This window comes from Shinella sp. (assembly GCF_049651085.1).
Classification (GTDB): Bacteria; Pseudomonadota; Alphaproteobacteria; order Rhizobiales; family Rhizobiaceae; genus Shinella.
The window spans coordinates 1-55727 of sequence record NZ_JBASBL010000007.1; the positions used below are offsets into that span (position 1 = coordinate 1).

Below are 55727 nucleotides of genomic sequence, written 5' to 3' on the forward strand. Positions count from 1 at the left end.
GCCGCATCCCGCGCGCCCACCGCGCCGCCGCCCGGCCGCGCCGCGCCGGTTCACAATCATCCTGGCAGCCATGCCGGCCATGCCCATGCCGCACCCGGTCAGCCGCCGCAGCGCGCGAAAGCCGGCATTCCCGGTGTCGGTGCCATCATCGCGGTCGCTTCCGGCAAGGGCGGGGTCGGCAAGTCGACCACCTCGGTCAACCTGGCGCTGGCGCTGAAGGCCAACGGGCTGCGCGTCGGTATCCTGGATGCCGATATCTATGGCCCGTCCATGCCGCGCCTCCTCAAGATCACCGGCCGTCCGCAGCAGCTTGATGGCCGCATCATCAAGCCGATGGAGAACTACGGCATCAAGGTCATGTCCATGGGCTTCCTCGTCGACGAGGAAGTGGCGATGATCTGGCGCGGCCCGATGATCCAGTCGGCGTTGATGCAGATGCTGCGCGAGGTCGCCTGGGGCGAGCTCGACGTGCTCGTCGTCGACATGCCGCCGGGCACCGGCGACGCCCAGCTCACCATGGCCCAGCAGGTGCCGCTTGCCGGCGCCGTCATCGTCTCGACCCCGCAGGATCTTGCGCTCATCGACGCGCGCAAGGGGCTCAACATGTTCAGCAAGGTCGAGGTTCCGGTGCTCGGAATCGTCGAGAACATGAGCTATTTCATCGCGCCGGACACCGGCAATCGCTATGACATTTTCGGTCATGGCGGCGCGCGCAAGGAGGCCGAGCGCATCGGCGTGCCCTTCCTCGGCGAGGTGCCGCTGACGATGGACATCCGCGAGACCTCCGATGCCGGCACGCCGGTCGTCGTCTCCAATCCCGAAGGCGCTGCCGCCAAGACCTATCGCGCGATCGCGACGCGTGTCTGGCAGGAACTGGAAGCGGTGCAGGCCAAGGGCGCCCGCGGCGCGCCGGCCATCGTTTTCGAGTAGGCGAACCTCCAGCTTCCGCGGTGTTCACCGCCGCGGCCTTGATTTTTGTGTTGCGCCGCGCAATATGCGCGGCCGACAGCTAACGGGCGGCGTTCAATCACGCGCGGAAAAGCGCGAGGGAGTGTGAGCATGGTCCGTTCCGGAGCCACTCGCCGGTGATCACGGTTTTCCGTTCCAATGGCGAGGCACGCGCCCTGCCGACAGAGACCGATCTTGCCGCGACGGACGCACTTGCCGGTGCCGTGTGGGTCGATCTTGTCGAACCCAGCCATGACGAGGAAGCGCTGATAGAGCGCGTTCTCGGCATCGAGATTCCCACCCGCGACGAACTCAAGGACATCGAGCCGTCGAGCCGCCTCTATACCGACGGCAATGCGGCCTACATGACCGCCTCGCTGATGGTGAAGGCGGAAAGCGACGTGCCGCACCTGACGGACGTCGCCTTCATCCTGACGGCCGGCAAGCTCCTGACCGTGCGCTATGCCGAGCCGCGCTCCTTCGCCCTCTTCAAGAGCGGGATGCACCGTATTGCGGGCGGATGCTCGTCGCCTACCGTCATGATCACGCGCCTGCTCGAGACCGTTGCCGACCGGACGGCGGAAATCCTCGAAATCGCCGTGGCGCGGATCGACAAGCTTTCCCTGGAAGTGTTCGGCGACAAGCGTCACCTCTCCCGCCGCCCGCCGCGCTATCTGGAAGATCGCGTCGTGCAGGTCTCCGCTCTGCACCGCCTTGTCGCCAAGACGCGCGACAGCCTCATGTCTCTTTCACGCGTGCTGACGTTCCTGCACGGGCTTCCTGCCCTGCAATCCGACCGCGAGAGCCTCGAACTTTGCCGCACCGTGACGCGGGACGTACAGTCGCTGTCCGAGCACGCCAATTTCGTCGCCGGCAACATCACCTTCCTGCTCGACGCTTCGCTCGGCCTCATCAGTCTTGAGCAGAACGCTATTATCAAGATTTTCTCGATCGCCTCCGTGGTGCTGCTTCCGCCGACGCTGATCGCGTCGACCTACGGCATGAACTTCGAATTCATGCCGGAGCTGCAGATCCCATACGCCTATCCACTGACGCTTGTGGCGATGCTGCTGTCGGCGATCCTTCCCTTCTTCTTCTTCCGCTGGAAAGGCTGGCTCTAGAGCCTGATCGCCCCATGCAGTCACATACCGGAAGCGCACCGCATTCCCACAGCCGCGGGCGCACGCTGTTTCTTCTTTCTCTCGGCTCGATCGGCGTCGTCTATGGCGATATCGGCACGAGCCCGCTCTATGCTTTCCGCGAGGCGCTGCGTCCGGTCGCCCATGACGGACTGGTGCGCGAGGAGGTGGTGGGCCTTATCTCGCTGATGATCTGGACGCTGACGATCATCGTCACGATCAAATACGTGCTCTTCCTGCTGCGCGCCGACAACCATGGCGAGGGCGGCACGCTTTCCCTGCTCGCGCTTCTTTCCAAGACGGCGGGCAATCATGCCCCGGTTCTCTTCCTGATGGGGGCGATCGGTGCGGCGCTGTTCATCGGCGACGCCATGATCACGCCGGCGCTTTCGGTGCTTTCCGCCGTGGAGGGCCTGAAGCTGGTGACGCCGACGCTCGGCGACTATGTCGTGCCCATCTCGGTCGTCATCCTCGTCATGCTGTTTGCCGTGCAGTCGCTCGGAACGGCAGCCGTGTCGAAGTTCTTCGGGCCGATCACCGCCGTCTGGTTCATCGTCATGGGCCTCGGGGGCCTCAACCATATCAGCGACGATCTCGGTATCCTCGCGGCCTTCAATCCCTATTATGCCGTGCTCTTCATGGTGACCGAGGGCTATATCGGCCTCATCGTTCTCGGCGCGGTGTTCCTTACGGTCACCGGCGCCGAAGCGCTCTATGCGGACCTTGGCCATTTCGGCCGCCGGCCGATCCAGTGGGCCTGGTTCTGCCTCGTGTTTCCGGCGCTGACGCTCAACTATCTCGGCCAGGGCGCGCTGGTGCTCGCCCATCCCGAAACGATCGCAAATCCGTTCTTCCTGATGTTTCCGAAATGGGCGCTCCTGCCTGTCGTCATTCTCGCGACGGCGGCGACCATCATCGCCAGCCAGGCGGTGATCACCGGCGCCTTCTCCCTGACGCGTCAGGCGATCCATCTGGGCTTCCTGCCGCGCATGGAAATCTTCCACACCTCGGAAACCCAGACCGGCCAGATCTATCTGCCGGGGGTCAACACCGTGCTGCTCTTCGGCGTGATGGCCCTTGTCTTCATCTTCGGCTCGTCCGAGGGGCTGGCGACGGCCTATGGTATTTCCGTCACCGGCGCGATGGTGGTGACGACCGTGCTTGCCTTCGAATTCCTGCGCGCGCGCTGGCGTTGGAAGCCGCTTGCCGCCGCCGTCGTGCTCCTGCCGCTCTTCCTCCTCGAACTCACCTTCCTCGGCGCCAACCTCCTCAAGGTGCATGACGGCGGTTACGTGCCCGTCACGATCGCCGCTGCCGTCGTCGTGGTGATGTGGACCTGGACGCGCGGCACCCGCATCCTGCGCGACAAGACGCGCCGTATCGAGGTGCCGCTGCCGGCCTTCGTCAAATCGGTGGAAAAGCACAGCGCTCATGCGCCCGTGCAGGTCACCGGCACGGCGATCTTCCTGACCAGCGATCCGGATTTCGCCCCTGCCGCGCTGCTGCACAACATCAAGCACAATCACGTGCTGCACGAGCGCAACTTCATCCTGACGGTCAAGACCGCCAACACGCCGCGCGTCATTCCGGCGGAACGGTTCACGGTGGAGCGGATTTCCGACCGATTCTCGCGCATCGAGATGCGCTTCGGCTTCATGGAGACGCAGAACGTCTCCCAGGGCCTCGGGCTGATGCGCAAGGCAGGCCACAAGTTCGACATCATGTCGACCTCGTTCTATCTCGGTCGGCGCAAGCTGGTGCCCGATGCGCAATCCGGCATGCCCATCTGGCAGGACCGGCTGTTCATCGCGCTCGCCAACGTAGCCACAGACCCGTCGGACTATTTCCGCCTGCCGACGAACCGCGTGGTGGAGCTCGGCTCGCACGTCGTCATCTGATGCGGCTTCCGCCACGGGCGCGGGGGTTTGGCCGCGGGTTCTGACGAAAACGTGATGAGGCGGCGGCGGTCTGCCTCGATCCGTTCATGAGCATTAACCAAGCATCAAGGTTAATGCTTCATTTTACCCTCAGAACGAGCCGCTTTGGGCCTGTGCTTCGGCGCAGCCGGCTCCCATACGAACATTATCCGGGCAGGAGAAGACGCCGGTCATTGGCTGGCGGCGGGGCCTGTGCGCGCATCAGGGTGCGGAGTAGTTAGTTGCGTAAGCGTAGCATTCGTCATGCAGGTGCCAGCCGCTTCCTCGTCTATCTGAAGCGGGAATGGAAAATCCCTCTCGCCCTTGGTCTCGGCCTTGCCGCGAGCCTTCCGACGCAATCGGCCCATACGGACCTTGCCACCTACCTTGCCGGCCTCAACCGCAAGGGCGGCAACCAGACCATGGTGCTGACCCGTTCGCCGGCCGGCTCCGTGCACGAGGTGGAGATCGAGTTCGCCGATGCGATGATCACCGGGGGCGTGGAAAGCGGGGCAGGGGTGGAGCTGGCGGGCGGCATCACCGCCGCGTTGCGCAGCGAAAACAAGGGCAAGGGCGAAATTCCCGACGAGGATCGCGTCAATCGCCGCGACAAGAAGGGCCGCATCGTCGCCGTGACGCCGGTTCTGCCGCCGAAGGGCTTTGCCGCCGGTTCGATTCTCGAACGCACCTCCTCGCTGTTTTCCCCGACCCTGGATACCGGCGAGCGGATGGCCTTCGCCAAGGCGAAGATCCAGGGCAAGGAAATCGAGATTGCGACGGCCTTCTACAAGAAGAAGCCGGTCTACAAGGACAGCGGCGTCTCGCCGATGATCGCGAGCCTCGTCACCAATGACAGGGCCGATGTACTGGCGACCGCCTATGCGCGCGTCGAGCCGGACTATGCAAGAGAATCGCCCTTCGATTCGATCCTGAAGCCGAAGAAGGAACTCGGCCGCTTCATCCCCGATATCTCACCGGAGGATCACGCCTGGGCCGCCACTGCGCTGCCGGCCGACGTGTTCACCGCCAAGGAGCAGAAGTGCCTTGCCGAAGGCATCTATTTCGAGGCGCGCGGCGAGGAAGTGAAGGGGCAGGCCGCCGTCGCGCAGGTCATTCTCAACCGCGTGCGCAACCCCGCCTATCCGCAGACCATTTGCGGCGTCGTCTACCAGAATGAAAACTGGCGCAACCGCTGCCAGTTCTCCTTTGCCTGCGACCGCATTCCCGACCTGATTCTCTCGCCCTGGCACTGGAAGACCGCCAAGGAGATCGCCATGGCGGTCACTGCCGGCAAGATCTGGTTCGACGATGTCGGTTCCTCGACGCACTATCACGCGACCTATGTGAACCCGCCCTGGGGCCGGACGATGAAGCGCGTGGCCAAGATCGGCAAGCACATCTTCTACCGCACCTATGGCGGCGGCTGGAGCTGACGGCTCCGCCGCGCAGGGTGAGTCCCTGCCGCAGCCCTTGCGATTCCCGGGACAGAGAGTCGCGCTCTGCGGGCAATTATTCTCAATCTATTGATTCTATTCGATATATTTGCTGTTGCGCAAAGGTCCGCCATGCCTTGACTATGCAGGCACCTAAAACTATGTTGCGCCCGACTTCGAGAGGGGTCGGATATGGCTTGAACCCTAGCCTTTAATATGTCCGCAATGGGGCGAAGGCTCCGGCGGAAACAACGAGGAGGGTGCCATGGCCGACGATCAAAAGGGAAGTCTGGAAGACCGGCTGAAGCGCCTGGACGCGGAACTCGCGGATCGGCGCAAGGACGACGGGGCGGAAGCAGCCGCCGAGGCAAGGGCATCCGAAAGCCGGAAGGGCTATGCGGTTGCCATGAAGCTCTCGAGCGAGTTCGTTGCTGCCGTCATTGTCGGAGCGCTTCTGGGCTATCTTTTGGACTATTTTGCGGGTACAGGGCCTTGGGGAATGATCATTTTCCTGCTTCTTGGCTTCGGTGCCGGCGTTCTCAACGTCATGCGCGCGGCTGGCATGGTGGCATCGCCCCATCCGGTCGACAGGCTGGCGGGCCGCGAGCCCGGTCCGGCCGGTAGCGGACGCAGAGAGACCGACACGAAGGACGATGCCTGACGGTATCGTTCCGATCAATGGATGACTTCCGCCGAAAGGCGGGCAAGCGAGAGAGATAGACGGTGGCAAACGATCCGACCCATCAGTTCCTGGTCAACAAGATTGTTCCGATCGAAATCGGCGGCATCGACTTCTCGTTCACCAATGCCTCGCTCTTCATGGTCGCGACCGTCGTGGCCGCCACGAGCTTCCTCTATCTGACGACCGGTCAGCGCGGCCTCGTTCCGAGCCGCATGCAGTCCGTCTCGGAAATGTCCTACGAGTTCATCTCCTCCATGCTGAGGGAAGGGGCGGGCAGCCAGGGAATGAAGTTCTTCCCGCTGGTCTTCTCGCTCTTCATGTTCGTGCTGACGGCCAACATGCTCGGCATGATCCCCTACTTCTTCACCATCACCAGCCAGATCATCGTAACCTTCGCGCTGGCCATGCTCGTCATCGGCACGGTCGTCGTCTACGGTTTCTACAAGCACGGCTTCGGCTTCCTGAAGCTCTTCGTGCCCTCCGGTGTTCCCGGCGCGCTGCTGCCGCTGGTCGTCACGATCGAGGTCATCTCGTTCCTCTCGCGTCCGATCAGCCTCTCAATCCGTCTTTTCGCCAACATGCTGGCGGGTCACATCACGCTGAAGGTCTTCGCCGGCTTCGTCACCTCGCTCGGCGCGCTCGGCGCCGTCGGTGTGGCCGGTGCGATCCTGCCCCTTTTCATGACGGTCGCCCTGACCGGTCTCGAATTCCTCGTGTCGTTCCTGCAGGCCTATGTCTTCGCAGTTCTGACATGCATGTACCTGAACGATGCCGTGCATCCGGGTGGTCACTAGGAAATAGTCGCCGGCGCCTTCCCGGCGTCGCTATAAGCCGCAACAACCCATTCAAGGAGTTTCACTATGGAAGCGGAAGCAGCAAAGTTCATCGGCGCAGGTCTTGCCACGTTCGGTCTCGCCGGCACGGCTCTCGGCCTCGGCAACATCTTCGGCAGCTACCTCTCCGGCGCGCTGCGCAATCCGTCTGCTGCAGACAGCCAGTTCGGCCGTCTCGTATTCGGCTTCGCCGTTACGGAAGCTCTGGGCATCTTCTCGCTGCTCATCGCTCTCCTTCTCCTCTTCGCCGTCTAAGATCGGCCGAGGACTGGACCATGGCCCCATGGGCCGTGGTCCATCGTACGCTTAGTACATTCTTTGTGAGTGCCCCCTGGAGGTGAGCATGCCCGTGACCTTGGCATCGGCCGAGTCCACCCCTTTCGAAATCGCCCAGGCGGAAACCCCTGCGACGACGCATGAGGTCCCCGCGGATGCGCATGCGGCCCAGCCTGCAGGCGAAGTGCACACCGAAACAGGTGTCGCGCATGGCGAAGAAGCAGGATCCGGCGTTTTCCCGCCGTTCGACCAGACCACGTTCGCATCGCAGCTCCTGTGGCTGGCGATCACGTTCGGTCTTTTCTACCTTCTCATGTCGAAGGTCGTCATTCCGCGCATCGGCGGTATCCTGGAGACGCGGCACGACCGCATCGCGCAGGACCTCGATGAAGCTTCGCGCCTGAAGGCCGAAGCCGACGCTGCGATTGCTTCCTACGAGCAGGACCTGGCCAGCGCCCGCGCTAAGGGCAACGCGATCGCCGCGACTGCCCGCGAAGAAGCCAAGGCCAAGGCCGACGCCGAACGCGCCAAGATCGAAGCCTCGCTGCAGGACAAGATCGCCGGTGCCGAAGCACGTATCGCCGAAATCAAGGCCAAGGCGCTTGCCGATGTCGGCTCGATTGCCGAGGAAACCACGGCAGCCGTGGTCGAACAGCTGATCGGCGCCAAGGCCACCAAGGCCGAAATCGCTTCGGCCGTCAAAACGTCCGCAGGCAAGTAGGAGCGAACCATGGCATTCGACGCAACATTCTATGCCTTTGTCGGCCTCCTGCTGTTCCTCGCCCTCATCGCCTACCTGAAGGTTCCGGGCATGATGGCAAAGGGTCTCGACGCTCGCGCCGAGAAGATCCAGAACGAGCTGGCGGAAGCCAAGCGTCTTCGCGAGGAAGCCCAGCACCTGCTCGCCGAATACCAGCGCAAGCGCAAGGATGCCGAGGCGGAAGCCGCCAGCATCGTTGCCGCCGCTGAACGCGAAGCAAGCGCGCTGACTGCAGACGCCAAGCAGAAGACCGAGGAATACGTGACCCGCCGCACGGCGCTCTCCGAGCAGAAGATCAAGCAGGCCGAGGCCGACGCGATCAACGCCGTTCGTGCCGCTGCCGTCGACCTAGCCGTCGCCGCCGCCGAAAAGGTCATCAGCGCCAAGTCTGACGCCGCCACCGGCAAGACGCTGTTCGACAACGCGATCAGCGAAGTGAAGACCCGCCTCAACTGAGGGTCATCCAACAGACAGATTTGAAAAAGGCCGGAGCAATCCGGCCTTTTTCGTTTTGGCTCTCATTTCACATGCGCGTGTCGCGATGGACTACGGACCCGGATTGGGATGGGGCGAGCGTGCGCCCGGGATCAATCCTGCCGCAGCGGCCGGAAGCTCATGCGGTGCAGGCGGCAGGGGCCGATGGTCTGGATGGCCTTGCGGTGGATCTCGGTGGCATAGCCTGCATGGATGGCGAAACCATAGCCGGGGAAGGTCGCTTCGGCGCGCGCCATCATGCGGTCGCGCATGACCTTGGCGACGATGGAGGCGGCGGCGATGGAGAGGGAGAGCGCATCGCCCTTGACGACGGCGCGGCCCTCGCAGGCAAGCCCGGGTGGCACGTCGCGCCCATCCGTGAGCACCAGCTTCGGCGCAATTTCGAGGCCCGCCACGGCCCGGCGCATGGCATCGAGGCTGGCCTTGCGGATGTCGATGACGTCGATACGCCGCGACGAACTGGAGGCGACCGAGACGAAGGCGCTCTGCATGATCAGCGTGAACAGGGCTTCGCGCTTGGCCGCGCTCAGCTGCTTGGAATCGTGCAGGCCCGGCGGAATATTGTCTGGATCGAGGATCACGGCGCTGGCCACCACGGGACCGGCGAGCGGACCACGGCCCGCCTCGTCGGTGCCGGCGACGGGCCAGAGGCCGCGCTTGCGGGCGGCCAGCTCCATCGAGAAGTCGGGCCCTTCGGGCAGATCGAAAAGAAGGCGGGAATCGGAGGATGCGGTACGGGACATGCGGCGAACCTCGCACATCCATCCGATTCCCTGCAAGCCCTCCGGCTGGAGGCGGATGCCGGAGGGGCGACCGGCGTGCCCGGGGACTGGCAGACCGGAAGACGGGCCGGGCGAGCACGCCCGGGAAAACGATTTAGTAGCGGCTACGCAACACCCCGGCGCGCCCTCGGGAGCGCAGGGTCACAGCAGCGAAAGCTGCACGCCGCTGCCCGACGGAGGCACGAACTGGTCGCTGGCAAGGCTGCGGCGGGTGCGGGTCAGCTCCAGCCGCTTGGATGCCATCTCGAAGCGCCGGGCGATCTGCCAGGCATAGGGGCCGGCGCCCTTCATGCGCTTGCCGAACTCCGCGTCGTAATCCTTGCCGTCGCGCATCGAACGCACCAGCGACATGACGTGGCGGTAGCGGTCCGGGTAGTTGCGCAGGAGCCAGTCGCGGAAGAGGGGGCTTACCTCCAGCGGCAGGCGCAGCAGGACATAGCTTGCCTCCAGCGCGCCGGCCGCCTTGCCCGAATCGAGCACCTTCTCGATTTCGTGGTCGTTGAGGCCGGGAATGATCGGCGCCATCATGATGGCGGTCGGGATGCCGGCCTCGGACAGCGCGCGGATCGTCTCCAGCCGGCGCGGCGGGGTCGCGGCGCGCGGCTCCATGGTGCGGGCGAGCTTGCGGTCGAGCGTGGTGACGGACATGCCGACCCAGGCCAGCCCGCGCGCCGCCATGCGCGAGAGAATGTCGATGTCACGCATGACCAGCGCCGACTTCGTGACGATCGAGACCGGATGGTTCGCCTTGTCCAGCACTTCGAGGATCTGGCGCATGATCCGCCATTCCTTCTCGATCGGCTGGTAGGGGTCGGTGTTGGTGCCGATGGCGATGGCGCGCGGCTTGTAGCCGGGTCTGGACAGCTCGCGCTCCAGCAGTTTCGGCGCGTCGGGCTTGGCGAAGAGCCTTGCCTCGAAGTCGATACCGGCGGAAAGGCCCATGAAGGCATGGGTCGGCCGGGCGAAGCAATAGATGCAGCCATGCTCGCAGCCGCGATAGGGGTTGATCGAGCGGTCGAAGGGAATATCGGGCGATTCGTTGCGGGTGATGATGGTGCGCGGCTTCTCGATCTGCACCTCGGTGCGGAAGGGCGGCAGTTCTTCCAGCGTCTGCCAGCCATCGTCGAAGCCTTCCCGCGTCACCGGCTCGAACCGGCCGGTGAAGTTGAGGCCCGCCCCGCGCCCGCGCCGGCGATCCCCGTCGATGCGCAGGCCCGTCTCGGCCAGCAGTGCATCGGCAACGTCTTTCGTATGACCGGGCGCGAGGGCGCCCTGCCTGAGGCTGGCAAGATCGTTCATGGTGGTCTCCGACGACGCTGCGTCGCTCCGGTTCAATGACTATATTCCTATTACCGGAATGAGAACAATGCAAGAACAAAATTATGCTCCGCTTCGCTGATCATGCGAATGCCGGGCGGTGGCAATCGATGTTGCAATGCGGTATTGGAGGGAATGCTGACGATCATCATGGAATGCCGGGACAATGAGGCCGAGCTGGCGCAGACGCTGTCGGTGCTCGTCGCGGGCGCCGTCGAGGGCGTGGTGCGCGATGTGATCGTGCTCGATCACGGTTCGCGCGACGGCTCGTCAAAGGTGGCGGATGCGGCTGGCTGCCGTTTCCTGGCCGAGTGGGACATCGAGGATGTCGTGCGCGCGGCGCGCGGCGACTGGTTGCTGCTGCTGGAGCCCGGCGCGCGCCCGCTGTCCGGCTGGGTCGATGCCATTGTCGATCATGTCGCGGTCAATCCCGGTCCGGCGCGCTTTGCCGGGGCGCACGGCTATCGCCGTCCGTTCCTGCAGCGGATCGGGCGCAAGTCGCCGCCGCTGGAGCAGGGCTATCTCGTCAACAAGCGGCAGGTTCTGGCGACGGTGCGCACGGGCATGGCGCTTGCCGATGTGGCAAGAGGCGCGAAGCTGCGCACGCTGGCCGCCGAGATGGTGCCGGCCTGGGCCGTGAAGGCGATGCGCGCCGAGGCGATGCGCTAACCGGCCGAGCGCTTCAGGTGCTCGTCAAGCCGCGGCATGATTTCCACGAAATTGCAGGGCATGTGGCGATAGTCGAGCTGCCCCTTCAGAATGCCGTCCCAGGCGTCCTTGCAGGCGCCCGGCGAGCCCGGCAGCACGAAGATGAAGGTGGCGTTGGTGACGCCGCCGGTGGCGCGCGACTGGATCGTCGACGTGCCGATCTTGTCGTAGGAGATGCGGTGGAACACTTCCGAAAACCCGTCCATGCGCTTTTCGAAGATCGGCTCCAGGGCCTCGGGCGTCACGTCGCGGCCGGTAAAACCCGTGCCGCCGGTGGTGATGACCACGTCGATGGCGTCATCGCGCGTCCAGGCCTCGACCTGCGCGCGAATTGCGGCGACGTCATCCTTCGCAATGGCGCGTGCGGCAAGACGATGGCCGGCCTCCTGGATGCGCGCGACGAGCGTGTCGCCGGACGTGTCGGTCTGCGGCGTGCGCGTGTCCGAGACGGTGAGCACGGCGATGCCGACCGGGATGAAGGGTCTCGTTTCGTCAAGGCGCGCCATCGGTCTCTCCCAGGGTAGAGGTGGCGGCGAGGAACCAGTTCGGATGCCGTTCTGAAAGCAGTGCCGCTGCCGTTCCTGCCGCCTCATGCGAAGGGTATAGCGCGAAGCAGGTCGCGCCGGAACCGGACATGCGCACGACGCGCGCTTCGGTCGCGGCAAGGCTCTGCGCGACCATGGATATTTCCGGACAGAGCTGGCGGGCAGGAGGCTCCAGGTCGTTGCGCAGGTCGCCGATCGCGTCGATCCAGTCGGCGGGTTTTGCGCAAAGGGCGAGCGGCGGATTGTGCTTGGAGGAAAGCGCCTTGAAGACGGCAGGCGTCGAGACCCCGACCAGCGGATTGGCGAGCACCATGGCGAGCGCCGGCATGGCGACCGGGGTGATGTCCTCTCCGACGCCGCGGGCGATCAGCGGCCGCCCCGCAAGGCACATGGGCACGTCCGCGCCGAGGCCGATCGCGATGGCGTCGCGTTCTTCCGTCGGCAGGCTCGCCTGCCACAGCAGCAGCAGTCCACGCAGCGTTGCCGCCGCATCGGCCGAGCCGCCGCCGATGCCCGACGCGATGGGCAGGTTCTTTTCCAGATGGATATGGACGGGCGGGGCGGCCTGCCCGGTGCGGGCAAGAGCGGCGCGCAACCGGTCGCGGGCTCGGGTGACGAGATTGTCGCCATCGGAGGACAGCGCCTCGGCAAAACGGCCGGAAAGCGTGAAACGATCCTCCGCCGCCGGCGTCAGGCCGATGCGGTCGCCGAAGGCGGTGAAGGTTACGAGACTGTCGAGGAGGTGGTAGCCATCCTCGCGCTGGCCGGTAACGGCGAGCGCGAGGTTGATCTTGGCGGGCGCCTGCTCGCTGACGGCGAAGCCCGGAAGGCTATCGGGAGCAGGCATGCGATCAGGACTTGCGGTCGGTTGCCGACACTTCCGGCGAGGGGGCCTGCACCGGCTTTTCATCCTTCGCCTCGGCCGAGGCCGGCTCGGTCTTCTTCAGTTCGGGCAGGCCGTTTTCGACCTTCAGCTTGATCTTGGGGATTTCCGCCTCTTCCGGCTTGAGGCCGAGCGCGCGGTTCCACTGGAACGTGGCTTCCAGCTTGCGGCCGACGCGCCAGTAGGCATCGCCCAGATGGTCGTTGATCGTCGGGTCGCCGGCCTTGAGCTCCGCTGCGCGCTCAAGTTCGGCCACGGCCTCGTCGAAGCGATCGAGACGGAAATAGGCCCAGCCGAGCGAATCGACGATGTAGCCATCATCCGGCTTGAGGCTCACGGCCTTGCGGATCATGTCCAGGCCCTCGTCGAGGTTGATGTTCATGTCGACCCAGGAATAGCCGAGATAGTTCAGCACCTGCGGCTGGTCAGGGTTCAGTTCCAGCGCCTTGCGGAAGTTCGGCTCGGCCTTTTCCCATTCTTTCAGGCGTTCATAGGCGATGGCGCGCTGGAAGAAGATGCTCCAGTGGTTGCGCGCCGGCACGGCGCCGATCACGTCCACGGCCTTGTCGTAGAGCGTGGCCATCGCCTGGTAGTCCTTGGCGTCGGAAAGCACGCTGCCGAGCGCGAGATAGGAGCGCAGGTCCGCCGGGTCGGCATCGATCAGTTCCTGGAGATGCTTCCTGGCTTCATCGACCTTGCCCGTATCGGCGAGGTTGAGGCCGAGCTGCAGCTCGGAAATGCGCCGCATTGGCGATTTTTCCGGCACGGAGCGGTAGTATTCGATCGCGCGGTCGGCTTTCTTCTGGCCTTCGGCAAGACCGCCGAGCAGCACCAGAACGTCGTCGCTATCCGGGTCGAGCGCGCGCGCGGCCTGCAGATAGAGCGAGACGATGTCTTCCGCGCCTTCGCGGTTCAGCGCCCCGCCGATCGAGAAGAGTACGGCGGCGGCGCCCTGGGCGGCAGTGCGCACCTGCTGCTCCTGCTTCTCGCCCGCCTCGATGCTCTGGCGCAGTGCCTTCAGCGGCGCGTAGCTGTTGATGAAGTTGTCGCCGACCGAAACCGCATCGAGCGCCTTCTGCTTGTTGCCGTCGCGCGCTTCCAGGCGCGCGAGCGCCATCACGGCGCGCAGGAACGTATCGGGCGCAGCGCTTGCGCCATTGCGGTCGAGGATGGCCTCGTTGAGCCGTGCGCGTGCGGTCGCCTTGTCACCGGCGGCGGCGGCCAGCGCGCCGGCATGGTAGTTCTTGAAGATGCCGAGCCATTCCGGCCCTTCCATGCCCGTGATGAGCTTGAGCGCTTCCTTCGACTTGCCGTCGCCGAACTTGGCCCAGGCGAGCAGCAGGTCGTTCATCATGCGGTCGAGATCGTTCGGTCCCTTGTAGACGAGGATCCGCTCGGCGTTCTTGTATTCCCGCTTGCGGATCGCCTCCATGCCGCGCACGACCGAGGTGATGCGCTCGACGGCCGGGTCGGTCTTCAGCGAATCGGCAAGCTTGACGCCTTCCTCGAAGTCGCCGTTCATCAGCTGCGTTACCATCAGGCGCTGCTTGACGTCGGAATTCGTCGGATCGAACTGAAGCGCGATCTTGTAGAGCGCGACGGCGGTCTCGTAGTCCTTGTCGAAATCCGCCGTGCGGGCGGCAAGGAAGGCACCCGAGAAGGTGTTGACGCTGAGCGGATCGAACGGCGTTTCCTCGGCGGCTGCCGCTGCGGGCTTTTCCTCCGCATGAGCCGCCAGAGGGCCGGCCAGGGAACCGGCAAGTGCGATGCTTGCCGCAATCGCCACGCCGGAAAGAAGCCGAAGGAGAAGGGAATGCCGCATCAAAATGCCTTTCGCCACAGAATATCGAGTTCGCCCCCCACAACGCCGCCGGTCATACGAGGGGCGCTGCAGAACTCAAAGGAAGCCGGGCATGACAAATCATGCCACGATGGCGCCCAAATCAGTCATGGACTCATGACGGCAGAGAATGGCTTTTTTGGCGCGGTGCGGCAAGAAAATCCTGCCGCACCGATTTTGGCGCCTGTGTTCAGCTGACGCGGGCGATCGCGAAATCGATGACGTCGAGCAGTGCATCCTTCCATGGCGATGGCGGCAGCGGGGCCAGTGCATCGCGGGCGATCATGCCGTAGTGCTGCGCGCGAGCGATGGTGTCCGTCAGGCCGCCATAGCGCGAAATGAGACCGAATGCATGCTCGAGGCTTGCATCGTCGCTCTTGCCGCCCTCGATGGCTTCCCGCCAGAAGGCGCGGTCTTCCGCCGTGCCGCGGCGCCAGGCGAGGATGACCGGCAGCGTGATCTTGCCCTCGCGGAAATCGTCGCCGGTGTTCTTGCCGAGATCAGCCGCCTTGCCGCCATAGTCCAGCGCGTCGTCGACGAGCTGGAAGGCGAGGCCCAGATTCATGCCGTAGGATTTCAGCGCATTGCGCTGGGCCTTGCTGGTATTGGCGATGATCGGGCCGACTTCGGCTGCCGCGGCAAAGAGCGCTGCGGTCTTGGCGCGGATGACTTCGAGATAGTCGTCCTCGGTCGTTTCCATGTTCTTGGCGACGGAGAGCTGCAGCACCTCGCCTTCCGCGATCACGGTGGCGGCGGTGGACAGCACGTCGAGCGCTTCCAGCGAGCCGACCTCGACCATCATCTTGAAGGCCTGGCCGAGCAGGAAATCGCCGACGAGCACGCTCGCCTGGTTGCCCCAGATCATGCGCGCGGTGGATTTGCCGCGGCGCAGGTTGCTCTCGTCCACCACGTCGTCATGCAGCAGCGTTGCCGTGTGCATGAACTCGACGCTGGTCGCAAGCTTCACGTGGTGGTCGCCGTCATAGCCGAACATCGAGGCGGCCGCGAGCGTCAGCATGGGACGCAGGCGCTTGCCGCCGGACGAGATCAGGTGGTTGGCGACCTCCGGAATCATCTGCACGTCGGAACCGGCCTTGGACAGGATGAGCTGGTTCACCCGTTCCATATCGGCCTTCGTGAGGTCGACGAGCGGTTTCACCGACGCCTGTTTGTTTTTGCCTTCTTCAAGCGGTATCACGACGCCCAAATGCCGGACTCCTGTTCATTTTTGTTGAAAGACAATAGAAAGCGGGGCCTTCTGCGGCAAGAGGCGAAATGTCCCGCCTCCGGAATTATGGCTGGAAAACGACCGGAATGATCGAACTGATCCGCACCAATGACGCCGTCCTGCTCTCTTTTGCCGGGAGCCTCATGAAGGAGGCGGGAATCCATTGCCTGATCGCCGACGAGGGCATGAGCATCCTCGAAGGTTCGCTCGGCATGCTGCCACGCCGTTTTCTTGTGGAAAGCGACCGGGAGGACGAGGCGCGGCAGATATTGAAGGACGCGGGCCTTTCGGCGGAGCTGCGTCCGTGAGCGGCGACGGTCTGACGCACACGCAAGTGCAGAAGGCTGTCATCGAAACCGTCGATGCCTTCCACTATGGTCGCTTCCATGTCGTGCAGCCGAAGGGCATCGGCCATCGGTCCGGTATGGATGCCATGCTGCTGGCCGCGCTGGTGGCGGGGCAGGGGCCGATACGGGTCGCCGATCTGGGGGCCGGGGCGGGGGCCGCCGGCCTTGCCGTCGCCGCGCGCATCGAAAAGGCCGAAGTGCTGCTGGTCGAGCGCTCGCCGTTGATGGCCGACTTTGCCCGCAAGACGCTGGCGCTCCCGTCCAATGCCGCCTTTGCCGGCCGGGTCTCGGTCCTCGAAGCGGACGTCTCGCTGTCCGGCCGGGCGCGGGTGGCGGCCGGGCTGGTGGACGAGGCCTGCGACTATGTGATCATGAACCCGCCCTTCAACGACCGTATCTACAACCGCCCGCCGGATGCCCTGAAGGCCGAGGCGCATGCGATGGACGAAGACCTTTTCGAACGCTGGATCAGGACGGCGGCAGCCATCCTGAAACCGGGCGGCCAGCTCTCGCTGATCGCCCGCCCGCAATCGATCGGCGAGATCATCGCCGCCTGCGGCCGCCGCCTGGGCGGCATCGAGATCACGGCGCTGCATCCGCGTGCCGACGAAGCGGCCCTGCGTATCCTCGTCACCGCCATCAAGGGCAAGCGCACCAGCCTTTCGCTGCGCATGCCGCTCGTCATGCACGAGCCCGGCCAGCACGCCTTCACGCCTTTCGTCAAAGACCTCAACAACGGCAACACCGCCTATGCCAGGCTATCCAAAGCCTGAATATTCAGCGGTTGCCATTGCGTTTTCGCCCGTCGTGCATACATCAGCCGGGCAACCAAACAGGAGATTGAGCGCACGATGGCCGGGTTTTTGAAGAGGCTGGTACCGAAGAAGTTCCGCAAGGAAGGCATCGTGATCCCGGTCGTCCGGCTGCACGGGGCGATCATGGCGAGCGGCAGCCAGCTCCGCCCGGCATTGAACCTTGCCACCGCCGCGCCCGCGCTCGAAAAAGCCTTTGCCTACAAGGATGCGCCGGCCGTTGCGATTTCCATCAATTCTCCGGGCGGCTCGCCGGTGCAGTCGCGGCTGATCTTCCAGCGCATCCGTGATCTTGCGACAGAGAAGAACAAGCATGTGCTGGTCTTCGTCGAGGATGTCGCTGCCTCGGGCGGCTACATGATCGCGCTCGCCGGCGACGAGATCTTTGCCGATCCGACCTCGATCGTCGGCTCCATCGGCGTCGTCTCGGGCGGTTTCGGCTTCCCGGAAATGCTCAAGAAGATCGGCGTCGAGCGGCGCGTCTATACCGCCGGCAGCAACAAGGCGATCCTCGATCCGTTCCAGCCGGAGCGCGAAGAGGAGATCGAGTATCTGAAATCCCTGCAGCTCGAGATCCACCAGGTGTTTATCGACATGGTGAAGGCCCGTCGCGGAACCAGGCTGGTGGACGATCCGGACCTGTTCTCCGGCCTGTTCTGGACCGGTGGCCGCGGCCGCGCGCTTGGCCTTGTCGACGGATTGTCGGACATGCGCACGGAACTGAAGCGCCGCTACGGGCCGAAGACGCGGCTGGAGCTTGTTTCGACGCCGAAGGGGCTGTTCGGTCGCAGGTCCCCCGGCATAGGGGGGCTTTCCGCAGACGTGGCGGAGCGTATAGGCTCTGCCGGCGTGGCGGCCGTGGCCGGTCTTGCGGAGGAAAAGGCGCTGTGGGGGCGCTTCGGCCTTTCCGGATAAGACGGTCGGGGCACTCGCCGCATAAACAACGAAAACAAAAGGGGAGGGGCGATGGCCCAGATCATCTTTCTGCTTCTGGTCGTCGGGCTTGCCTGGTTCGGCTACCGCAAGTTCGTCGCCGATGCCGAGCGGCTGAGCAAGCTGCGCAAGCGCTCCGACGAGGAGCGCCGCACGGGCGCGACCGGCACGCTCGTCAAGGATCCGGAGACCGGCGAATATCGCCTGCGCCGCGACGAGGAGTAGCGTTGCGGCACGTTTCGGTGCCGCTGCGGGATTGCTGAAAGAAGCCGTTCTGTGCCGCCTTGGCGCATTAACCACATCTCGTAAGGTTAACGACGGCTTTATCTCTTTACGCGCGATGGTTGCCGTTGCACCCGCGCGCAGGAGAACCGATCTGTGAGGCAAGGGTCGCATCCGGCGACCCACGATGCGTCTGCACGGAACGGAGTAAACCCATGGCCTCGCTCACCCTCGATCGGATTCGCACCATCGTCGTGACGGGCGGTGCTGGCTTCGTCGGCTCGCACATCGTTGACGACCTTCTGGCACACTGCCCGAATGCCCGCATCCGCGTGCTCGACGCCTTCACCTATGCCGCCGACATGTCCCATCTCGACGCCGCCTTCCGCACCGGCCGCGTGACGATCCAGGAAGGAGATATCGGCAATCTCGACCTCGTGACGGAAATGCTGAAGGACGTCGATCTCGTCGTGCATGCGGCGGGCGAAAGCCATGTCGAGCGCGCCTTTTCAGTGCCGGAGCGTTTCACGGTCGCCAACGCGCTCGGCACGCAGGTGCTTGTCGAGGCGATGGGCCGCCGCCGCGTGCCCTTGATGATCCATGTCAGCACGGCGGATGTCTACGGCGCGGGCACCGGCGGGCCGCTCGGTGAGCACACGCCGCTGTTGCCGGACAATCCCTATGGCGCTTCCAAGGCCGCCGCGGAAATGCTGATCGCGGGCCTCACCCGCTCCTACGATCTCGATATCCGTGTGCTGCGCCCGGTCAACATCGTCGGCACGCGCCAGAACACGGAAAAGCTGCTGCCGCTCTTCCTGGAACTGGCAGCCGTCGGCCGGCCGTTGCCGGTGCATGGCGACGGCACGCAGACCCGCGCCTTCGTCACCATTGCGGATTTTTGCGCGGCGATGCGGACGGTCATCACGCGCGGGGCGGAAAACGCCACCTACAACGTGGCCGGCAACGACGTGCATGATGTCCTTGCCATCGCCCGCATGGTGCTCGATGCGGTGCAGGATCCGATTTCCGGCGTCAGCTTCACCGGCGGACGGCCGGGCAATGCCAGCCGCCCGCCGCTCGACACGACGGCGCTGCGGGCGCTCGGCTGGCAGGAGAAGGGATCGCTGGCGCGCGAGCTGCCGATGCTTGCAGCCTGGTATGGCGCCCGCGTTCCGGGCGGCGCGCGCCGCCGCCTTGCGCAGGTGCCCAACCTGGCGCCCCAGCGGGTGCAGGCCGTTGCGCAGACTGCCGGATCGGGGCTCTTCCGCTCCCTCGAACGGCACTAGCGCGTCCTTTGAATCCGGAGCATCTTGTCTGTGAACAGGCTAATGCGCCTGATCGCGGGACGCACTGAGCGGGTTTCGGCGAACCGCCGAAACCCTTGACCCTTCCGGCGCATCGTGGCACCAGTCCGCCAGCTTTTCAAAGAATGCCCGGACCCGAAACCGATGACCTCTGCCGCCCTGCCTGACCATATGAATCCGACCCGCTCCTTCCAGGGGCTGATCCTGACCCTGCACAATTACTGGGCGGACAAGGGCTGTGCGATCCTCCAGCCCTATGACATGGAAGTGGGCGCCGGCACGTTCCATCCGGCAACGACGCTGCGTGCGCTCGGGCCGCGCCCCTGGCGCGCTGCCTATGTGCAGCCCTCGCGCCGCCCCTCGGACGGGCGCTATGGCGAAAACCCCAACCGCCTCCAGCACTATTACCAGTATCAGGTCATCCTGAAGCCGAACCCGTCGAACCTGCAGGAGCTTTATCTCGGCTCGCTCGCCGCCATCGGCCTCGATCCGCTGCTGCATGACGTGCGTTTCGTGGAGGACGACTGGGAAAGCCCGACGCTCGGCGCCTGGGGCCTCGGCTGGGAATGCTGGTGCGACGGCATGGAAGTCTCGCAGTTCACCTATTTCCAGCAGGTCTGCGGCATCGAATGCTCGCCCGTCGCGGGCGAATTGACCTACGGTCTCGAGCGCCTCGCCATGTATGTGCAGGGCGTCGACAATGTCTACGACCTCAACTTCAACGGCCGCGAGGGCGACGAGAAGATTACCTATGGCGACGTCTTCCTGCAGGCCGAGCAGGAATATTCCCGCCACAATTTCGAATATGCCGACACGGCCATGCTGCACCGGCATTTCATCGATGCGGAGAAGGAGTGCCTGGCGCTGCTCGCCGCCGGTGCGCCGGGTGATGCGGACAACCAGCGCCTGCACAAATGCGTGCTGCCGGCCTACGACCAGTGCATCAAGGCCTCGCATGTCTTCAACCTGCTCGATGCGCGCGGCGTGATTTCGGTCACCGAACGCCAGAGCTATATCCTGCGCGTGCGCACGCTGGCGAAAGCCTGCGGCGAGGCCTTCCTGCTGACGGATGCCGGCGGCGTGAACTGGAACAAGGACGCGGCCTGAGCGGTCCGGCCGTCAAGGCGCAAGAACAAAGCCATCCGGTTCAGCCGGGTGGCTTTTTTGTTGGTGGGTCAGGCCAGCGTCGAAGCCTTCACGCCGAGTTCCCAGACGGGCTTCAGCGTCGGCATGGCGCCGGTCGGCAGCTGTCCGGCATAGGTCTGGAGAGCCCGGCGCACGCCGGACGGACGATCGACCGCAGCGCCCGTCGTGTAGGCGAGGAAGAGGGCGGTGAACCCGAGGACGTTGATGGTGAGGGCGAGGGCTTTCATGGTCGTTGCTTCTGCGGTTCGTGTTGTTGGTGAAGCGACTATCGGGCAAAGGCCGCCGCAGCGCGGTTCCCGCGGTGACAGGCCGGCACGCGTCTGATGTCCTTGATGAAATTGGCGCCGCTTCCCGCGCGCGGGGGCTTTCCAGCGGCGCGGCGAATGCTAAGTTCCCCTGAACGCCAAGGAGCAGGGGAGACATTCATGATCGGTCTGGCAATCGCGGCAGTGGTCGTCATCTACGCCATCGTCATCTACAACGGCCTCGTGCGGGCACGGCAGATGAAGGAGGAAGCCTGGTCGGGCATCGACGTGCAGCTGAAGCGCCGCGCCGACCTCATTCCCAACCTGCTGGAGACGGTGAAGGGCTACGCCACGCATGAGAAGGAAACGCTGGAAAAGGTCGTCGAACTGCGTAACCGCGCCCAGGCCGTTCCCGCCGGCGACGTTGCCGGCCGCGCCCAGGCGGAAGGCATGCTGAGCCAGGCGCTCGGCCGTATCTTCGCCCTTGCCGAAGCCTATCCGGACCTCAAGGCGAACCAGAACTTCGCCGAGTTGCAAGAGACGCTGGAAACGATCGAGGGCGAGATCCAGATGTCGCGGCGCTACTACAACGGCGCGGCGCGCGATCTCAACGTCAAGGTCGAGAGCTTTCCCTCGAACCTCCTCGCCAGCCTCTTCAAATTCATCAAGGCGCCCTATTTCGAGATCGAAAACCCGGACGACCGGGCCGTGCCGAGCGTCAAGTTCTAGTGCGGGAGCCTGCCATGACGCGGATCGTCGCGCTTCTGGCGCTGTGGCTCTGCCTTCTGGCCGGCGGCGCGGCGCGGGCGGAAGAATATTTCGACCGCTACCATTCCGATATCGCGGTGGCGAAGAACGGCACGCTGACGGTGACGGAGACGATGCGCGTCTATGCCGAGGGCATCAATATCCGCCGTGGCATCTACCGCGATTTCCCGCTCACCTTCACCGATGCGCAAGGGCGCGAGCGCGAGGTGGGCTTCAAAATCCTCGGCGTTGAGCGCGACGGACGGCCCGAGCCATACCGAACGGAGAGGATCGGCGGCGGCACCCGCATCTTCTTCGGCTCGGCCGACGTGCTGCTCGACAGGGGGTTCCACCAGTATCGCCTGACCTATGAGACGACGCGCCAGATCCGCTTCTTCGATACGCATGACGAACTATTCTGGAATGTCACCGGCACGGAATGGGCCTTTCCCATCTATCGGGCGAGCGCAGCGGTGACGCTGCCGCAGGGCGTGAGCGCACAGCAGCTGACCTATTTCACCGGCCCCTACGGCGCGACGGAAAAATACGCCCGTGCCGAAAGCCGCGGCAACCGGGCAACGTTCGAGACGACGCGTGAACTGGGCCCGCAGGAGGGGCTGACGATCGGCGTGAAGATGCCGGCCGGCAGCATAGACAAGCCGACGGCGCAGGAGGAGCGGATGTTCTTCTTCAAGGACAACCGCAATCTTTTCCTGGCCTTCGGCGGGCTTGTTCTCGTAGTCGGCTACTATCTCTGGGCCTGGATTTCGGTCGGCCGGGATCCGCCCCGCGGCGTGGTCGTGCCGCGCTGGGATGCGCCGGAGGGCATGTCGCCGGCACTCGTCAACTATATCGAGGAGAAGGGATTTGGCGGGCGGGGCTGGACGGCGATCTCCGCCTCCTTCCTCAATCTCGCCGTCAAGGGCCTCGTGGACCTTCAGGATCTCAAGACGTCGATCACCGTCGTGCGCACCGGAAAGTCCGTCGAGGGAGCTTTGCCGACCGGCGAGAAGGTGCTGCTCGGGGCGCTCGGCACGCCCGGCGCGAGCCTTGCCATCCAGAAGTCGAACGGCAAGCAGGTGCAGGCGCTGGGCAGCGATTTTCGCGATGCGATGGAAAAGGAGCACCGCCGCAAGTATTACCTCGCCAACTGGCCGCAGATAATCGGCGGGATCCTGCTTTCGCTCGTTTGCCTGGCGGGCCTCTTGATCTTCGGCTCGCTGCCGGAAGAGGGCATCGTGCTGGTCATCCTGCCCGTCTTCGCTTCGGTGTTCGTGTCGATCTTCGCGGTCGGGCTCGGCCAGAACCTCAGACAGGCAAAATCGCTTGGCGCGCGCATCCTGGCCGTGGCGATCATCGCCTTCGTGGGCTTCATCTTCGTCACGGTCTTCGGCAGCATTGCCGTGGCGCTCTTCGTGGAGAGCGCGGCCTCCGGCCACCTGCCGCTGTTTGCCGCCGTCGGCGGCATCGTCGTGACGAACCTTGTCTTCTTCTTCCTGATGGGCGCGCCGACGCCGCTCGGGCGCAAGATGATGGACGGCATCGAGGGGCTGCGGCAATATCTGACGCTTGCCGAGAAGGACCGCATGAACATGGCCGGTGCGCCGGAAATGTCGCCCCGCCATTTCGAGAAGCTGCTGCCCTATGCGGTGGCGCTCGGCGTGGAAAAGCCCTGGTCGGAAACCTTTGACCGCTGGCTGCTTGCCGCTGCGGCGGCCGGCGCCGCTGCCGCCTACCAGCCCGCCTGGTATCACGGCGGCAACTTCTCTTCCGGCAGTTTTTCCGATCGGGTGGGCGGCTTTGCCGGCTCCATGGCGGGCACGATGACGTCCTCGCTGCCCGATCCGCCGAAAAGCTCGTCCTCGGGCTTCTCATCCGGTGGCGGTTCGTCCGGCGGCGGTGGTGGCGGTGGAGGTGGTGGCGGCTGGTAGGCCGCTCAGTTGTCCTGATAGTTGAGCGGCGTGATCTCGACCATGCGGCGGCCCAGCGTGACCGTCGCCGAGCCGGCAGCCGCAAGACCCGTATCGACCGAGGCGGAAACGCTGACGGGGAAGGAGGCGACCGCGCCGGAAGCGAGCGTGATCGCGCCCGTCGTCTGCGCCACGATCCCGGTTGAGGCGGCAGCTTCCACCGTGGCGTTCAGCGCGCCGCTCGCGGGAATGGAGGCGGTAAGGATGTCATCCGGCGGCTCGAAGGGTTTTTCCGGCAGGAGGCTGCCGAATGCCCAGGCTGCTTTCAGCTCGGTCTTCGTCATCGGCGCAACATTGACGTCGATGTCGTTCTGCGCCCCCTTTACCCGGTAGGGGCAGCGCCGCTTCGAGCAGTTCACGCCGGCCGAGAATTGCCAGAGCGCGTAGTTGTCCCAGTTGCCCATCGGGAAGCTGCCGGTGATGCCGGGCTTGTAACGGGCATACCAGAGCGGCAGGCGCGAAAGGATGCGGTATTCGTCGCGGTTGGCGGCGATGTAACGGGCGGTGGTGTGATTGGTGTAGAGCACAGGATAGCGGCCCGTGCGCGTCTTGACGTGGCCGGCAAAGATCTGTGCATCGTCCAGCGACATGTAGTTTTCCGGATCGATGCCTTCGATGTCGAGCACCATCATCTCGTCATCCTGCGGATTGGCATAGTCGAGGAAATGGTTGGCCTGGTCGACCGGATTGCCGGGACGGGCGAGATGGTAGGCGCCCCAGAGCAGGCCCCTGGAGCGGGCAAGAAGCCGGCGCGTCTCGTAAAGCTCGCGGCTCACCGCATATTTGCGCCACATCGTCTTGCAATGCGCGAATGTATCGCCGCTGTGGTCGCCGTTGCAGCTGTAGCTTTCCGGCAGTCCGTCGGAGGCTTTCGAGATGAAGCCGGTGATGCGCTTGTCGGAAAGCATCTGCGACCAGTCGATCTCGTTGAGCTCGTAGGCGTCGATGACGATGGCGTTTTCCGGATTTTTCCAGGGCTCGCTGTCGGCGGCCTGGACCTGGCCTGGCAAGGCGGCTGGAAGAAGAAGGGCGGCAAGGCCGAAAAGCTGCTTCGGGTTCATGGACGCTCCTTCGCGAATCGCTGGTCCTCGCAAGCGGGGAGATTGCGGCAGGCATGGTTAACGAATGGCTAAAGCCTGTGGCCCTGTTCAGCGGAACAATATGCTACGATAGGCGTTCCGTTGGCAAATCGCCGCGCGGCGCGAGCCCGGGCGATCGATCCAGGAGAAGCGCCATGAGACTTACAAGCAAATGCCTGGTCGTTGCGCTTTCAGCGCTGTTTGCCGCCACGCCGGCGGTGCCCGCCGCAGCCATGCCGCTGCCGGTGGTCAAGGTCCAGCCGGTCGAGGCCGGTACGGGCGCGCAGCTCGTCGATCACCGCTGGGGCTATCGCCGCCACTGGCGCGGCGGGCACAGATGGGGTCGCTATGAGGGACGCCGCTGGTATCCGCGCGGACGCTACGACGATTGGCGGGGCGGCCGCTACGGCTACTACCACGGCTATCGCCATCGCCACCGTAGCGATGCGTGGGTGCCCCTCGCCATCCTCGGCATGGGCGCCATCGTCGGCAGTGCCATCGCCAATGAGCGGCGTGGCTATGTTGGCGGCGGCTCGCATGTGAACTGGTGCGCAAACCGCTATCGCTCCTACCGGGCCTACGACAACACGTTCCAGCCTTACAACGGCCCGCGCCGTCCGTGCTACTCGCCCTATCGCTGATTGGCGTTCCGTCAGGGGGCGATGGGGTCCGGCGCAGGACACATCCGAGGACAGGCCGCCCGGTTCGCAACCGGGCGGCCTTTTCCGTTGCGGAAGGTTTTTGTGAATATTGACGTTTACGTAAAAATCAATAATCTGGACACCAGCACGTAGTCGCGCCCCGGATCGGGGAGGGCGTCGGAGGAGGATAGAGATGTACAAGGCGCCGGTCGAGGAGATTGCGTTCACGCTGAAACACGTTGCGGGGCTGACGCCCGCGCTGGAGGGCGGCCATCTCGGGGACCTGACAGACGACCTCGTCGATGCCATCCTGTCCGAGGCCGGACGGTTCGCCTCCGAGGAAGTCGCTCCGCTTGCCGAGATCGGCGACCGGCAGGGCGCGCGCCTTGCCGATGGCAAGGTATCGATGCCGGATGGCTGGCCGGCGCTCTACAAGGCCTGGGCGCAAGGCGGCTGGAATTCGCTGACCGCCTCGCCCGACTTTGGCGGGCAGGGGCTTCCCCACATGCTGCATGTCGCTGCGCTCGAAATGTGGAACAGCGGCTCGATGGCTTTCGCCATCGGCCCGACGCTCACCATCGGCGCCATCGAGGCGCTGAGCGCACACGGCTCCGATCATCTGAAGAGCACCTATCTGCCGAAGATGGTTTCCGGCGAGTGGATGGGGTCGATGAACCTCACCGAGCCGCATGCCGGCTCCGACCTCGGCGTCATGAAGACCCGCGCCGAGCGCCGCGACGACGGCACCTACCGGCTGTTCGGCCAGAAGATCTTCATCACCTATGGCGAGCATGATTTCACCGACAATATCGTGCATCTGGTGCTCGCTCGCCTGCCGGATGCGCCGGCCGGCACGCGCGGTATTTCGCTCTTTCTGGTGCCGAAGTTCCTCGTTAACGCGGACGGCTCGCTCGGGCCTCGCAACGATGCCCATTGCCATTCCATCGAGCACAAGCTCGGCATCCACGGCTCGCCCACCTGCACCATGATCTACGGCGACGGCCGCTTCGGCGACGAGCCGGGCGCCATCGGCTGGCTGATCGGCGAGGAGAATCGCGGCCTCGCCTGCATGTTCACCATGATGAACAATGCCCGCCTCGCCGTCGGCATGCAGGGCGTGGCGATTGCCGAGGCGGCGACCCAGAAGGCCATCGCCTATGCGAAGGAGCGCACGCAGGGCAAGGCGCCCGGCTGGCAGGGCTCCGGCATGAGCCCGATCATCGAGCACCCGGACGTCGCCCGCATGCTCTTGACCATGAAGGTGCTGACCCAGGGCGCACGCGCCATCACCTATGCCTGCGCCCACGCGGTCGACCTGTCGCATGGCGAGGATGCAAGGCACTGGGCCGAGCGCGCCAGCCTGCTCACGCCCATCGCCAAGAGCTTCGCCACCGATGCCGGCGTCGATGTCGCCTCGCTCGGCGTGCAGGTGCATGGCGGCATGGGCTTCATCGAGGAGACGGGCGCGGCCCGCCTTCTGCGCGATGCCCGCATCGCGCCGATCTACGAGGGCACCAACGGCATTCAGGCGATCGATCTCGTGACGCGCAAGCTGCCGCTCTCGGACGGCAAGCATATTGGCGGCTTCATCGCCGAACTGCGCGACATCGCCGCAAGAGCCCGTGCCGCCAATGCCCCCGCGCTCGGCGAGACCGGCGACCGGCTGGAAGCCAGTATCGATGACCTCGAAGCCGCCACGCAGTGGCTGCTCGCAACGCTTGCCGAAGGCAAGCAGGCGGAGGCGCTGGCGGGCGCTACGGCCTACCAGCGGCTGTTCGGCCTCGTCCTGACCGGCGCCTATCTCGCCAAGGGCGCGCTTGCCGACGGCGGCGACGGCCGCAATGCGGCGCGTGCCGCGCTTTGCCGCTTCGCAGCGGAAAACGTCATCGGCGAAACGGTGGCGCTGCGCGATCGCGTCACCACCGGCGCGGCCAGCCTTGCCGCCGCCCGCACGGTTCTGGATTGAGGGGAAGAGCATGACCGACCACATTCTGATCGAGCGCCCGCAAAGCGCGCCCGGCGTTCAGGTGATCCGCTTCAACCGCGCGGAAAAGAAGAACGCCATCACCCGGGCCATGTATCAGGCGATGACCGACGCGCTGAAGGCGGGCGATGCGGATGATACGGTGCGCGCCACCGTCTTTCTCGGCAGCCAGGGCTGCTTTTCCGCCGGCAACGACCTCAACGACTTCATGGCCTTCGCCATGGGCGGCTCGATGGGCCGAGAGGTGATCGATTTCCTGCATGCGCTTGCCTCCCATACGAGACCGCTGGTTTCGGGCGTCGATGGCCTCGCCATCGGCATCGGCACGACGATCCATCTCCACTGCGATCTGACTTATGCCTCGCCCCGCACGGAGTTCCGCACGCCCTTCGTCGATCTCGCGCTGGTGCCGGAAGCGGCCTCCAGCCTGCTTGCGCCGCGCCTCATGGGCCACCAGCGCGCCTTTGCGCTGCTCGCCGCCGGTGACGGCTTTTCCGCGAGCGCCGCGCGCGAGGCCGGGCTCGTCTATGCCGTGGTCGAGCCGGACGCGGTGGAGGAACAGGTGCTGGCCGCCGCAAGGCGTCTCGCCGCCAAGCCGCCGAGGGCGCTTGCGATTGCCCGCGATCTCATCCGCGGCGACCGTGCGGACGTTGCCGCGCGGATCGACGAGGAAGCCGGCCATTTCGCGGCGCAGTTGAAGAGCCCCGAAGCGCGCGCGGCCTTCGAGGCCTTCATGGCCCGCAGGTGACATTGCTGCGGCAATGCAACCGGACCGCGCTTTTCGGTTGCATTTAACTGTCCCTTAAATCCCTGACCTTACGTTCCTCCGCAGGCTGGCCCTCGGCCGGCGGCTGCATGATGTTGCCGATACTCGCCTCAGGCATGTTTCGTAGTCATGCGCCGCGCCGTGTCCGGGTGCGCGCACTGGAGGAACAACAACCCGTGTTCAAGCGCTCGCATCTGATGACGCACATTCTTGTCGTCGCATCCCTGGTTTCCATGGCCGCCTTCTTCGGCTTCTCCCTCTACATCGACATTCTGCAGAACCGCTCGACCATGAGATCGGTCGCCTCCGAAATCGAGGATTCCGGCGTGCAGGCGGCAAACAGTGTCGCCAACTGGCTGAATGCGCGTGTGATGTTGACGGAATCCGCCGCAATCACCGCCCTGAGGGCGCAAAGCAAGGAGGAAGTCTACGCCGGTTTCGACACGCCCCTCATGAGCCGTGAGTTCGCCATGGTGTATTTCGGCGGCGAGGACGGCAGCATGACGCGCTTCCCGCACGTGGAAAATCCAAAGGGCTACGATCCGCGCGCCCGCGGCTGGTACAAGGCCACCGTGAAGCACGACGGTCCGATGATCACCGATCCCTATGTCGACTCCACCAGCCAGAAGCTTGTTCTGAGCGCGACGGTCCCCGTCAAGCGCGACGGCAAGCTCGTCGGGATCGCCGGCACCGACTTTCCGCTGAACGGCCTGCTCGGCATGATCGGCGAGGCCAATTTCGGCGGCAAGGGCTTTGCTTTCCTCGTCAACCAGGAGGGCACGATCCTTGTCCACCCGGACCAGTCGCTCGTCGCCAAGCCTCTCTCCGACCTGTTCCCGACGCAGACGCCGGCTATCGGGGGTGGTCTCGTGTCGACCGAGTTCGGCGGGAAATCCGTGCTGGTGAACTTCATTCCCGTCGAAGGCCTGCCGGTGGACAACTGGTATCTCTCCGTCGTGGTCGACCGCGATGCCGCCTATGCCGGCATTTCCGAATTTCGCATGGCTGCAACCATCGGCACCATCATCGGTGTCGTCGCAATGATCGGTGTCCTGGCCTGGCTGCTGTCGCGGTTGGTCGTGAACCCCATCGTCCGCATCACGGATGTGATGACGAAGCTGGCCCGCGGGGAGGACACGCATGAAATCCCGGGCGCGGAGCGCACGGATGAGGTCGGGCAGATGGCCGCTGCCGTCGCCGTCTTCCGCGACAATGCCATCGAGCGCGCGCGCCTCGAAAACGCCGCCGAGGAAGGCCGCGTCCTTTCCGAGAGCGAACGACAGGCGCGCGAGGAAGCCAAGGCAAGCGAGGAGGCCGAAATCCGCCACGCCGTCGAGGCGCTGGCCGACGGCCTTGGCCACCTTGCCGAAGGTGACCTTGCGCACCGCATCGATGCGCCCTTCGCCGAGCATCTCGACCGTCTGCGCACGGACTTCAACCATTCGCTTGCGAAGCTGCACACAGCCATGTCGACGGTCGGGCAGAACGCTCGCGCCATCGATGCCGGCGCCACGGAAATCCGCTCGGCGGCCGACGATCTGGCCAGGCGCACCGAGCAGCAGGCAGCCTCCGTCGAGGAGACCGCCGCGGCTCTCGAAGAGATCACCACGACCGTCAAGGACTCGACCCGCCGGGCCGAGGAAGTGGGCCTGCTCGTTTCGCGCACCCGCACCGGTGCCGAAAAATCGGGTGAGGTGGTGCGCCGCGCCGTCTCGGCCATGCAGGGCATCGAGAAATCCTCGAAAGAGATTTCCAACATCATCGGCGTGATCGACGACATCGCCTTCCAGACGAACCTCCTGGCGCTGAATGCCGGCGTCGAGGCGGCCCGCGCGGGAGAAGCCGGCAAGGGCTTTGCCGTCGTGGCGCAGGAAGTTCGCGAGCTTGCCCAGCGTTCGGCCAATGCGGCCAAGGAGATCAAGGCGCTGATCACGACTTCCGGCGAACAGGTCCGCTCCGGCGTGTCGCTGGTCGACGAGACCGGTGCGGCCCTCGAGGCCATCGTCGGCGAGGTGCAGGAGATCAACGCTCACGTTGCCGCCATCGTCACCGCCGCGCGCGAGCAGTCGACCGGTCTCCAGGAGATCAATACCGCCGTCAACACGATGGACCAGGGCACGCAGCAGAACGCCGCCATGGTTGAGGAACAGACCGCCGCCAGCCACGGCCTCGCAATGGAAGCCGCCGCGCTCAACACGCTGCTGGCCCAGTTCAAGCTGGGCCGCGAAACCACCGGCTACACTGCTACGGCAGCGCGCCGCGCGGCGTGACCGGCACGCTCATGGAAAGGAAAGCCCGGGAGATTCCCGGGTCAGACTGCTGACAAACCCCTGACACCTATCCGGAAAGACCAGGATTCACGGAACGTCTCTGAATCGAAAGAAGAACGGATCGGAATCAAAATCGCGGAAGCAAGGCCGGAAAGGACTTTGTCAGCAGCCTGGCCCGGGAGATTCCCGGGTTTTTTTGTTTTCGGCGTCCGGTTGCGGCGGCATTGGAGCCTATCCATGTATGACCGGGAAAATCACCGCATTGCAGATACTGGAGCGAGAAAATTGGTTGAATTGCAAGGACGAACGGCCGTCATCACCGGGGCTGGCCGCGGGCTCGGGGCGGCGTTGGCGCTGTCTCTGGCGGAGGCGGGGTGCGACCTCGTTCTGTGCGGCCGCAATGCGGCGGCGCTCGAATCCCTGTCCGGCAGGATTCTTGGTGCCACGGGCCGCCGCCCCATCTGCGTCGATGTCGATCTGGCCGACAGCAAGAGTGTCGAGCAGGCCGTCGATACGATTGCCCGGTCGCATGGGCATGTCGATCTGCTCGTGAACAACGGCGCGATGTGGCTGGAGAGCAGCGATGAACCGCACACGGCAGAAGCCGTGCTCGGCGTGGTCAATTCCGCCGTCACCGGAACCTTCCTGTTCACGCAGGGCCTGCTGCCGCTGCTTCGGCGCTCCGCCCACCCGGACATCGTGACGATCGGTTCGGTCAGCGGCCTGCCGAATGCGGCTCTCCAGACGGTTTCCGTTCCCTTCTATGCGGCCAAGCGTGCCCAGGCGGCGCTTGCGGACGGGCTGCGGCAAATGCTGTCCGGAACGCCGGTCCGCTCGATCAGCGTGCACCCGCCCTATCTGGACGACATCCAGCCGGGAGAGCCGCAATGGGCCGCGGCGGCGACGCGGGAAAAGGGCGCGCGTGGCACCAATCGCGACGTCGTGGAGGCGGTATTGTTCGCCGTCAGCCGCCCGCGCCATGTCACCCTCTCCATCGTCGTCGATGCAGACGAGGGCGGGCTGTTTGCCTGACCGGGCCTACTTCTCCAGCACCGCCACGACTTCCACATGGGCCGACCAGAGGAACTGGTCGATGGGCGTCACCATGCGGATCCGGTAGCCGGCGGCGGTGAGGATCGACAGGTCGCGGGCAAGACTGGTCGGGTTGCAGGAGACCGCGACGATCGTCTTGACGGCCGACCGGGCAAGTTCCTTGCACTGGTCCTCGGCACCGGCGCGCGGCGGATCGAAGACAACGGCGTCGAACACCTTCAGTTCTGACACCATCAGCGGGCGGCGGAAGAGGTCCCGCCGCTCCACCGTCACGGGCTTGAGGCCCTGCGTGTTGCGCGCGCCATGGTCCAGCGCCTTCAGCGATCGTTCATCGCCTTCCACGGCATGAACCTTCGCCTGCCGCGCGATGCGCAGCGCAAAGGTGCCGGAGCCGGCAAAGAGGTCGGCGACGCGCTTCGCCTTGCCGAGCGCAGCCAGAACCAGTTCCGCCATGGCGTCCTCGGCGGGCTTGGTCGCCTGCGTGAAGCCGCCGGCCGGCGGAAAGACGCGCACGCCGGAAAAATCGATCTCCGGCTTCTGCGGCTCGATGAGGATTTCGCCGTCATTGGAGACGCGGGCAATGCCGCGCAACGACAGAACGGTTTCCGTGACCGCATGCCGCTCCCTGGCGCTGACCTTCTTCACGCCCTCGAAGGCAAGGTCGAGGCCTGTCGAGGTCTCGAGCACGGTCAGGCGGAAGGGTTCGCTTGACGTCGCGAGGGCGCCCGCGATCCGGCGGATTGCATCCAGCCGGGAAATGATGCCGTCGCTCGAAATCGGACAGTGATCGATGGAAACGATGTGGTGGCTGCCGGCCTGGTTGAAGCCGAGCAGGACCGCCTTTTCCGTCTTGCGCGCCGTGAAGACGACGCGCCGGCGCTCGCCCGGCCGGGCGATGACGAGCGGCGCCACTTCCGGTGTCAGACCCTTCGACTTGAGGGCGCTGATGACGAGGTTGCGCTTGAAGTCATGGTAGAGCGCATCGCTGGCATGCTGCAGCGTGCAGCCGCCGCAGGTGCCGTTCTTGCCGTCCGGGCCGAAATGCACGCAGGGCGGCTCCACCCGCTCGGGTGAGGCAACCGACATGGACATGACCGTGCCCTGGTTCTTCACGCGGGCGACGGCCACCGTTTCGCCGGGCAGCGTGAAGGGAACGTAGACCGGGCCACTTGCAGTCTCGGCAATGCCGTCGCCGCCGCTGCCCAGCCGGGCGATGGTGAGCGTTTCCGTGCTCATGGCTTGCGGCCTCCGAGAAGAAATTCGACATTGCCGTCACCACCGGTAATCGGCGAGGGGATCAGGCCGAGGCTCTGCCAGCCCATGTCTTCGACGAGCCAGCGTTCCAGCTCGGCGGCGACTGCCGGCGCGCTTTCGGGAACCTTCAGCAGTCCCGCCTTGCTGATCGCCTCGCGGCCCGCCTCGAACTGCGGCTTGACGAGCAGGACGCAGAAGGCGCCGGGCTCGGCCAGCGCAAGGGCCGGCGGCAAGGCGAGCTTCAGCGAGATGAAGGAGACGTCGGAGACGACCGCGCCGATTTCGTAGCCGTCGATATGCTCGGCATCGAGCACCCGCGCATTCAGCCCCTCGTAGTTGGTGATGCGGTCATCCGCTCTCAGACGCGGGTGAAGCTGGTCATGGCCGACATCGACCGCCACGACATGGCTTGCACCGCGCTCCAGCAGGATATCCGTGAAGCCGCCCGTCGAGGCGCCGATATCGAGGCAGTCGAGACCGGCGGGGTCGAGGCCGAAATGTTCCAGCGCCGCCTTGAGCTTGAGGGCCGCGCGCGAAACATAGGCCTGCGCCGGATCATCGATTTCGATGGTCGCGGAGACCGGGAAGGTGGAACTCGGCTTGGTGACGACCCGGCCGTTCACTTTGACGGTGCCGCGCGCGATCGCGTCGCGCGCCCGCGAGCGGCTTGCAACGAGGCCGGCATTCAGCAGGAGCTGGTCGAGGCGGATGGTTTCTGTGGGATTTGACATCGCTTCTCATGACGCCTCGGGCGCAAAGAGGCAAGCCCCGTTCAAAGCCAGATGATGCGGCCGGAGAAGTTTTGTAAGGCGTCCATGTCTACCAGGGCGGAAATGCCCTGCGGCCGCGCTTCCGGTAGGGCCTTGCGCACGATCACAGGCACATCGCCGATATCGTGCGACTTGCGGATGTCAGGCAGCTTCTTCTGCAGCATGGCGATGGCCGCCGCCTCTATGGCGGGGTCGTGCGCGGGCCGGTCCTCGGCCGCCGCGATGGAGGCATGGCAAAGCGTTGCGGCAAGAGCCGCAAGCAGCGCGTGGCGCATGGTGAAAATCCCTGTCCGGTCGTTCTTGTTGTTGGACGGAATTCTAGCGCACGGGAGTTTCACAACCTCAAAGGGATGTGGTTACGAGCCGGCAAACCGCGATGGTTGAGAAAGTCTGACGCTTCGCACTCTTCCGCCCCGGATGAACGCGGAAATCCCGTCTCATCTCGAGCCGGAAGGTGTGCGAAGCGTCAGGGACCGTCAGTCCTGTCTGATGACGGTCCGCCAGTGGGTGTGGAGGGCCTTCACATCGCCGCTGGTCAGGATCGGCATGGCCTTCCGCAACTGGTCGTCCGGCCACGTCCACCATTTCATTTCCAGCAGCATGGCGATGAGCGGAGCCTCGAAACGCGGCCGGATCTGCCGGGCGGGATTGCCCCCGACGATCGCATAGGGCTCCACATCGCGGGTCACTACGGCGCGGGTGGCGATCACCGCCCCATCGCCAACCGTAACGCCGGGCATGAAGACGGCCTCTGCGCCGATCCAGACATCGTTTCCGATCACGGTGTCGCCGGCCGGTTCGTAGGCGTTTTGTGCGCCTGCGAAGGCTGGCTGCTCGGGCATCCAGTAGAACGGAAAGGTGCTGATCCAGTCGTGCCGGTGGCCTTGGTTCCCGGCCATGATGAATGACGCGCCCGATCCGATCGAGCAGAAGCTGCCGATGACCAGCTTGTCCACGCCTGCGTCCGGAAGAAGATAGCGCGCGCAATCGTCGAAGCTGTGGCCGTGGTAGTAGCCCGAATAATAGCTGTAGCGTCCGACGACGATGTTCGGATTCGTTACCTGCTTGTCGAGCGTGATGCCCTTGAAGGGGCTTTCGAAATAGTTTTGCATGGAAATTCTTTCTGCATGTTTCAGGGCCGCTGCTCCTTTCCGGGCATGCGGGCTCACGGCGGGAAGCCTTAGGCTTCTCGCTCAGGCTCCTCGCGTCAGGCGCGCGGGAGCTTCATGCAGATGGTACTCGGTGCTGCTTTCATGCGCTGTTGTTACCTTGAAGCCGGTGCCAGGCCAAGAAAATAGCGCCTGGCGGAATGTCCGGTCATATCATCCTGCCACGCCAATACCGCTGACAGCCTTCTGGCCGAGCGTCTGGAATACGGTGGAGACGATGCCGGCGCGGTCGAGACCGGCCTTGGCATACATCGCCTCGGGCTTGGCCTGTTCCATCCAGATATCCGGCAGAACCAGCGGGCGCACCTTGAGGCCGTGATCGAGCAGGCCTTCCAGCGCCAGGAACTGCAGCACATGGCTGCCGAAGCCGCCGACCGCGCCTTCCTCGATGGTGATGAGGACTTCGTGATTGCGGGCAAGCTGGCGGATGAGGTCGTGATCGAGCGGCTTGGCGAAGCGCGCATCGGCAACCGTCGTGGAAAGTCCGGCGGCGTCGAGGTCTTCGGCGGCGAGCAGACAATCGGCAAGCCGGGTGCCGAAGGAGAGCAGCGCCACCTTGGAGCCCTGCTTGACGACGCGGCCCTTGCCGATCTGAAGGATCTCGCCGCGGGCCGGCATGTCGACGCCAACGCCCTCGCCACGCGGGTAGCGGAAGGAGATCGGGCCGTCGTCATAGGCGGCGGCGGTGCGCACCATGTGCTTCAGCTCCGCCTCGTCGGCGGCAGCCATCACCACGAAACCGGGAAGGGTGGCAAGATAGGTCGTGTCGAAGGAACCCGCATGGGTCGGTCCGTCGGCGCCGACGAAACCGGCGCGGTCGATGGGAAAGCGCACCGGCAGGCCCTGGATGGCGACGTCATGCACGACCTGGTCGTAGCCGCGCTGCAGGAAGGTGGAATAGAGCGCGCAGAACGGCTTGTAGCCTTCGGCGGCAAGGCCGGCGGCGAAGGTCACCGCGTGCTGCTCGGCAATGCCGACGTCGAAGCTGCGCATCGGGAAGGCGGCGGCGAGCTTGTCGAGGCCGGTGCCGTTGGGCATGGCCGCGGTAACGCCGACGATCTTCTCGTCAAAGCCGGCTTCCTGCACCAGCGCGTCGGCAAAGACCGACGTATAGGCGGGTGCATTCGGCTTGGCCTTGGCCTGCGCGCCGGTGATGACGTCGAACTTGTTGACGCCGTGATACTTGTCGGCGGCAGCTTCGGCCGGCGGATAGCCCTTGCCCTTCTGCGTGACGACGTGGATCAGCACCGGGCCTCTGGAATTGTCGCGCACATTGCGCAGCACGGGCAAAAGGTGCTCGAAGGAATGACCGTCGATCGGGCCGATATGGTAGAAGCCCATTTCCTCGAAGAGCGTGCCGCCGGTGACATAGCCGCGCGCATGCTCGACGGCGCGGGTGATCGCCCGGTCGACCTTCTTGCCGAGATAGGCCGTCAGCTTCTTGCCGAAGTCGCGGATGCCCATATAGGTGCGGCCGGAGGCGAGGCGCGCCAGATAGGCGCTCATCGCGCCCGTCGGCGGGGCGATCGACATGTCGTTGTCGTTGAGAATGACGATGAGGCGCGCATCGAGCGCACCGGCATTGTTCAGCGCCTCGTAGGCCATGCCGGCCGACATCGCGCCGTCGCCGATGATGGCGATGACATTGCGGTTCTCGCCGGAAAGATCGGCCGCGACCGCCATGCCGAGGCCGGCGGAAATCGAGGTCGAGGAATGGGCGGCGCCGAAGGGATCGTATTCGCTCTCGGCCCGGCGGGTGAAGCCGGAAAGGCCGTCTTCCTGGCGCAGCGTGCGGATGCGGTCACGGCGGCCGGTGAGGATCTTGTGCGGATAGCACTGGTGGCCGACGTCGAAGATCAGCCGGTCGTTCGGCGTATCGAAGACCTTGTGGATGGCGATGGTCAGTTCCACCACGCCAAGGCCTGCGCCGAGGTGCCCGCCGGTGCGCGAAACCGCGTCGACCATTTCGGTGCGCAGTTCGGCTGCCAGTTGCGGCAGGTCGCGATCGTCCACGGCCTTCAGGTCCGCCGGAATGCGAACCTTGTCGAGCAGGGGGGTGGCGGGTGCTTGTGTCACTCTCATGCCTCGTATTCTCGTCCCTGTGCCGGCGCCCCGCTGCGGAGCCCGGTCCGGACATGCGGTTTGACACCGCGCTAGCCTGTCACATGCAGAATGCCGCGCGCGATTTCAACCGTTTCGGCAAGTCTAGAGCGTATTTCGCCGGATTGATACCGCGCAAACCGACGCATTCACGAAGTCTTGTGGGGCAATTGGGGCATTTTGCAGACGCCATGCCCCCGGCTGACCTGCGCGTGATTCCCTGTGCTGGCGCGTTTGCCTACGTCTTCTTCGAACGGGAGGAACCGTTGAGGGCGACGGCGGCCCTGATCAGCCCCTTCAGGGCGTCTTCCCGGATCGCTTCGCCCTCGTGAAAATCGATGGCGCGGCGCGTGTTGCCGTCGAGGCTGGAATTAAACAGGCCAGCGGGATCCTCCAGCGATGCGCCCCTGGCAAAGGTCATCTTCACCGCCGCCTTGTAGGTCTCGCCGGTGCACACGATGCCGTCATGCTCCCAGACCGGGACGCCGCGCCATTTCCAGGTCTCGACGATGCCGGGATCCGCCTCCTTCACGAGGGCGCGCAGACGGGCAAGCGTCTCGCCGCGCCAGTCGCCGAGTTCGGCGATCCGCTTGTCGATCATCTCGGAAGGAGACTGCGCGTCGCTTGGCAACTCGGCCATGGCTCTACCTTTTCCGTGGTTACATGCGCTCGCCGGGAAGCCGGCTTGCCTGCCGGATCCAGCTTGAAAGCCGGGCCTCGTCCAGCGCCTCGCCTTCATGAATGTGGAAGTAGCGCGTTTCCGGAGTTTTGGAAGCGACCGGCGGCACCGGATCGAGCGAGGTGCCGCGGAAGAAGGTCAGCTTTATGTATTTCGCAAAGCAATGATAGCTGAGAAACCAGCCGTCTCCCTCGATGCCGTAGAACGGCGAATTCCACTTCACCGCCTTGTAGACATTCGGCACCGTCTTCTCGACCAACGCGTCCAGCCGGCCGCCGATATCGCTCTTCCAGCCCGGCATGGCCGCGATATAGGCCTTGATGGGGCCATCGCCATAGCCCTTCGGTATCTGCGGATTGCCGCCCGAGAGGAGGACGGGCTTGTCGGTTTTCTCACCGGCCATCGGCTTCTCCTGATTGCTATAGAACGGCCAGTTCTCCGTCAGCCGGCCGGTAGCGGGACGAATTCTTCCTCGTCGCCGGGCACGATATCGAAACGGCCGGTGCGCCATTCCTCTTTCGCCTGCTCGATGCGCTCCTTGGAAGAGGAGACGAAGTTCCACCAGATATAGCGTTTCGAGCCGAGCGCCGCGCCGCCGAAGATCATGATGTGACAACCCTGCGGCCCCGCCTTCAGCGTGATGGCGTCGCCCGGACGGAAGACGAGCAGGCGGTCCGCCTCGAAGACGTCGCCGGCGACGTCCAGCGTGCCGGAAAGCACATAGACCGCGCGTTCCTCCCAGTCCGCCGCAAGCGGTGCGGATGCACCGGGCGCGAGCATCAGGTCGGTATAGAGCGTATCGGTCGGCACGCTGACCGGCGAGGCATGGCCTTCGTATTTGCCGATGATCGTGCGCCCGGTAATGCCGTCGGCGGAGAAGGCGGGAAGCTCGTCCCTGGTGGTGTGGGAGAAGATGGGCGCGATCTCCTCCTGGTGGTCGGGCAGCGCCAGCCAGGTCTGGAGACCGGAGATGGATTGCGGCTTGCCGCGCAGGTTTTCCGGCGAACGCTCGGAGTGCACGATGCCGCGCCCCGCCGTCATCAGGTTCACGTCACCGGGCGCAATCACCATTTCGTTGCCGAGACTGTCGCGATGCTTGATCTCGCCGTCGAACAGATAGGTGACGGTGGACAGCCCGATATGCGGGTGCGGCTTGACGTCGATCGCTTCTCCCGCGCGCAGCAGCGCCGGTCCCATGCGGTCGAAGAAGATGAAGGGGCCGACCAGCCGGCGCTTTGCCGTCGGCAGCGCCCGGCGCACCTCCAGCCCGCCGACATCGCTGGTACGCGGAATGATCAGGTTCTCCAGCGCATCACACGCCGCCGCATCGCCCGCCTCAGGGTCCTTTCCCGGAAAAAAGCTCATCACGCTCTCCTGTCACTGGTTCATGCCAACATGCTAGCGGGTGGGGAGAGGCGTGGATAGGGCTATGGCTGTTGACGGTGTGGTCAGGAACCGGTGCTTGCAAATATTTCTGGTCGGTTGGGTAACCTGCCAAGGAAGGTCGCAATGTCGGCGCGGAGAGGCGAAATGACCGTCAAGTTTGCGGCTTACGCCCCGTCGAGCGGTTCGGTGCCCTGCGGCTTGCCGGCGCGGTCGAGGCGGATCTTCTCGATGCGGTTCTCGGCGGCGGAAAGCAGCGTTTCGCAATGCTTCTTCAGCGCTTCGCCGCGCTCGTAGATCTCGATGGAGCGGTCGAGCGGCACGTCGCCGCGCTCGAGGGCGGCGACGATCTTTTCCAGTTCCTCGACGGCCTGCTCGAAGGAGAGGGCGGAGACATCCGGGCCAGGGGCGGAAGCGGTGTTGGTCATGGTCAGCCTCTCATCAGGCGGTAGATATGGGTGGCGGCGGATTCGGCCAGGCCCTGGAGGTCGTAGCCGCCTTCCAGCAGGCTGACCACCCGGTTGTTCGCCGATTTTTCGGAAAGTTCCATCAGCTTGGCCGTCGCCCAGTCGAAATCGTCTGCGACGAGGTTGATCTGGGCAAGCGGATCGCGGTGATGCGCGTCGAAGCCGGCGGAGATGATGATCAGGTCCGGCCGGAAGTCGGCGACACGCGGCAGCACGCGCGACTTGAACGCTTCGCGAAAATGGTCGCTGCCGTCATTGATCGAAAGCGGCGCGTTGACGATGTTGCCCGCGCCCGTCTCGTCCTTCGCGCCGGTGCCCGGATAGAGCGGCATCTGGTGCGTCGAGCAGAAGAGCACGGACGGGTCGTCGAGGAAGATGTCCTGCGTGCCGTTGCCGTGGTGCACGTCCCAGTCGATGATGGCGACGCGCTCGGCGCCATGGACCTTCTGCGCGTGGCGGGCGGCGATGGCGGCATTGTTGAAGAAGCAGAAGCCCATCGCCTTTTCGCGCTCGGCATGGTGGCCGGGCGGGCGGGCGGCGACGAAGGCATTGTCGGCCTTGCCGGTGAAGACGGCATCGATCGCGGCAATCGCGCCGCCGATCCCCGTCAGCGCCGCCTGCAAGGTGGCGGGGCTGGCATAGGTATCCGCCTCGACCTGGTTGACGCCCTCTTCGGGGATTTCGGACATCACGGCGTCGAGATGGCGCTCCGGATGGGCGAGCAGCACGAAATCCTCGGCCGCCTGCGGTGCCTTTTCGCGCACGAGCAGGGCGAAGCGCTCATGTTCGAGCGCAAGGTTCAGCGCCCGGATGCGGTCGGACCGTTCCGGGTGGCCCTCAGGCGTGTGGTGCTCGAGGAAGATCGGGTTCTCGAAGAGAAACGTCGTCATGGCCGGAAGCTACTCATTGCGGCGGGCAAGGTCCACGGGAAATGGGCCGGTGTCCACGCCTTTTCAACCGTCACGGCGCAAGAAGCAGTTTCCCCACGCGGGCCGGAGCGTCCTGGCGGGCGAGGGCTGCGGCAAGGTCGGAGAGGGCGAAAACGCTGTCGACGGTCGATCCCAGGTAACCGGCGCGGATGCCCTCGAAGCTGCGCGCGAAGGCCGCCTCTATCGCCTCGCGCGGTGCCGAATGCACCCAGTTGCGTAGCCAGAGGAAGGAGAAGGCGACGTCCTTGCGCCGCGCGGTGACCAGTGCCGGATCGAGCTGCGCGCCGGAGAGCGCGCCGTACTGGAGAAAGGCTCCGCCGGGGCGAATATTCCGGAACAGCGCATTGCCCGGTTCGCCGCCGACGGCATCGAGCACCGCATCGAGCGCGGGCGGGGACTGGACGGCGATCTCGCCGGCAAAGCTTTCGGCCAGCCGTGCCGCGCCCGCTTCGCTGCGAACGAGCGCCACCGGGTGCAAGCCCGCATCGGACAGGAGCACGAGCAGCATCCTGCCGATGGCGGAGGCCGCGGCGGTGACGCCGATGCGCTGGCCGCCCGTCCTGCCGAAATGGGCCGCGACGGCATCGACCAGCCGGAAGGCGGTCAGCGGGTTGACATAGGCCATGGCGGCCTGATCGTCGGAAAGATCATCCGGCACGCAAAAGCACCACGCCGCCGGGCGCACGAGGTATTCCTGCCAGAGCCCGCTCGCGCCGACCGGCAGCACACGCTGGCCGGGGGCAAAGCCTGTTACTCCGTCGCCGATCCGCACGATTTCCCCGACGCCCTCGAAGCCGGGCACGAAGGGGAGGGTGGTGCGGCTGCGATAGGCGCCGGTAACGGGAATGAGGTCGGACGGGTTGATCGCCGCACGGCGGATGCGGATTTCCACCTCGCCGGGGCCGGGTGCCGCGCGCTCCGCCTCTTCGAGGCCGATCACTTGCCGGGGATCGCCGAACGCTCTAACAACGGCACGAAGCATGGTTTTATCCCGGGACAAGACGTGGAACAGGCGGCAGACATCACGGTCAGCGAGGTCCGGATACCGTTCCGCGATATAGACATGCATGGCCACATGCACAATGCCGCCTACTATGCCCATGCCGAGGCGGCGGTGGCTAGTCTCTGGCGTCATCGCCCCGAAGGCGCGAACGATCCCGTCTATTTCGTCCGCAAGTCCGGCTGCACCTTCCATCGCGGGCTCAGGCTCGACGACGTTGCCCGCTTCAAGGTGGCGGTCACGCGCATCGGCGCGACCTCGCTCACCTTTACCGTTGCGATCGCATCGGGCGAAAAGGCGGTCGCCGATCTGGAAATCGTCTGGGTCGCCGTCGATCCGGCAAGCCGCCAGCCCGTCAACGTCCCGCAAGCGGTGCGCGACTGGCTGAAATCATTCCTCGCCTGAGGCCGTCTCGACGCTGATCCAGCCCGGACGGCAATCCTCGAAGGAGTGATATTGCGGCGCGAGCGCCGGATCGGCCGGATTGTCGAAGCCGCCGATAAGCAGGGCCACGACCGGCTCGTCGTCAACAGCGCCGATGGAGCTGCCGCAGGTAGGGCAGAAGGCGCGGCTGGAATACTCCGAGGAGCGCCAGGTCGAGGGTTTGCCGCCAGTTCCGGTCCATTGCAGGCGTTCGGCTGGAAATTCCACCCAGGCGGCGGTCGGTGCGCCGGTATGCTGCTGGCAGAACCGGCAGGAGCATGTATGCGGCTTTTCCGCCGGCCCCGTCGCTTCGAAGCGGATGGCGCCGCACAGGCAGCCGCCGGAATAGATCTTCTCGCCCATCTCTCTTCCTCACACTTTCCGAAACAGGGTCGCAATGCCCATGCCGCCGCCGATGCCCATCATGGCGAGCGCCCCGGTTCCGCTGCCCGTGTTCCGCATCTGCGCAAAGAGGCGGGTGACGAGGATTGCGCCGGATGCGCCATAGGGATGGCCGAGCGCCAGCGCGCCGCCGTCGCGGTTGACGGCGGCGGGATCGACGCCGAGGGCATCGAGGCTTGCAAGGACCTGCGAGGCGAAGGCCTCGTTGAATTCGATGAAGGGGAGAGCTGCCGCCGCAAGGGCGGGATTGCGCGCGACGAGCTTCTGCATGGCTGGTACGGGCCCAAGACCGAGCAGGTTCGGATCGACGCCGGCCACGGCGCTGTCGACGACTTCCATCAGCACTGTGAGGCCACGGTTTTGCGCCTCGGCAAGCGACGTCACCAGCACGAGTGAAGCGCCGTCATTGACCGGGCAGGCATTGCCGGCCGTCACCGTGCCATCCGGCCGGAAGACGGGTTTCAGCGCGGCGAGCTTTTCCAGCGAGGTGTTTTCGCGCGGGCATTCGTCGCGCGTGACAAGACCGGCTGGCGTCTCGACCGGCACGATCTCGCCGACGAACCGGCCGGCTTGCTGCGCCGCCACGGCGCGGCGGTGGCTTTCGAGCGCGAAGGCGTCCTGCCGTTCCCGACTGATGCCGGCAAAGGTGGCGACGTTCTCGGCGGCAATTCCCATGTCGGGGTCGCCGATGGTGTCCGGCGCCATGCGGGCGCGGCGCAGGGGCTCCGGCGCGCCGCCGGGCTCTACCGACGGGCGCAAGCGCAGATGCGCGCGGCTGGTGCTCTCGGTGCCGCCGGCAAGGTAGGCGCGGCCGGCGCCGGCCTGGATCAGCCGGGCCGCAAGGGCAATCGCCTCCAGTCCAGAGCCGCATTGCCGGTCCACCGTCATGCCGGGCACGGAAACAGGCAGGCCCGCCTCCAGCGCGGCAAGGCGCGCCAGATTGCCGGCGCTGTTGGCGGCATTGCCGAGGATCACGTCATCCACGGCGTCGGGGGCAAGCCCGGTCTCGGCAAGGATCTGGCGGATGAGCGGTGCGGCAAGGCTTGCCGGCTCGATGGCCGCGAGCGATCCGTTGATGCGGCCGATCGGCGTGCGGAACGCCGCCGCGATCACCGGTACGCGAGAAGGGTCAGACGAGCCGTTCGAGCGCATCGCTTCCCTCCGCCACCCATTGCCGCACCGTCTTCGCCTCGACCTTGCCGGAGGGCGTGACCGGCATGGCGCGGCACAGCCAGATGCGGCGCGGTTGCTTGTAGCGCGGCAGGACGTCGGCCATTGCGGCTTTCAGCGCTTCGGCCGTCAGGCCCGGTCCCCGGGGTTCGATCACCGCGACGAGTTCGCTGCCGAGATCGGCATGCTCGACGCCGAAGACATGGGCGGCGCTGACCCCGGCAAGGCCGAGAAGCGCTGCTTCCACCTCGGATGGGTAGATGTTGTTGCCGCCCGAAAGCACCATGCCGCCGGAGCGGCCGAGCAGATGCAGCGTGCCGCCCGCTTCCATGAAGCCGAGGTCGCCCACGGTGGCGAGCGCGCCGAACCTGGCTAGCCCCGCCCCGTCGCCGGTGCCGAGATAGCCGGTGGCGACAAGCGGGCTTTCGACGAAGATGGTGCCGGTTTCTCCGGCCGGCCGGGCCTTGCCGGCGTCATCGAGAACGCAGAGGCGAACCCCTGAAAACGCCTTGCCGACGGCGGTGGAGGAGGCGGGATCGCCCGGCGTGGTCACTGTGACGAAGCCGAGTTCCGACGCGCCGTAATATTCGCGCAGCGCCGCCTTCGGGAAATTCCTCGTGCAGAGCGCATGGTCGGCGGCCGTCAGCTTGGCGCCGGCGACCGTGATGGCGTCGACACTTTCGACCGGCGCGCCTTCGCACAGCCGCCGCAGCATGGTCGGCACCAGCACCAGCCGGCGAATGGCCGCGGCCCGGATCGTCGCCAGCCCGCCCTCGGCATCGAAATGCCGGGCGGAATGGAAGGCACCGCCGGCAAGCAGCGTTTCCGTCATCGCATAGAGCGCAAGGCCGTGGGCAAGGGGGCCGGGCGCATAGGTGCTGGTGGCGGCGTCGATGCCGAAGAAGGGCGCGCCGCTGGCAAGGCTGATACGCCAGGAGCGGCGGTCGCGGATGATCGGCTTGGGATCGGCCGTGGTGCCCGAGGTGAAGACGATCAGGAACGGCGCGTCGTCCTTCCCTTCCGGCAGCGGCGGATGGGCCTCGGTGTCGCCTTCGATGAAAAGGGAGGCCGTGCCGGTATGGGGGTTGCGCAGACGGAGGGCTTGCCCCTCGATGGTAATCACGAGGTCGGGGTCGAGCTTTCCCATGAGCCGGCGGCGGATTGCTTCCGGCAGATGCGGATCGATGAGGGCCGCGCAATGATTGCCCGCCGTCGCCGCGACAAAGGCGGCGGGAAAGAGCGCATGGTTGCCGGTGACGATCGCGACGAGGCGGTTGTCCGGGCCGATGCTGCTTCTGCCTTCCGGCGCGAGCGTCGCAAGCGTGGCGAAGAGCTGGCGCGCCGCCCTGCTGAGCGCGCCGTAGGAAAGAACCCGGTCCTCCAGTTGGAAGGCCGGGTTCGCAGGACGGGTGGCGGCGTGCCGTTCGATGGCGCCGGAAAGCGGCATCGGTTCAGGCGCGCTGCGGCAGCAGCGGGTAGCCGGCAAGCACGGCGCGGCCGGCCAGCATGGCGACGAAGGCCTTGATGAGGTCGCCGGGCAGGAAGACCAGCGAGGCGAGGGTGGTCTCGAAGAAAGCCTTGCCGCTCATATAGGCGAGCCACGGAACGCCGAAGAGGTAGACGACGGCGACGCCGCCGATGATGGACGCCGTGAGGAAGGCGGCGAACTGGGTGAGTTCGCTCTGCTCTTCCTTGACGAGGCGCTGCGCGATCAGGCCGCAGACGAAGGCGCCGACGACCCAGCCGACGATATAGCCGGCGCTTGGCCCGGCGAAGACGGCAAGACCGCCGCGACCGCCGGAAAGAACCGGCAGGCCGATTGCGACGAGAAGCACCAGGAGCAGCATCGCGGCCGCGCCGCGCCGTGCGCCGATGATGCAGCCGGCCAGCATCGGGCCGAGCGATTGCGCGGTGATCGGAACCGGGATGAAACCAAGGGTGATCGGCGGAAGAAGGCCCAGAACCACCGTGATGGCGGTGAAGAGGGCGACGAGGACGATGTCTCTGGTGGTCATGTCAGGTTCCTTGGATGGACAAGACGAGGGTGGTGTTTAGTGCCGCCGAAAGCCGCGCGCGTCAATTGCCATGGCAATCGTATCGGCGTCCTTCAGCGTCAGGATGATCAATGGAACAAGTGTCGTCAGCGGCCGCACGGGCAGGCCGCGCGCCCGGTGCGCTTCGGCGATATCCTGATAGCGCGCAAAGATTTCCGGCACGAAGCGGATGACGAGGCCGACGGCCAGACTGACATCCGCCGCCCGAACGAGGCCGAATCGCTCCAGCGGCAGAAGCAGCCGGGTGATCTCGTCCATGAAGGCCGAAACGCCGGTCGTCGCGGTCACCGCGGCGGCGAGAAGCACAAGCGCGACAAGGCGGCAGAAGACGACGACCGCTTCGTGCAGCGAATGGAAGAAATAGTTCGCAGCCGCGACAAGAAGCACCGTGAACAGCACGAAACGCACGCGCCGGAACGCCTCGCTAAGGCCGATGCCGGTCGAGAGATAGAGCGCGGCGCCAAGCAGGACGGCGGGCACGAGAAGGCGGAGGTCGGCGACGAGGAAAAGCCCGATCGCTGCGGCAAAGAGCAGGATCAGCTTGCCGCGCACCGGCAGGCGGTGAAGCGGCGAATCGCCCTCGATGTCGAGCCCGTTCAGCACGCCGCTATCTCCCGGTAGGCGCGGATCGCCTCCGGCGGGCGGTCGTCGGCGGCAAGCCGGCCGTCGCTGAAGACCAGCACGCGGTCGAAGTCCTCCAGCAGCGCCAGGTCATGGGTGATGACGAGCACCTGTTCCGGCAGGTCCGCAATGGTGCGCTCGATGAGCGCGCGGTTCTTCAGGTCGAGCTGGTTGGTCGGCTCGTCGAGGATCAGGAGGTCCGGACCGGTGACAAGGACGCTGGCGATGGCGCCGAGCTGCGTTTCCCCGCCGGAAAGCTCGTGCACGCGCCGGCGCGCGAGATGGGAGATGTTGAAGCGCGCGAGAATCGCCTCCGTCCGTTCCGCGATCTCGGCCTTGCCAAGGCCGCGGTTCTTCAGGCCGAAGGCGATGTCTTCGGCAAGGATCGGCAGGATCATCTGGTGCTGCGGGTTCTGGAAGATGAAGCCGGTCCTGCCGCGCGCGGCCTCGGCATCCTGCACCGTATCCAGCCCGCCAACCGTGACCGTACCGGCGGTCGGCTTGATGAGCCCGTTGATCAGCCGCGCCATCGTCGTCTTGCCGGAGCCGTTGAGGCCGACGACGCCGATGCGCCGCTCCGAAAGCGTTAGCGCCAGCGGCTGGAGGGCGACGCGCCCGGCATATTGTACCGTTGCGGCGGAGAAGACGATATCCAAGAGCGGGATCCCGGTTCGTAGAAAAGCGGGGGGAGCTATAACACGGCAAGGCTCCAAGGAAACCGCAGGATGGTTGTATTTCGCAGATGCGAAGAGCTTGCACGCATGAGCGAGCCGGCCGGGGCGGGCCGATGCATAAAACAGTAGAACAAAAAGGGAATATGTGCCTATCATCCTGCCATGACGATTCTTCTCTCCAATGCGCAAGCCCGCCGCATCTTCCTCGCCCGTCAGGGGCTGAGCGCACCGCCCGGCCGTCAACTCGGCAAGGAGGGGCTGCTGCAGCTCATCCAGGAGATCGGCTTCGTGCAGGTGGACAGCATCGCCACGGTCGAGCGCGCCCATCACCAGATCCTCTTCTCGCGCAACCAGACCTACCGGCGCGAGTATCTCAGCGAGTTGCTGGAAAAGGACGGCGAGCTTTTCGAGCACTGGACGCACGACGCCTCCATCATTCCGAGCGTCTTCTTCCGCTACTGGAAGCATCGCTTCCGCCGCAAGGAGGCGTCTATGCTGGAGCGCTGGCGCAGATGGCAGGGCGAGGGCTTCGACCGGGCTTTCGAGGAAACCTACGAGCGCATCGCCTCCGGCGGGCCGGTCCTGTCGCGTGAGCTGAAGGGCGATGACCACAAGTCCGGCGGCTGGTGGAACTGGCACCCGAACAAGACGGCGCTGGAATATCTCTGGCACACCGGCAAGCTGGCGATTGCCCGGCGGGAGAATTTCCAGAAGGTCTACGATCTTTCCGAGCGCGTGCTGCCGCCGCACCACCATGCGCCGGATGTCGGCCATGACGTCTTCGTCGACTGGGCCTGCCGCAGCGCGCTGGAACGGCTGGGCTTTGCCACCCACGGCGAGATTGCCGCCTTCTGGGCGCTGATCTCGCCGGAAGAGGCGAAGGACTGGGTGGAGGCGCACCGCGACGAACTGCGCCCCGTCTCCGTCGAAACGGCTGACGGCGGCAAGCCGCGCGCTTCCTACGCCTTTGCCGGTTTCCCGGACAATCTCGGCGACATTCCCGAACCGCCCAACCGGCTGCGCGTCCTCTCGCCCTTCGATCCCCTGATCCGCGACCGCAATCGCACGGAGCGGCTCTTCGGCTATTTCTATCGCATCGAGGTCTTCGTGCCGGAGCCGAAGCGGCGATATGGCTACTATGTCTTCCCGCTGCTGGAAGGCGACCGCCTGGTCGGCCGCATCGACATGAAGGCCGACCGCAAGGCCGGCACGCTCGATGTCCGGCGTGTCTGGTGGGAGCCGAAAGTCCGCGCCTCGGCTGGGCGGCAGGAGAAGCTGGAGGCTGAACTCGCGCGCCTTGCGAAGTTCACGGGCGTGGAGACGGTGCGCTACCTCGACGGCTGGCGCGGGGACGAGGTGTAGCTGTCATGCCACGACCGGCCGTCCTGCGAAGGCGCTCGTCGCCTTTTGCGTGAGCGCGCGGAATTTGTCCGAGGCGCCGGTCAGTTTCGCGTCCCATTCCGGATCCGGCACCTGGCCGCGGATCGTGTCGAAATAGACCGCCATCAGCGCGGCGATGGCGAAGGGTTCCAGAACGACGGCCTTGAAGGCCCAGGCGAAGACGATGGCGAGCACGAAGCTGAAGCCGGCGATCTGGCCGGGGAAGGCGTAGAGGATCGCGGCGGCCGGCGCGAGCGCCATGAGGAAGACCGCAATGGAAAGCACCCACAGGAAGACCGCGAGCCAGACGGCGTTTTTCACCATCTTGATGCCGTTCTGCGCATAGAGCACGAGGCCGCGCCGCGCGCTTTCCCACGCATTGTTGCTGCTGGTGCGGATGTTGTAGCCGAGGATGATCTCGTCGACATAGGTCAGCGACAGGCGGATGACGGTATTGGCGAAGCCGGCGATGGCATTGAGACCGGGAATGGGCAGGAAGGCGGCAATGCCGCCGATGAGCCCGGTAATGGCGGCGATCGCGCCCTTGATGAGCTGGTCGAGGGCAAAGAGCAGGTTCGCCTCGCCGAAGCGGGCGGCGACGATCTCGCGGCCATAGGCGACCTGTCCTTTGCCATCCGGCAGGGGCTCGCCGTCGATCAGCTTGACGATGGCGGCGATATGGGCGGCCTTGACCATGTAGAGCAGCCATTCGCGCGCCCAGTAGACGGCGACCGCCACGAAGCCCATGCCGAAGATACCGCCCCAGACGACGAAGGATTCCGGGCTGTCCGACAGCGAGCCGACGCCGTAGCCGATGCCGGCCCCGGTGCCGGTCGCCAGGATGAAGGCGAGCGTGATGACAAAGTAGATGACCATCCGCATGAGGATGAAGGGCATGGTCCTGGCAAGGATGCCGATGGTCCTGCCGATGCTGAAATCCCACATGCGCCACCCTCCCCAAGGAAAATCCCGCAATCCGGGATCGCTGCCGTGTAGAGCAGACGGTTCTCGGTTGCGGGATATTCGGTGCCGTCAGGGTGTCAGCAGAGGTCCGTCGCGGTGATCTCGATGCCGAAGCCTTCGAGGCCGACATAGTGCCGCTCGCGCGACGCCATCAGGCGGATCGAGGTGATGCCGAGATCCTTGAGGATCTGCGCGCCGAGGCCGATTTCCAGCCATTCGCTTTCGCGTGCCTGCGCCTCGTCGTGGCCTTCGCGCTCGTGCATGCCCTTGCGGGCGGTCGAGGACTGGCCGACGCCGACCGAGCCTTCGCGCAGATACACGATGACGCCGCGGCCCTGATCGGCGATGCGCTTCATGATCGCGTCGATCTGCCGGCCCGCGCCGAAGACGTCGCCGCCGACATTTTCGAGATGCAGGCGGACGGGGATGTCCACGCCGTCGCGGATATCGCCGAAGACGACGGCGAGGTGCTGCATCGGATCCCAGGGCAGGGTGTAGGTGGAGGCCTTCGCCTTGCCGTAGGGCGTATCGATGTCGAAGGTGTCGACCTGCTCGATCAGCGTTTCCTTGCGCTGGCGATAGGCGATGAGGTCGGCGACGGAAAGCTGCTTCAGGCCGTGCTGTTCGGCAAAGCTTGCCACCTGCGGCCCGCGCATCACGGTGCCGTCGTCATTGACGAGTTCGCTGATCACGCCGATCAGCGGCAGGCTGGCAAGCCGGCAGAGATCGACGGCCGCTTCCGTATGGCCGGAGCGCATCAGGACGCCGCCTTCGCGGGCGACGAGCGGGAAGATGTGGCCGGGACGCACGAAGTCCGTCGGGCCGACATTCGGATTGGCGAGGTTGCGCACGGTGAGCGTGCGGTCGTCGGCGGAAATGCCGGTCGTCGTGCCGTGCTTGAAATCCACGGAGACGGTGAAGGCGGTGGTGTGCGCGCTGTCGTTTTCAGCCACCATGGCGTTGAGGTTGAGGCGCTTGGCCTCCTCGCGCGGCATGGGCGTGCAGACGATGCCGGAGGTATGGCGCACGATGAAGGCCATTTTCTCGGACGTGCAATGCACGGCGGCGACGATCAGGTCGCCCTCGTTCTCGCGTCCGTCGTCATCGGTGACGACGACGATCTCGCCTGCCTCGAAGGCTCGGATGGCGTCGACGACGCGCTTCTGGTCGTAGCTCATGGCAGGCTCCTGTTTCAGACGGCGGGTTAATCCAGGCGACCGGTCTGGCCCCGGTCACGCAGGTAGTGATCTGCAATGGCGCAGGCAACCATGGCCTCGCCGATCGGTACGGCGCGGATGCCCACGCAGGGATCGTGCCGGCCCTTGGTGCGCACGTCGACATTGTTGCCGTCGGCGTCGATCGAGCGGCGTTCGGTGAGGATAGAGGATGTCGGCTTGATGGCAAACCGGGCGATCACCGGCTGGCCGGTGGAAATGCCCCCGAGGATGCCGCCGGCATGGTTCGATAGGAAGATCGGGTTGCCGTCATTGCCCATGCGCATCTCGTCGGCGTTTTCCTCGCCGGTGAGTTCGGCGGACGCAAAACCTTCACCGATCTCGACGCCCTTGACGGCATTGATCGACATCAGCAGCGAGGCGATATCCTGGTCGAGCTTGCCGTAGATAGGCGCGCCGATACCGGCCGGAACGCCCTCGGCGACGACCTCGACGACGGCGCCGATGGAGGAGCCTGCCTTGCGGATGCCGTCGAGATATTTTTCCCAGACGGGCACGATGGCAGGGTCTGGGGCGAAGAACGGGTTGTTGTTCACCTCGTTCCAGTCCCAGTTGCTGCGGTCGATCTTGTGCTTGCCGATCTGCACCAGCGCGGCGCGCACGGTAAGACCCGGCACCACCTTGCGGGCGAGCCCGCCGGCGGCGACACGCGCCGCGGTCTCGCGGGCGGAGGACCGGCCGCCGCCGCGATAGTCGCGGATGCCATATTTGGTGTCATAGGTGTAGTCGGCATGGCCGGGGCGGTAGCGCCGTGCGATCTCGCCATAATCCTTCGAGCGCTGGTCGGTGTTCTCGATCAGCATGGAGACCGGCGTGCCGGTGGTGATCATCGTCTCGCCGTCGTCGTCGAACATTACGCCGGACAGCACCTTGACGAGGTCGTCCTCGCGGCGCTGCGTCACGAAGCGCGACTGGCCGGGCTTGCGCTTGTCGAGCCAGGCCTGGAGTTCGGCGAGCGTGAAGCGGATGCCGGGCGGGCAGCCGTCCACCACGCAGCCGAGCGCCGGCCCGTGGCTTTCGCCCCAGGTGGTGACGCGGAAAAGATGACCGAAAGTATTGTGCGACATGAGCGGACCCAGACCGGAAAGGAATTGCGCCCTCTCTTAGTGGAAAAACGAGGGGAGGGACAAGGGTTTCACGCGTCGCGGCGTTATGAAGCCAGGTTCCAGCGCATTTCACTGCCGAAGGCGAGGAAGGCGTCGCGGGAAAGCGGCCTTGCGAAGGCATAGCCCTGCAGGAGGTCGCAGCCGAGCACGCTCAGCATTTCGGCATGCTCCATCGTCTCCACGCCTTCCGCGACGATCTCGATGCCGAGCGAGCGGCCGATCTCGATGACCGAGCGTACCAGCGCCTGTTCGTTGTGCGAATACAGGATCGGCGCGACGAGCTGGCGGTCGATCTTGAGGCGCTTGGGCTTGAGCTTGAGAAGGCTGACGATCGAGGTATGGCCGGTGCCGAAATCGTCGATCTCGATATCGATGCCGAGCGCCTTGATGCGTTCGAGATTGGAGAGCACCACGTCGTCGCTTTCATCGAGGAAAATCGATTCCACCAGCTCGAAGGAAATCTGGCCGGGTTGGATAGAAAGGCCGGTGAGACTGTCGATCAGGCTCTCGTCGCGCAGTCGCCGGGCGGAGACGTTGACAGAGATTTTCGGCATGATCAGGCCCCGCGCCGCCCAGCGGGCGCAGTCGATCAGGGCCTTTTCAAGCATGATCCGGTCGAGCGTCGCCATGACGTTGAGGTCTTCGGCGATCTTCAGGAAGCGGTCTGGCGTCAGCAGGCCGTCGCGCGGGTGGTTCCAGCGGATGAGCGCCTCGGCGCCGGCGAGCCTCATCGTGCCGGCCTCGATCTGCGGCTGGTAGAAGGGCACGAATTCGTTGTTCTCTATGCCCGCCAGGATGTCGTCGGCGATGCGCTTGTTCGAAATGATCTCGGCCTGCAGCGCCTCGGTGAAGAATTCGTGCCGGTTTCGCCCGAGCGCCTTGGCGCGGTAGAGCGCGATATCGGCATTGACCAGCAGTTTCGCGGTGTTGATCGACCGGCCCTCGGCGAGCGCAATGCCGATGCTCACGCCGAAGCGGCACGGATGGCCTTCATATTCGATCGGTTGCTGCATCAGCGTGATGATTCGGCGGGCGAGCGTGCTGAGATAGGTCTCGTCGCTCGTATCGTCGGCCACCACGACGAATTCGTCGCCGCCGATGCGCGCCACGAGGTCGCCCTCGCGTACCGCGGAGCGCAGGACCTGCGAGGCATGCACCAGCAGCGCGTCGCCGGCCGCGTGGCCGAGCGTGTCGTTGATCTGTTTGAAGCGGTCGAGGTCGATGTGGAGAAGGGCGATGCGGGTGTCCGTCGTCGCACTGCGCTCGGCAATGCCGGTCAGCTCGTCGTCGAGCCTGCGCCGGTTGCCGAGCCCGGTCAGCGGATCGTGCAGCGCATTGTGCTCGATGCGGTCCTTGGTCTGCTCCAGTTCGACATTCTTGGCGTCGGCCTGTTCCTTCGCCGCCTTGAGGCTTTCCTTCAGGATCACGTCTTCTGTGACGTCGAAGGCAAGGCCGATGAGCTTGCGGCTGCCGCCGTGGCCATAGTGGATCTTGCCGACGGAGCGAACATGGCGGATTTCGCCGTCCGGCAGCAGGACGCGCGCCTCGTGCACATAGGGCGTTTCCTGCTCGGTGCAGCGCTCCACGTTCTCGATGGTCGCTGCCCGGTCGTCCGGGTGCAGGGCATCGAGCCAGGCCTGCCGCGACACGATGCCGTCCGTGAAGGTCAGCCCGTAGAGCTGGTGCATGCGCACGTCCCAGAAGGTCCGGTCGAGATCCAGATCGGCTTCCCACAGGCCGCACTGATAGGAATCGAGCGCGAGGTCGAGGCGGCGGGTCGTCTGCTCCAGCTCGGCGTTCTGAAGGTCGGATCGCGCCTTGGCCTCCTTGAGCCGGGCGGTCATCAGCACGTCTTCGGTGACGTCGAAGGCCAGGCCGACGAGCTTGCGGCGGCCGTCCGGCTCCACCTGCAGCTTGCCGACGGACTGGATGTGGCGGATGGTTCCGTCCGGGTGGACCACGCGCGAGGTGCGCTGGTACGGCACATCCTCCTCGATGGTGGCATTGGCCTTGCGCTCGGCCTCCACGCGGTCGTCCGGGTGAATGGCATTGATCCAGGCGGCATGGCTGATGCGCGCGCCGGTATCCTTGATACCGTAGAGCTGGTGCATGCGGGCGTCCCACAGCGTCAGCCCGTCATCGAGATCTGCCTCCCACAGGCCGCACCGATAGGACGCAAGGGCGAGGTCGAGACGCCGGGTGAGCTTGGCAAGCTCGGCGTTCTGCACTTCCGCATGCTCCTTGGCGCTCTTGAGCGCCTGGTTGAGCAGCACGTCCTCAGTAACGTCCCAGCTGATGCCGGTGAGCTTGTCTTCGCCGTTCGGCCCGATGAGACGCGAGCCGACATTGCGGATATGGTGCCAGCTGCCATCCGGCATGAGGATGCGGTATTGCGACCTGTAGTCATTGCCGCCGGCCCGGAGCAGTTCCATCTCGGCCTGCGCACAGGCGACGTCGCCCGGATGCAGGACGGAAAGCCATTCCTTGTCGTTCGGCGTCTCGTGTTCCGGGAAACCGTGCAATCGGTGCATCTGCGCATCCCAGCTGCGCACGCCCGTCGCCAACTCGATTTCCCAGATGCCGATCTTCGAGGCGTCGAGCGCGATGTCGAGGCGCTGCGAGAGCGATTTCACCTGCCGTTCACGCGCCCTGATCCGGGCGATGTTGCGCTGGCGCTCGCTGACAAGGCCGCCTGTCAGGAAGATCGGCACGATGATGACAAACGCGGCCGCGGCGATGCTCAGCCGAACCCGCGTGCGGTTTTCCGGCGGATGATTCCAGCCCTTTGCCGGAACGGCGGCCAGTTCCCAGCGACCGCCGGGGAAATCGAGCACCCGCACCACCGCATCGTTTTCGAAGACGGCGGCATCGCCGAAGAACGGGTCGACGATATTGTCGGGCACGCTCACGTCGCGAATGGCAAGCTCGATATTGGCATCGTGCTGCGGCATACCGGGCCGGATATGGCGGTTGGGCGCGATCAGGCCGGCATCGATGAAGAGCTTGCGCTCGTCGATCACCCCGTCGATATAGCCCCAGAAATGGTGCCGCGCCTCGTTGTTCGTGAAGACCGGCATGACCAGGTTGAAGCCGCGTCCGCCTTTTGCGAATTCCACGGGGCCGAGCATGAGCGGCCGGCCGAGAGAAAGCACCTCCTCGACCGAAGCGCGGAAGGAGGGGAAGCGATTGAAGTCGGTGCCGATATAGTCCCGGTTGTCGTCGAGCGGGAAGGTCTGCGTGACCCTCGCGTCCGGTGCGACGCCGATGCGGCGGACATGGGGATTCTGCAATATCAGCTTGCGCGCCAGGACGTCGAACTGCTGCGTCGCCTGCTCCGGCGCCACGGCGAACATGTTGGCGACGCTGCGCAGGGCGGCGATGTTTCTGCTGACTTCGCTTTGCAGGCGGGCGCTCACCAGCGCGAGGTCGCCCGAGACCTGGCTTTGCAGCTCCTTCTGGTAGGTGCCCTCATTCTGCCGCTCGTAGAGCATGCTTGCCGTGAAAATGACGCAACCCGCGATTGCTGCCGGAATGAGCGACGGTTTCGCCCATTCGGCAAGGGATTCCAGACGACGGCGGGTGGTTGCGGACAATGGCAAGAAGGAAGTCCCCGGTTGTGCCGCGACGGTAAGGTGGGCTTCCTTAAAATTGCATTTATGGCAGCTGGAATATCTGGGCTTATGCCGGGCCGCGTTTTGCTTTTGGTCAAGGAAGGCGGATGCTTGTCAGAGAATTCCGGGGAGGATGTGGCCTCGCTGCTTGATTCGCCAGCCCTTTCCGGCCATCCATTTGATTTGGGAGAACGGGCGAATTTCGCCATATTTGAGGGGCATCTGACGTGACCAGCAAGACGACTGATTCATTTCCAGGGGTTCGTAAGATGCGGATGCTGATCGCTGCACTGATGGCTACGGCCGTTTTCCTTTCGCCGCTCGCCGCCTCCGCGGAAAGCGCCGATGTCGAGGCCGTGATCACCAATGTGGACACGTCCAGCCTCAGCCTGTCGCTTGACGACGGCAAGAAGTATCAGGCGCCGGAAGAATTCAATTTCGAGGGTCTGGAGCCGGGCGTGAAGGTGCTGGTCTTCTACACGGAAGTCGACGGCAAGCGCGTCATCAACGATCTCGAAGTCGTCCAGTAAAAGCGGATCGGCTGGTCAGAGCCAGTGCATGCCTGTGTCGTCGAGGCGCAGGATGCGGTCCTGGTGGATCGGCGTATTGGCAGCCTCTTCCTCGTCCATGCCGTTGAGGCGAAAGGCCGCGCGGAACACGCCGCCGTGGCTGACGCACACCGTAGGCCGCGTAATGTCCCCGAGAAACGACCCGATGCGCCAGCAGAGGATCTCGTAGCTTTCGGCCGCTTCGCCCGGCGGTATGAAGTTCCATTTGGCGCGGGCGCGCTCTTCGACGCGTTCGGGCGTGCGCGCCTTCAGTTCCGCGAGCGTAAAGCCCTCCCAGTCGCCGAAGGAGACTTCGACGAGGCGCGGATCGGTGCGGTAGGAAAGGGGAGGGAGATCCATGGCGCGGCGCAGGATTTCCATCGTCTCACGGGTGCGCCCCAGCGGGCTCGCCACGAAATCGAAATCGGAAACCGTATCGCCGAGAATGCGCGCGAGGGCATGGCCGTTACCGGCCGCCTGGGCGC

At 65.1% G+C, this 55727-nt stretch carries 57 protein-coding genes (1 of these 57 running past the window's edge); 27 read left to right on the forward strand and 30 right to left on the reverse strand.

All coding sequences use genetic code 11. The features are described 5' to 3' along the window. The 9 genes from apbC to WA950_RS03270 form a co-directional block, all read left to right on the forward strand. Positions 1-930, forward strand: a 930-nt coding sequence (gene apbC, locus WA950_RS03230) for an iron-sulfur cluster carrier protein ApbC (protein ID WP_424550242.1), incomplete at its 5' end; no start/stop codon positions are given. Between the two features lie 155 nt (positions 931-1085). Continuing rightward, positions 1086-2069, forward strand: coding sequence for a magnesium transporter CorA family protein (locus WA950_RS03235; protein WP_424550243.1), 984 nt, complete (start codon positions 1086-1088; stop codon positions 2067-2069). A 14-nt stretch (positions 2070-2083) separates the two neighbouring features. Continuing rightward, positions 2084-3985, forward strand: coding sequence for a potassium transporter Kup (locus WA950_RS03240; RefSeq protein ID WP_424550244.1), 1902 nt, complete (start codon positions 2084-2086; stop codon positions 3983-3985). A 275-nt stretch (positions 3986-4260) separates the two neighbouring features. Continuing rightward, the gene (locus WA950_RS03245; protein ID WP_424550530.1) at positions 4261-5436 is read left to right on the forward strand and encodes a cell wall hydrolase; all 1176 of its coding nucleotides are present in this window, start codon (positions 4261-4263) and stop codon (positions 5434-5436) included. 265 nt (positions 5437-5701) lie between these two features. Next, positions 5702-6097, forward strand: a complete 396-nt coding sequence (locus tag WA950_RS03250) for an AtpZ/AtpI family protein (protein WP_424550245.1) — start codon at positions 5702-5704, stop codon at positions 6095-6097. 62 nt (positions 6098-6159) lie between these two features. Beyond that, complete coding sequence (locus WA950_RS03255) at positions 6160-6912, forward strand: F0F1 ATP synthase subunit A (RefSeq protein WP_424550246.1); 753 nt, start codon at positions 6160-6162, stop codon at positions 6910-6912. 66 nt (positions 6913-6978) lie between these two features. Continuing rightward, positions 6979-7206: a F0F1 ATP synthase subunit C gene (locus tag WA950_RS03260; protein WP_160861648.1), complete on the forward strand. Its 228-nt coding sequence runs from the start codon at positions 6979-6981 to the stop codon at positions 7204-7206. An 88-nt stretch (positions 7207-7294) separates the two neighbouring features. Next, positions 7295-7948, forward strand: a complete 654-nt coding sequence (locus WA950_RS03265) for a F0F1 ATP synthase subunit B (RefSeq protein ID WP_424550247.1) — start codon at positions 7295-7297, stop codon at positions 7946-7948. A gap of 9 nt (positions 7949-7957) precedes the next feature. Further along, a complete protein-coding gene (locus WA950_RS03270; RefSeq protein ID WP_424550248.1) occupies positions 7958-8443 on the forward strand; it encodes a F0F1 ATP synthase subunit B in 486 nt (161 codons plus the stop codon). Between the two features lie 131 nt (positions 8444-8574). On the opposite strand, the gene WA950_RS03275 is transcribed toward WA950_RS03270, so the two are convergent. Both WA950_RS03275 and WA950_RS03280 read right to left on the reverse strand, forming a co-directional pair. Next, positions 8575-9243: a ribonuclease HII gene (locus WA950_RS03275; RefSeq protein ID WP_424550249.1), complete on the reverse strand. Its 669-nt coding sequence runs from the start codon at positions 9241-9243 to the stop codon at positions 8575-8577. Between the two features lie 162 nt (positions 9244-9405). After that, entirely contained in the window at positions 9406-10563 is a 1158-nt protein-coding gene (locus WA950_RS03280; protein WP_424550250.1) for a PA0069 family radical SAM protein, read from the reverse strand. Positions 10564-10716: 153 nt separating this feature from the next. Between WA950_RS03280 and WA950_RS03285 the strand changes: the two genes are divergently transcribed. Next, positions 10717-11250, forward strand: a complete 534-nt coding sequence (locus WA950_RS03285) for a glycosyl transferase (RefSeq protein WP_424550251.1) — start codon at positions 10717-10719, stop codon at positions 11248-11250. Here the strand turns inward: WA950_RS03285 and moaB are convergent. From moaB to WA950_RS03300, 3 genes are read right to left on the reverse strand one after another with little or no spacing between them, the layout of a single operon-like run. Beyond that, the gene (gene moaB, locus WA950_RS03290; protein WP_424550252.1) at positions 11247-11795 is read right to left on the reverse strand and encodes a molybdenum cofactor biosynthesis protein B; all 549 of its coding nucleotides are present in this window, start codon (positions 11793-11795) and stop codon (positions 11247-11249) included. The genes WA950_RS03285 and moaB overlap by 4 nt on opposite strands. Further along, entirely contained in the window at positions 11782-12681 is a 900-nt protein-coding gene (locus tag WA950_RS03295) for a 4-(cytidine 5'-diphospho)-2-C-methyl-D-erythritol kinase (protein ID WP_424550253.1), read from the reverse strand. Before WA950_RS03295 ends, moaB begins: the two co-directional genes overlap by 14 nt. Before the next feature lie 4 nt (positions 12682-12685). Then, positions 12686-14539: a tetratricopeptide repeat protein gene (locus WA950_RS03300; protein ID WP_424550254.1), complete on the reverse strand. Its 1854-nt coding sequence runs from the start codon at positions 14537-14539 to the stop codon at positions 12686-12688. Between WA950_RS03300 and WA950_RS03305 the strand changes: the two genes are divergently transcribed. Then, complete coding sequence (locus WA950_RS03305) at positions 14531-14755, forward strand: hypothetical protein (RefSeq protein ID WP_424550255.1); 225 nt, start codon at positions 14531-14533, stop codon at positions 14753-14755. The two genes, WA950_RS03300 and WA950_RS03305, sit on opposite strands and share 9 nt — an antisense overlap. Here the strand turns inward: WA950_RS03305 and WA950_RS03310 are convergent. Then, positions 14748-15764, reverse strand: coding sequence for a polyprenyl synthetase family protein (locus WA950_RS03310; RefSeq protein ID WP_424550256.1), 1017 nt, complete (start codon positions 15762-15764; stop codon positions 14748-14750). The genes WA950_RS03305 and WA950_RS03310 overlap by 8 nt on opposite strands. A gap of 107 nt (positions 15765-15871) precedes the next feature. Between WA950_RS03310 and WA950_RS03315 the strand changes: the two genes are divergently transcribed. The 6 genes from WA950_RS03315 (at position 15872) to WA950_RS03340 (ending at position 20510) form a co-directional block, all read left to right on the forward strand. Continuing rightward, positions 15872-16093, forward strand: coding sequence for a DUF2007 domain-containing protein (locus tag WA950_RS03315; RefSeq protein ID WP_424550257.1), 222 nt, complete (start codon positions 15872-15874; stop codon positions 16091-16093). Next, positions 16090-16905, forward strand: coding sequence for a tRNA1(Val) (adenine(37)-N6)-methyltransferase (locus WA950_RS03320; protein ID WP_424550258.1), 816 nt, complete (start codon positions 16090-16092; stop codon positions 16903-16905). The genes WA950_RS03315 and WA950_RS03320 overlap by 4 nt, the downstream gene beginning before the upstream one ends. A 78-nt stretch (positions 16906-16983) precedes the next feature. Then, complete coding sequence (locus tag WA950_RS03325) at positions 16984-17859, forward strand: S49 family peptidase (protein ID WP_424550259.1); 876 nt, start codon at positions 16984-16986, stop codon at positions 17857-17859. Positions 17860-17910: 51 nt separating this feature from the next. Beyond that, the gene (locus tag WA950_RS03330; protein WP_424550260.1) at positions 17911-18102 is read left to right on the forward strand and encodes a hypothetical protein; all 192 of its coding nucleotides are present in this window, start codon (positions 17911-17913) and stop codon (positions 18100-18102) included. 212 nt (positions 18103-18314) lie between these two features. Next, positions 18315-19385, forward strand: a complete 1071-nt coding sequence (locus tag WA950_RS03335) for a dTDP-glucose 4,6-dehydratase (RefSeq protein ID WP_424550261.1) — start codon at positions 18315-18317, stop codon at positions 19383-19385. Between the two features lie 162 nt (positions 19386-19547). Further along, complete coding sequence (locus WA950_RS03340; protein WP_424550262.1) at positions 19548-20510, forward strand: glycine--tRNA ligase subunit alpha; 963 nt, start codon at positions 19548-19550, stop codon at positions 20508-20510. 68 nt (positions 20511-20578) lie between these two features. On the opposite strand, the gene WA950_RS03345 is transcribed toward WA950_RS03340, so the two are convergent. After that, positions 20579-20776, reverse strand: coding sequence for a hypothetical protein (locus tag WA950_RS03345; RefSeq protein WP_424550263.1), 198 nt, complete (start codon positions 20774-20776; stop codon positions 20579-20581). 198 nt (positions 20777-20974) lie between these two features. Here WA950_RS03345 and WA950_RS03350 point away from each other — a divergent pair, with 198 nt between their 5' ends. Beyond that, positions 20975-21523 carry a LemA family protein gene (locus WA950_RS03350; protein ID WP_424550264.1) on the forward strand — a complete coding sequence of 183 codons (549 nt, stop codon included), beginning with the start codon at positions 20975-20977 and terminating at the stop codon, positions 21521-21523. 14 nt (positions 21524-21537) lie between these two features. After that, positions 21538-23472 carry a DUF2207 domain-containing protein gene (locus WA950_RS03355; protein WP_424550265.1) on the forward strand — a complete coding sequence of 645 codons (1935 nt, stop codon included), beginning with the start codon at positions 21538-21540 and terminating at the stop codon, positions 23470-23472. A 5-nt stretch (positions 23473-23477) separates the two neighbouring features. On the opposite strand, the gene WA950_RS03360 is transcribed toward WA950_RS03355, so the two are convergent. Continuing rightward, positions 23478-24572 carry a glycoside hydrolase family 25 protein gene (locus tag WA950_RS03360; protein ID WP_424550266.1) on the reverse strand — a complete coding sequence of 365 codons (1095 nt, stop codon included), beginning with the start codon at positions 24570-24572 and terminating at the stop codon, positions 23478-23480. A gap of 173 nt (positions 24573-24745) precedes the next feature. Between WA950_RS03360 and WA950_RS03365 the strand changes: the two genes are divergently transcribed. The 5 genes from WA950_RS03365 (at position 24746) to WA950_RS03385 (ending at position 31283) form a co-directional block, all read left to right on the forward strand. Further along, complete coding sequence (locus WA950_RS03365; RefSeq protein ID WP_424550267.1) at positions 24746-25231, forward strand: BA14K family protein; 486 nt, start codon at positions 24746-24748, stop codon at positions 25229-25231. A gap of 193 nt (positions 25232-25424) precedes the next feature. After that, positions 25425-27197 carry an acyl-CoA dehydrogenase gene (locus tag WA950_RS03370; protein ID WP_424550268.1) on the forward strand — a complete coding sequence of 591 codons (1773 nt, stop codon included), beginning with the start codon at positions 25425-25427 and terminating at the stop codon, positions 27195-27197. Between the two features lie 10 nt (positions 27198-27207). Next, positions 27208-27963, forward strand: coding sequence for a crotonase/enoyl-CoA hydratase family protein (locus tag WA950_RS03375; RefSeq protein WP_424550269.1), 756 nt, complete (start codon positions 27208-27210; stop codon positions 27961-27963). A 194-nt stretch (positions 27964-28157) separates the two neighbouring features. Next, positions 28158-30251, forward strand: a complete 2094-nt coding sequence (locus WA950_RS03380; protein ID WP_424550270.1) for a methyl-accepting chemotaxis protein — start codon at positions 28158-28160, stop codon at positions 30249-30251. A 285-nt stretch (positions 30252-30536) separates the two neighbouring features. Then, entirely contained in the window at positions 30537-31283 is a 747-nt protein-coding gene (locus tag WA950_RS03385) for an SDR family oxidoreductase (protein ID WP_424550271.1), read from the forward strand. A gap of 6 nt (positions 31284-31289) precedes the next feature. Here the strand turns inward: WA950_RS03385 and WA950_RS03390 are convergent, their stop codons facing one another. From WA950_RS03390 to WA950_RS03440, 11 genes are all read right to left on the reverse strand, one after another. Beyond that, positions 31290-32540 (reverse strand): class I SAM-dependent RNA methyltransferase, encoded by a 1251-nt coding sequence (locus WA950_RS03390; protein WP_424550272.1) that lies wholly within the window; start codon positions 32538-32540, stop codon positions 31290-31292. Further along, positions 32537-33289 carry a TlyA family RNA methyltransferase gene (locus WA950_RS03395; RefSeq protein WP_424550273.1) on the reverse strand — a complete coding sequence of 251 codons (753 nt, stop codon included), beginning with the start codon at positions 33287-33289 and terminating at the stop codon, positions 32537-32539. The genes WA950_RS03390 and WA950_RS03395 overlap by 4 nt, the downstream gene beginning before the upstream one ends. A 41-nt stretch (positions 33290-33330) precedes the next feature. Beyond that, positions 33331-33603 carry a hypothetical protein gene (locus WA950_RS03400; protein ID WP_424550274.1) on the reverse strand — a complete coding sequence of 91 codons (273 nt, stop codon included), beginning with the start codon at positions 33601-33603 and terminating at the stop codon, positions 33331-33333. A 201-nt stretch (positions 33604-33804) separates the two neighbouring features. Beyond that, entirely contained in the window at positions 33805-34440 is a 636-nt protein-coding gene (catB, locus tag WA950_RS03405; RefSeq protein WP_424550275.1) for a type B chloramphenicol O-acetyltransferase, read from the reverse strand. Between the two features lie 210 nt (positions 34441-34650). Continuing rightward, positions 34651-36573 (reverse strand): 1-deoxy-D-xylulose-5-phosphate synthase, encoded by a 1923-nt coding sequence (gene dxs, locus WA950_RS03410; protein WP_424550531.1) that lies wholly within the window; start codon positions 36571-36573, stop codon positions 34651-34653. Positions 36574-36835: 262 nt separating this feature from the next. Then, positions 36836-37237 carry a DUF1801 domain-containing protein gene (locus tag WA950_RS03415; protein WP_424550276.1) on the reverse strand — a complete coding sequence of 134 codons (402 nt, stop codon included), beginning with the start codon at positions 37235-37237 and terminating at the stop codon, positions 36836-36838. Positions 37238-37256: 19 nt separating this feature from the next. Beyond that, entirely contained in the window at positions 37257-37679 is a 423-nt protein-coding gene (locus WA950_RS03420) for a DUF1801 domain-containing protein (RefSeq protein WP_424550277.1), read from the reverse strand. A gap of 38 nt (positions 37680-37717) precedes the next feature. Beyond that, the gene (locus WA950_RS03425) at positions 37718-38641 is read right to left on the reverse strand and encodes a pirin family protein (RefSeq protein WP_424550278.1); all 924 of its coding nucleotides are present in this window, start codon (positions 38639-38641) and stop codon (positions 37718-37720) included. Between the two features lie 185 nt (positions 38642-38826). Continuing rightward, entirely contained in the window at positions 38827-39087 is a 261-nt protein-coding gene (locus WA950_RS03430) for an exodeoxyribonuclease VII small subunit (RefSeq protein ID WP_424550279.1), read from the reverse strand. 2 nt (positions 39088-39089) lie between these two features. Further along, complete coding sequence (locus WA950_RS03435; protein ID WP_424550280.1) at positions 39090-40016, reverse strand: histone deacetylase family protein; 927 nt, start codon at positions 40014-40016, stop codon at positions 39090-39092. Positions 40017-40086: 70 nt separating this feature from the next. Then, positions 40087-41037 carry a zinc-dependent alcohol dehydrogenase family protein gene (locus WA950_RS03440; RefSeq protein WP_424550281.1) on the reverse strand — a complete coding sequence of 317 codons (951 nt, stop codon included), beginning with the start codon at positions 41035-41037 and terminating at the stop codon, positions 40087-40089. Positions 41038-41058: 21 nt separating this feature from the next. Here WA950_RS03440 and WA950_RS03445 point away from each other — a divergent pair, with 21 nt between their 5' ends. Beyond that, the gene (locus tag WA950_RS03445; protein WP_424550282.1) at positions 41059-41460 is read left to right on the forward strand and encodes an acyl-CoA thioesterase; all 402 of its coding nucleotides are present in this window, start codon (positions 41059-41061) and stop codon (positions 41458-41460) included. On the opposite strand, the gene WA950_RS03450 is transcribed toward WA950_RS03445, so the two are convergent. From WA950_RS03450 to WA950_RS03475, 6 genes are read right to left on the reverse strand one after another with little or no spacing between them, the layout of a single operon-like run. After that, positions 41446-41841, reverse strand: a complete 396-nt coding sequence (locus WA950_RS03450) for a GFA family protein (protein WP_424550283.1) — start codon at positions 41839-41841, stop codon at positions 41446-41448. The two genes, WA950_RS03445 and WA950_RS03450, sit on opposite strands and share 15 nt — an antisense overlap. 9 nt (positions 41842-41850) lie before the next feature. Then, on the reverse strand, positions 41851-43032 hold the full coding sequence (locus tag WA950_RS03455; RefSeq protein WP_424550284.1) for a thiolase family protein: 1182 nt from the start codon (positions 43030-43032) through the stop codon (positions 41851-41853). Beyond that, the gene (locus WA950_RS03460) at positions 43010-44497 is read right to left on the reverse strand and encodes a class I adenylate-forming enzyme family protein (protein WP_424550285.1); all 1488 of its coding nucleotides are present in this window, start codon (positions 44495-44497) and stop codon (positions 43010-43012) included. The genes WA950_RS03455 and WA950_RS03460 overlap by 23 nt, the downstream gene beginning before the upstream one ends. A 4-nt stretch (positions 44498-44501) precedes the next feature. Beyond that, complete coding sequence (locus WA950_RS03465) at positions 44502-45065, reverse strand: biotin transporter BioY (protein WP_424550286.1); 564 nt, start codon at positions 45063-45065, stop codon at positions 44502-44504. Between the two features lie 36 nt (positions 45066-45101). Next, positions 45102-45707 carry an energy-coupling factor transporter transmembrane component T family protein gene (locus WA950_RS03470; RefSeq protein WP_424550287.1) on the reverse strand — a complete coding sequence of 202 codons (606 nt, stop codon included), beginning with the start codon at positions 45705-45707 and terminating at the stop codon, positions 45102-45104. After that, complete coding sequence (locus tag WA950_RS03475; RefSeq protein ID WP_424550288.1) at positions 45701-46381, reverse strand: energy-coupling factor ABC transporter ATP-binding protein; 681 nt, start codon at positions 46379-46381, stop codon at positions 45701-45703. The genes WA950_RS03470 and WA950_RS03475 overlap by 7 nt, the downstream gene beginning before the upstream one ends. A gap of 180 nt (positions 46382-46561) precedes the next feature. On the opposite strand from WA950_RS03475, the gene WA950_RS03480 reads away from it, so the two are divergent. After that, the gene (locus WA950_RS03480) at positions 46562-47761 is read left to right on the forward strand and encodes a winged helix-turn-helix domain-containing protein (RefSeq protein ID WP_424550289.1); all 1200 of its coding nucleotides are present in this window, start codon (positions 46562-46564) and stop codon (positions 47759-47761) included. Positions 47762-47764: 3 nt separating this feature from the next. Here WA950_RS03480 and WA950_RS03485 read toward each other — a convergent pair whose 3' ends face one another. The 4 genes from WA950_RS03485 to WA950_RS03500 all read right to left on the reverse strand — a co-directional run bounded on the left by WA950_RS03485 (position 47765) and on the right by WA950_RS03500 (position 54682). Further along, complete coding sequence (locus WA950_RS03485) at positions 47765-48724, reverse strand: hypothetical protein (protein ID WP_424550290.1); 960 nt, start codon at positions 48722-48724, stop codon at positions 47765-47767. A gap of 95 nt (positions 48725-48819) precedes the next feature. Then, a complete protein-coding gene (ribB, locus tag WA950_RS03490) occupies positions 48820-49920 on the reverse strand; it encodes a 3,4-dihydroxy-2-butanone-4-phosphate synthase (protein WP_424550291.1) in 1101 nt (366 codons plus the stop codon). Between the two features lie 26 nt (positions 49921-49946). After that, entirely contained in the window at positions 49947-51044 is a 1098-nt protein-coding gene (aroC, locus tag WA950_RS03495) for a chorismate synthase (RefSeq protein ID WP_424550292.1), read from the reverse strand. Positions 51045-51127: 83 nt separating this feature from the next. Continuing rightward, positions 51128-54682 (reverse strand): bifunctional diguanylate cyclase/phosphodiesterase, encoded by a 3555-nt coding sequence (locus WA950_RS03500; RefSeq protein ID WP_424550293.1) that lies wholly within the window; start codon positions 54680-54682, stop codon positions 51128-51130. A gap of 281 nt (positions 54683-54963) precedes the next feature. On the opposite strand from WA950_RS03500, the gene WA950_RS03505 reads away from it, so the two are divergent. After that, positions 54964-55224 (forward strand): DUF1344 domain-containing protein, encoded by a 261-nt coding sequence (locus tag WA950_RS03505; RefSeq protein ID WP_424550294.1) that lies wholly within the window; start codon positions 54964-54966, stop codon positions 55222-55224. A gap of 15 nt (positions 55225-55239) precedes the next feature. Here WA950_RS03505 and WA950_RS03510 read toward each other — a convergent pair whose 3' ends face one another. Continuing rightward, positions 55240-55727 carry the 3' portion of a histidine phosphatase family protein gene (locus WA950_RS03510; RefSeq protein WP_424550295.1) on the reverse strand. 94 nt of this gene lie beyond the right edge of the window, so the window shows 488 of its 582 coding nt (coding positions 95-582); the start codon falls outside the window, past its right edge; it ends in the stop codon at positions 55240-55242.

Coding starts and splice junctions, on each gene's coding strand:
- WA950_RS03240 (WP_424550244.1), top strand. CDS start 2,084: ATGCAGTCACATACCGGAAGCGCACCGCATTCCCACAGCCGCGGGCGC.
- WA950_RS03250 (WP_424550245.1), top strand. CDS start 5,702: ATGGCCGACGATCAAAAGGGAAGTCTGGAAGACCGGCTGAAGCGCCTG.
- WA950_RS03260 (WP_160861648.1), top strand. CDS start 6,979: ATGGAAGCGGAAGCAGCAAAGTTCATCGGCGCAGGTCTTGCCACGTTC.
- WA950_RS03265 (WP_424550247.1), top strand. CDS start 7,295: ATGCCCGTGACCTTGGCATCGGCCGAGTCCACCCCTTTCGAAATCGCC.
- WA950_RS03270 (WP_424550248.1), top strand. CDS start 7,958: ATGGCATTCGACGCAACATTCTATGCCTTTGTCGGCCTCCTGCTGTTC.
- WA950_RS03275 (WP_424550249.1), bottom strand. CDS start 9,243: ATGTGCGAGGTTCGCCGCATGTCCCGTACCGCATCCTCCGATTCCCGC.
- WA950_RS03280 (WP_424550250.1), bottom strand. CDS start 10,563: ATGAACGATCTTGCCAGCCTCAGGCAGGGCGCCCTCGCGCCCGGTCAT.
- WA950_RS03285 (WP_424550251.1), top strand. CDS start 10,717: ATGCTGACGATCATCATGGAATGCCGGGACAATGAGGCCGAGCTGGCG.
- moaB (WP_424550252.1), bottom strand. CDS start 11,795: ATGGCGCGCCTTGACGAAACGAGACCCTTCATCCCGGTCGGCATCGCC.
- WA950_RS03295 (WP_424550253.1), bottom strand. CDS start 12,681: ATGCCTGCTCCCGATAGCCTTCCGGGCTTCGCCGTCAGCGAGCAGGCG.
- WA950_RS03305 (WP_424550255.1), top strand. CDS start 14,531: ATGCCGCATCAAAATGCCTTTCGCCACAGAATATCGAGTTCGCCCCCC.
- WA950_RS03300 (WP_424550254.1), bottom strand. CDS start 14,539: ATGCGGCATTCCCTTCTCCTTCGGCTTCTTTCCGGCGTGGCGATTGCG.
- WA950_RS03315 (WP_424550257.1), top strand. CDS start 15,872: ATGATCGAACTGATCCGCACCAATGACGCCGTCCTGCTCTCTTTTGCC.
- WA950_RS03325 (WP_424550259.1), top strand. CDS start 16,984: ATGGCCGGGTTTTTGAAGAGGCTGGTACCGAAGAAGTTCCGCAAGGAA.
- WA950_RS03330 (WP_424550260.1), top strand. CDS start 17,911: ATGGCCCAGATCATCTTTCTGCTTCTGGTCGTCGGGCTTGCCTGGTTC.
- WA950_RS03335 (WP_424550261.1), top strand. CDS start 18,315: ATGGCCTCGCTCACCCTCGATCGGATTCGCACCATCGTCGTGACGGGC.
- WA950_RS03340 (WP_424550262.1), top strand. CDS start 19,548: ATGACCTCTGCCGCCCTGCCTGACCATATGAATCCGACCCGCTCCTTC.
- WA950_RS03345 (WP_424550263.1), bottom strand. CDS start 20,776: ATGAAAGCCCTCGCCCTCACCATCAACGTCCTCGGGTTCACCGCCCTC.
- WA950_RS03350 (WP_424550264.1), top strand. CDS start 20,975: ATGATCGGTCTGGCAATCGCGGCAGTGGTCGTCATCTACGCCATCGTC.
- WA950_RS03355 (WP_424550265.1), top strand. CDS start 21,538: ATGACGCGGATCGTCGCGCTTCTGGCGCTGTGGCTCTGCCTTCTGGCC.
- WA950_RS03360 (WP_424550266.1), bottom strand. CDS start 24,572: ATGAACCCGAAGCAGCTTTTCGGCCTTGCCGCCCTTCTTCTTCCAGCC.
- WA950_RS03365 (WP_424550267.1), top strand. CDS start 24,746: ATGAGACTTACAAGCAAATGCCTGGTCGTTGCGCTTTCAGCGCTGTTT.
- WA950_RS03370 (WP_424550268.1), top strand. CDS start 25,425: ATGTACAAGGCGCCGGTCGAGGAGATTGCGTTCACGCTGAAACACGTT.
- WA950_RS03375 (WP_424550269.1), top strand. CDS start 27,208: ATGACCGACCACATTCTGATCGAGCGCCCGCAAAGCGCGCCCGGCGTT.
- WA950_RS03390 (WP_424550272.1), bottom strand. CDS start 32,540: ATGAGCACGGAAACGCTCACCATCGCCCGGCTGGGCAGCGGCGGCGAC.
- WA950_RS03395 (WP_424550273.1), bottom strand. CDS start 33,289: ATGTCAAATCCCACAGAAACCATCCGCCTCGACCAGCTCCTGCTGAAT.
- WA950_RS03400 (WP_424550274.1), bottom strand. CDS start 33,603: ATGCGCCACGCGCTGCTTGCGGCTCTTGCCGCAACGCTTTGCCATGCC.
- catB (WP_424550275.1), bottom strand. CDS start 34,440: ATGCAAAACTATTTCGAAAGCCCCTTCAAGGGCATCACGCTCGACAAG.
- WA950_RS03415 (WP_424550276.1), bottom strand. CDS start 37,237: ATGGCCGAGTTGCCAAGCGACGCGCAGTCTCCTTCCGAGATGATCGAC.
- WA950_RS03420 (WP_424550277.1), bottom strand. CDS start 37,679: ATGGCCGGTGAGAAAACCGACAAGCCCGTCCTCCTCTCGGGCGGCAAT.
- WA950_RS03425 (WP_424550278.1), bottom strand. CDS start 38,641: ATGAGCTTTTTTCCGGGAAAGGACCCTGAGGCGGGCGATGCGGCGGCG.
- WA950_RS03430 (WP_424550279.1), bottom strand. CDS start 39,087: ATGACCAACACCGCTTCCGCCCCTGGCCCGGATGTCTCCGCCCTCTCC.
- WA950_RS03435 (WP_424550280.1), bottom strand. CDS start 40,016: ATGACGACGTTTCTCTTCGAGAACCCGATCTTCCTCGAGCACCACACG.
- WA950_RS03440 (WP_424550281.1), bottom strand. CDS start 41,037: ATGCTTCGTGCCGTTGTTAGAGCGTTCGGCGATCCCCGGCAAGTGATC.
- WA950_RS03450 (WP_424550283.1), bottom strand. CDS start 41,841: ATGGGCGAGAAGATCTATTCCGGCGGCTGCCTGTGCGGCGCCATCCGC.
- WA950_RS03455 (WP_424550284.1), bottom strand. CDS start 43,032: ATGCGCTCGAACGGCTCGTCTGACCCTTCTCGCGTACCGGTGATCGCG.
- WA950_RS03460 (WP_424550285.1), bottom strand. CDS start 44,497: ATGCCGCTTTCCGGCGCCATCGAACGGCACGCCGCCACCCGTCCTGCG.
- WA950_RS03465 (WP_424550286.1), bottom strand. CDS start 45,065: ATGACCACCAGAGACATCGTCCTCGTCGCCCTCTTCACCGCCATCACG.
- WA950_RS03480 (WP_424550289.1), top strand. CDS start 46,562: ATGACGATTCTTCTCTCCAATGCGCAAGCCCGCCGCATCTTCCTCGCC.
- WA950_RS03485 (WP_424550290.1), bottom strand. CDS start 48,724: ATGTGGGATTTCAGCATCGGCAGGACCATCGGCATCCTTGCCAGGACC.
- ribB (WP_424550291.1), bottom strand. CDS start 49,920: ATGAGCTACGACCAGAAGCGCGTCGTCGACGCCATCCGAGCCTTCGAG.
- aroC (WP_424550292.1), bottom strand. CDS start 51,044: ATGTCGCACAATACTTTCGGTCATCTTTTCCGCGTCACCACCTGGGGC.
- WA950_RS03505 (WP_424550294.1), top strand. CDS start 54,964: ATGCGGATGCTGATCGCTGCACTGATGGCTACGGCCGTTTTCCTTTCG.